Origin of the sequence: Acinetobacter sp. LoGeW2-3 (assembly GCF_002688565.1) — a bacterium.
Classification (GTDB): Bacteria; Pseudomonadota; Gammaproteobacteria; order Pseudomonadales; family Moraxellaceae; genus Acinetobacter.
In genome coordinates, this window is the sequence record NZ_CP024011.1 from 1,153,431 (window position 1) to 1,211,101 (window position 57,671).

A 57,671-nucleotide genomic window follows, 5' to 3' on the forward strand; every position below is an offset into this window, starting at 1 on the left:
TGCATTTGGCAACAATGGCACTGGATGTTCCAAAGCTACAGACAGCTGCACCGTCCCTTGACGATCCAGATCATGTTTGCTGGCATTACCAGACTGGCTATAACCGTCAAAATTCCAGTAGCTGGCATCTGCTTTTAGACCAATGACATCGGCATGGCTGATTGTAGTGAACGCCAGTCCACATAATAGGGTATTAATGATTCTTGCGTACATAGGTTTAATTTCCTTGTGCTTAACTCAAATTGCGCAGTTTTATGACCTAAATCCATATTTTTAATATTTCTGGCTAGCTGCATCATATAGATAATTTTCAAAATGTATATGGCAGGAAATAGGGGATCATTTGGTCAGGTTGCACTTCATTTTTTTATTTTATTTTGTCGTATCTGAGGTAATTGTAGAGCAGGCTTTTCAACCATCTACACCATGGTCTACATTTTAAAAACGCATGTCACTGGATCTTAGGCATATAATGAATTATATCGAAATATTGCGTGACCCTGAAAGGACGTGACATGACCAAAATCCGAGCAGTAATAGACTATCCGCTTTATGTTGCAGGTAAGCCTGTGGAAACTTCAGAATGGCTTGAGGTTCAGGATAAATATACGCATAAGGTCTGCGCACGTGTGTCACTGGCAGATGCCAAAATTCTGGAAAAAGCCATTAAAGCGGCAGTGAAAGCCGAAGCGGAAATGGCGGCTTTGGAGCCTTATCAGAAACAGAAAATCCTGCTGCACTGTGTGAAGCGCTTTAATGAAATTCGTGGTCAGTTGACCGAGATTCTGATTGCAGAAGGTGGCAAGCCACGTAAAGCTGCAGCAGCGGAAGTAGAACGTCTGATCAATACCTTCCAGATCGCTGCAGATTCTGTGAGCCAGATCGATTCAGGCCGCATGATTCCATTGGCAGTCACCGCCGCTGCATCAGGCTATCAGGGCTTTGTGAAACAGGTTCCGATTGGCGCCGTATCACTAATTAGTCCTTTTAATTTCCCACTGAATTTGACCGCGCACAAGATTGCACCTGCGATTGCCGCAGGTTGTCCATTTGTCTTAAAACCTGCCAGTCTGACACCGGTATCTGCCTTAAAAATTGCGGAAATTCTGGCAGAAACCGACTTGCCGCCAAATGCATTCTCGGTATTGCCATGTCCACGTGAACTGGCGGATGTACTGGTGACAGATGACCGCTTCAAAATGCTCAGCTTTACCGGTTCCGATGTGGTCGGTTGGGATATGAAAGCACGGGCTGGGCGTAAGAAAGTTACGCTGGAACTCGGTGGTAACGCCGCGGTGATGATCGAGCCAGATACTGAAATTACCGATGCGCTGATTGATCGTCTAATTGGTGGTGCTTTTGGTCATGCCGGACAGGTCTGCATTAGCGTGCAGCGCATTCTGGTACATCAGGATATCTACGCTGATGTGAAGAAAAAACTGGTGGCTAAGCTGAAAAAACTCAAACCAGCCGATCCTGATCTGGATACGACTTTGATCGGCCCAATGATCAAGGAAGCTGAAGCCAAGCGTCTAAAAAAATGGCTGGATAAAGCCGTAAAGAAAGGCGCGAAAGTTCTCAGTGGTGGCAAACTGGATGGTGTGATGTTTGAGCCGACTTTACTAGAAGATGTCGACCACGGTCTGGAAGTGTATAAGGACGAAGTCTTTGGTCCGATGGCTATTCTGGAAAAATACAGTGATTTTGAGGCTGGGGTCGAATGCATCAACAGCAGCCGTTTTGGTTTGCAGGCAGGTGTCTATACCCAGAATCTGAACAAGATGATGTATGCCTGGAACCAGTTACATGTTGGGGGCGTGATCATCAATGACATTCCATCTTTCCGTGTCGACAACATGCCGTATGGTGGTGTGAAGGATTCGGGTCTGGGCCGTGAAGGTATCCAGTCTGCAATTCGTGATATGCAGGAAGAGCGAATGCTGGTGATTAAAGCCTGATCATTGCAAAAAGAGAAAAGCGGATTTTGGAGAACAAATCTTTAAGATCCGCTTTTTTTTAAAGCTGTACTATCTAATCTGGGTGGGAATAGACTGATTTTCAGATCTCATCAAGAAATACTTAAAAAACAATATATTCCAAAAAGTTTTTAAATATATAACCTTGTAAATTAGTGTAAATTTGTAGAAATATTGAACGCTTGCACGCGATAGATTATAAAAAGTAAATATTTGAAGCAGAATTTACAGAAATTCCATTTAAAACTCAGTATTGTTGAATCCATATGCAGGAACAGTATGTGCAAGATGCTTTTATCCGGGATTTGACATGCTTGACCGTAGGCTGATTAGAGGCTGAAGCTCACAAGGCGCGGCTCTGATTTAAGCACCCAAAAATATTTTAATTGGTACTTTTTTTGCTCGCGCGATAACCACAATAAGCAGCATCTAAAGAGGCCTAAAGTTTAGGTGTTCTATGACAGATACTCGAGAAAACTGGTCAGCACGATCAGGATTTATTATTGCAGCCATTGGTTCTGCAGTAGGGTTGGGGAATATTTGGCGTTTTCCATACGTTGCCTATGAAAATGGCGGCGGGGCTTTCCTGATTCCTTATCTGATTGCGATTTTCGCAGCCGGTTTGCCACTACTATTTTTAGATTATGCAGTCGGACACAAGTTCCGCAAAGCACCGCCGATGGCCTACAAAAAACTCATGAATGCAGAATCTCTGGGTTGGTGGCAGGTGATGGTGACCCTGATTATCGGGATTTACTATGCCAGCGTGTTGTCTTGGGCCGGCAGCTATATGTTCTATTCCTTCGGACAGCAGTGGGGCACAGATACGCAAGCCTTCTTCTTCAATAGCTACCTGCAAAATGGTGAGGGCCTGACCTTCGGTTTTGTCCCTGTACTGTTCTTTGGCTTAGTAGTTGTTTGGGCTGCAGTGATGCTGATTCTTTACGGTGGTGTACGCCGTGGGGTAGAACTGGCAAATAAAATCTTTATGCCATTGCTGGTGATTTTGTTCACCATTCTGGTGATTCAGGCGGTACGTTTACCGGGTGCAGTAGATGGCTTAAATGCTTTCTTTACCCCGAACTGGGAAGCCATGACCAACTATAAAGTCTGGCTGGCAGCTTTTGGTCACATCTTCTTCTCACTGTCGGTGGGCTTCGGGATTATGTTGACCTACTCATCTTATTTGAAACGTAAAACTAACCTGACTGGTTCAGGCGTCGTGGTGGCATTGGCCAACTCGTCGTTTGAAATTCTGGCAGGTATTGGTGTCTTTGCAGCGCTTGGTTTTATGGCGTTCAGTTCAGGTGCCAAAGTTGAAGATGTAGTCTCTGGTGGTATCGGTCTGGCCTTTATTGCCTTTCCGAAAATCATTTCCAGTTTAGGCGCAGGCGGTGACCTGTTTGGCTTCCTGTTCTTTGCGTCATTGACAGTGGCAGGTATTACCTCCATGGTCAGTATCCTGCAAGTGCCAATCGCGGCATTCCAAGACAAACTGGGCTGGTCAAAGAACAAGTCAGTAACCATTATTGCCGGTGGTTCGGCAGTGGTTTCAACCTTGATCTTCTCGACTCATAGTGCGATTACTTTTGTCGACATCATTGACTACTTTGCCAATAACATCGGTATTGTTGGTGGTGGTCTGTTATCGATTATTTTACTGTCCTGGTTCCGCCGTCCATTGATGAAAGAGCTGGAAACGCATGTGAACGAGTTTGCCAGTCTGAAGCTGGGTGGCAGCTGGAAGTTCATGCTGACTTTGATCACGCCATTGTCTTTATTATTGGCATTGGCTTTAACCCTGAAATCAATCATGGCAGAAGGCTATGGCGGTTATCCTGCAAGCACGTTATGGCTGATCGGTGGGGGCACCATTGCATTCTTTATTCTGGGCGCCATTCTGTTGAGCCTAGTGAAAGACCGTCATAGTTAGGAGAATGAATATGAATACATCTGCATTGATTATGATGATTTTCTCCATCGTTTTATTATGGGGTGGTCTGGTACTGTCTGTTATTCATCTGGCAAAAAATCCAGAAGAACCAGAAGACTAACAATCTTCACATAAACTGATTGTTGCTCTAAATGAAGGCCATTATCATCTTTGGTGATAATGGCTTTTTTAATGGGCTGATTTATGGATATTGCTCCCGTTAGTGATGCACAAGTCTATACAGCCTTTGCCGTGACTTTATTTGCCGGCTTGGCCACCGTCGTCGGTGGGGGGCTGGTGCTATTTTTAAAAAAGCCCAACCTGCGTGTCATGTCTTTCGGTCTGGCCTTTGCTGCCGGGGCGATGATCTATGTATCTCTGACTGAAATCCTGACCAAATCTATTGATTCCTTCAGTGTGGCTTATGGCGCGAAAATGGGCTATGCCTGGGGAACATTCGCCTTATTGCTGGGTGCGGTGTTGGTATTATTACTGGATCATTTAGTCCCCAATCCACACGAAACCCTGGAGAAGAATAATGCCCAAGATCTAGGACAGGAACAGCTGCTACGTACTGGCTTACTGACCTTATTTGCCATCACGGCACATAACTTGCCGGAAGGTATGGCAACTTTTTTTGCGACTCTGGAAAGTCCGATGCTGGGTGCGCCGTTGGCGGTCGCAATTGCCATTCATAATATTCCTGAAGGTGTTGCGATTGCCTTGCCGGTATATATGGCCACGCATCGGCAATCTTATGCTCTGCTTGCCAGTTTAGTCTCTGGCCTGGCAGAACCTTTGGGGGCCGCCTTGGGCTATTTCATTCTGGCACCGTATCTGAATACCACCATCTATGGCATCATTTTCGGTCTGATTGGTGGCGTGATGGTCTATCTGGCACTGGATGAAATGTTGCCAACCGCCAAGCGTTATTCCAAAGGTCATGAAACGGTGTATGGCCTAATTAGCGGGATGGCTGCGCTTGCCAGCAGTCTGGTGATTTTTAAATTTTTGCAGTAAAACTCAAATATAAAAAAGGCAGCCGAAGCTGCCTTTTTCTTTTTAATAAATCAATTAAGCTGTTTTTTCAATTCGGCAATAGAAGAAGCCATCGCCTTGACCTGCTTTGGGTAGTAGCTGACGACCGTGAATCTGCTCAATGCCCCAATCGGCTTCGATCTTGATTTCTTTAGCATCCACATGGGTGTTAAAGAATTCAACCATCTGCTGTTCGTTTTCTGCTTTCAGAATTGAACAGGTGATGTAAAGCAACGTGCCGCCAACTTTCAGCTGTTGCCACATATTTTCCAGAATCTGCTTTTGCAGTTCGACAGTCTGGACAATATCAGTTGATTGACGCAGCAGGCGAATATCTGGATGACGACGCATCACACCAATGGCAGAGCAGGGTGCATCCAGCACGATACAGTCCGGTTGTTCCGCTGCCTGCCAGGTGATCGCATCAGCAGCAACGATTTCAATATTTTCGCCTTCAAGCAGCAGACGCTCCAGATTTTCCTGCACGCGCAGCAGACGCTTCGCGTCCTGATCCAGAGCAATCAGTTTTTTAGGGCTGTATTTTTCCAGAATATGCGCCGTCTTACCACCCGGCGCCGCACATGCATCGACCACATATTTGTTATTCAAATCTTGCAATAAAGTCGCACAAAGCTGAGCATGTTCATCCTGTACCGAAAAACCGCCGACATCGAAGCCAGGCAGATGTGGAACATGGATGCCATCATCCAGCACGATGCCAACTTTGGAAATACTGCAGGCATGTGCAGCGATGTCATGCTCATCCAGAATTTCCAGATATTCATCACGGCTAACCTGACGTTCATTTACACGTAAGGTTAATGGAGCCACCTGTTTCAGTTCAGTGCTTAGATCCACGAGCTGTTCAGGCCAGTCTTTCTTCAGGCGCTTGTAGAGCCAGCTTGGTAAACCATGTGCCTGTTTTAATGCAGTCTGAAATTCAGGTGTTTCACGTGAAACACGGCGCAGGATGGCATTGACTACACCACTTAAAGCCTGATAACCCAGCTGTTTTACCGCAGTTACGGTTTCAGAAATTGCAGCATGAGGAGCGATACGAGTTTCTAGCAACTGGTACAGACCAACATACAGGCAGGTTTCTACCGTATCGTTATTAATCGGTTTTACCAGTAGCGGTAAAGTTACGCTTTTTAGCGCATACCATTGACGCAGGGTACCAAGAACCAGTTCATGGAAAAGGGCGCGGTCACGCTCTGCGACTTTGCCTAAATGTTGTGGCAAAACACTGGCAAGTGATTGCCCTTGCTGTACCGCGAGCAGGGTGCGAATCACCTGGGCACGTAAATTCAGGTGTGATGTGCCGGCTTCGTAATGACTCATGCCAGTATTTGTCCTACATGTAATTTTTGAGTTTGATTGATTTGTACCGGATTCAGCGGTTTACCGCCCGGCCATTGCAGTGAAGTCAGGCAAATAGCTTTTTGATCGCCACAAGCGACATGTACACCATGCTTATCTAACGCAAGGATCGTACCTGGTGCTTTGCCTTCTGCATTTTCCTGAGATAACAAAGAACCCCAAACGCGCAGATTATTGCTGTCATCAATAGGCGTGAAAGCAACCGGCCACGGATTAAATGCACGGATATTGCGGTCAATCGTAACAGCACCCTGAGACCAATCGATTTTAGCTTCTGCCTTGGATAATTTATGTGCATAAACCGTAAGCGCTTCATCCTGCACTTCGCGGTTGTCGAGATAGTGCTGTAAACTTTCTTCTGATTCCAGCACTTTCACCGTTGCTTCAGCACCTTGCTGAGCCAGTTTGTCATGCAAAGATGCAGAAGTGTCTTGTGGCTCAATCGGGCAGATGGTTTTATACATCATATCGCCCGTATCCAGACCCGCTGCCATTTTCATAATGGTCACGCCAGTCTCGGCATCACCTGTGGCAATCGCACGCTGAATTGGTGCAGCACCACGCCAGCGAGGAAGTAAAGAGCCATGAATATTCAGGCAACCATATTTCGGCGTATCTAAAACCACTTGCGGCAAGATCAGACCATAAGCGGCTACGACCATTACATCAGCATTTAAAGTTTTTAGTTCCGCTTGCGCTGCCAGTCCTTCTTCAGTTGAAGATTTGAAATGTAGTGGTTGATAGACTGGAATGTTGTGTTCCAACGCCAGCTGTTTCACCGCAGATGCAGTGAGTTTTTGTCCGCGACCGGCTTTACGGTCCGGTTGGGTATAGACCGCCACAATTTCATGGTCGGTTTTTAGCAGCGCAGCCAATGCAGTGGCTGCAAATTCTGGTGTGCCTGCAAAAATGATTTTCACGGATGAAATTCCAAATAAACTTAAAGACATTATAAGGCATAAGGCAATTCGCAGCCTAATTCAGCACAGTCTTAAAGCTCGGAACAACCCATTACAGTGATAAATCACTCAAATTTTATATAAAAAAAACTCATGCAAATTGTAAAAAATATTCATGAAAGTTTTGTATTTAAACTGGAACGATAGCGGTATAGTAGTTTTTAATTAAAGATTTTAATCGTGTATGTATTGAAACTGTCCTGAGCATATCCCAGCCTATCACCCCTATAAGCGCCTGATTCGCCGGTGACTTGGTGTATAATATGTTCAATTTTCGATTGATTTCATGCTCTCGATCAGACAGATTTCGCCAGAGTGAATGACCTCATTCACCTCAAGCACAAACTTTGTTGGAATAACACAATGCCTGACTATCGTTCAAAAACATCGACACACGGAAGAAACATGGCGGGTGCGCGTGGCTTATGGCGCGCCACTGGTATGAAGGATGAAGACTTTGGCAAGCCAATTATTGCCGTAGTCAATTCATTCACCCAGTTCGTTCCAGGCCACGTCCATCTGAAAGACCTTGGTCAGCTAGTGGCACGTCAAATTGAAGCGTCAGGCGGTGTAGCAAAAGAATTTAATACCATTGCGGTAGATGACGGGATCGCGATGGGTCATGACGGCATGTTGTACTCACTGCCTTCACGTGACCTGATTGCCGACTCGGTTGAATACATGGTGAGTGCACACTGTGCTGATGCTATGGTATGTATCTCGAACTGTGACAAGATCACTCCGGGGATGTTAATGGCAGCAATGCGTCTGAACATTCCTGTGGTATTCGTGTCTGGCGGTCCGATGGAAGCGGGTAAAGTAAAAATCCGTGGTAATGACAAAGCTATCGATCTGATCGATGCGATGATCGTTGCGGCAGATGACAACTATACTGATGAAGAAGTCGCTGAATACGAACGTTCTGCATGCCCAACCTGTGGTTCATGTTCAGGCATGTTCACTGCGAACTCAATGAACTGCTTGACTGAAGCATTGGGCCTATCACTTCCAGGTAACGGTTCAACGCTTGCAACTCACGCCAACCGTAAAAAACTGTTCGAACGTGCGGGTTCTCTCATTGTTGAACTGGCAAAACGCCATTATGAACAAGATGATTACAGCGTATTGCCACGTGCAATGGTGACTAAAGCATCGTATGAAAATGCCATGACTTTGGATATCGCGATGGGCGGTTCAACCAATACCGTATTGCACTTGTTAGCTGCTGCAAATGAAGCCGGTGTAGATTTCACCATGGATGACATTGACCGTCTGTCTCGTAAAGTGCCAGTTCTTTGTAAGGTTGCGCCTGCAAAAAATGATGTGCACATGGAAGATGTACACCGTGCTGGCGGTATCATGTCGATTCTCGGTGAACTGGATCGTGCAGGCCTGTTAGATACCTCTGTAGGTACGGTTCATGAAGCAACATTAAAAGATGCTTTGGATAAATGGGACATCATCCGTACTGAAGATGAAGACGTGTACACATTCTTCAAATCAGCACCAGGGGGTGTACCAACCCAGACTGCATTCTCACAAGACCGTTACTACTCACGTTTGGACGGCGACCGTGAAAATGGTGTGATCCGTAATGCTGAACATGCCTTCTCTAAAGATGGTGGTCTGGCTGTTCTTTACGGTAACATCGCTCTCGATGGCTGTATCGTAAAAACTGCCGGTGTAGATGAATCGATTCTTAAATTCAACGGTACTGCACGCGTATTTGAAAGCCAGGATTCAGCAGTAGATGCGATTCTGGGTGGCAAAATCACAGCAGGTGATGTGGTTGTGATCCGTTATGAAGGTCCACGTGGTGGTCCAGGTATGCAGGAAATGCTATACCCAACCAGCTACCTGAAATCGAAAGGTCTAGGTAAGGAATGTGCACTTCTGACTGATGGTCGTTTCTCTGGCGGTTCTTCAGGTCTGTCGATTGGTCACGTTTCTCCAGAAGCGGCTGAAGGCGGTGCAATTGGTCTGGTTGAAGATGGCGACCGTATCGAAATCGATATTCCAAACCGTACGATTCATCTGGCTGTAGATGATGCGACCATGGCAGCTCGTCGTGCAGCGCAGGACGAAAAAGGCTGGCATCCAGTGGAAGAACGTCCACGTAAGATTTCTAAAGCTCTGAAAGCGTATGCAATGCATACCACAAGTGCGGCAAAAGGTGCGGTACGTGAAATCTAAGCTATAAATTTTTTATAGCGAAAAAAGCACTCCAGATGGGGTGCTTTTTTTATTTCCTAGATATTTAAGCTTAAGTAAATTGCGTGAACTTTCAATAAAACCAATCATAGCAGTACTTTAGATATTTATAACCAATAAAGGCTTAATAAAAGTAGGTGTATAGTAAAACGACAGTATCAATGCAAAAGTGATTACACGCATGTCCATGAAATTTATTAGCCGCTTTTTGGCAATTTTAGCGCTCGTTATGATTTTAGCTGCACTGAGCATTCAATTTTTCTTTGATCCGCACTACACCATCGTCTTTTGGATTTTAGCTGTTCCCGTGATTTTGGGAACTCCGATCCTGGCGTCTGTGGTCTTGGCATCCAATGAAGAACTTGATCTTCATCAAGTGAATTAAGCACGAATAGACTCAAAATTAGTAAAAATTGATTTTAATAGAGATGAAGATAGATTTTTCTTAGAAATCATCCCACGACTGATTCACCGTCTCAGTAAAAGGCCCGGCTTAAAAAGACCGGGTCTTTTATTATTTATGGTAACTTCGTACTTCAAATGCTCATCTAGGAAAATAAAAATAAGTGAGTCTGATACACAGAGTCTTACTTTTATGTCGAGATGGCTTTCTATACAATCGGATAAAACCTAGCCAATATTTAGGCTTCACAAGAATTAGATCCAGGACGAATAAAATGAGTAAAGACAATATCCGAGAACATTCTGCGCCTGTTTATGAAGGTATTGAAAATGCACCCGCCCGTTCCATGATGCGCGCAACCGGTTTTCAGGATGAAGACTTTACTCGTCCTTTTATCGGGATTGCTTCGACCTGGGCCAATGTCACCCCTTGTAACATGCATATTGATGGTCTGGCGCGAACTGTGGAGCAGGGTGTAGATGCTGCAGGCGGTAAGGGCATTATCTTCAATACCATTACCATTTCCGACGGGATCTCGAATGGTACCGAAGGCATGAAATACTCCTTGCTATCCCGTGAAATTATTGCTGATTCGATTGAAGCGGTAGTCGGCTGTCAGGCTTATGATGGCGTGATTGCGATTGGCGGTTGTGACAAAAACATGCCGGGTTGCATCATGGGGCTGGCACGTTTGAACCGTCCAGGTCTGTTTATTTATGGTGGTACCATCAAGCCGGGTGAAGGGCATACCGACATGATCTCGGTATTTGAAGCGGTGGGTCAGCATGCCAAAGGCGAAATCAATGCGATTCAGGTCAAGCACATTGAAGAAGTGTCTTTGCCAGGGCCGGGTTCTTGTGGCGGCATGTATACTGCCAATTCCATGGCTTCTGCGATTGAAGCACTCGGTATGAGCCTGCCGGGTTCCTCTGCACAGGAAGCAGTCTCTGAAGACAAACAGATCGACTGTGCCCGTGCGGGTGAAGCGGTGATGAATCTGTTACGTCTAGACATTAAGCCACGTGACATCATGACTAAGGCGGCTTTTGAAAATTCGATCAAGGTCCTGATCGCGCTGGGTGGATCTACCAATGGCGTGCTGCATCTGTTAGCAATGGCACATACGGCTGGTGTGGAACTCAGTCTGGATGATTTTGTCCGCATTGGTAAAGACATTCCAGTGGTGGCTGATGTACGCCCATCTGGTAAATATCTGATGTCGGAATTAATTGCGATTGGCGGGATTCAGCCGCTGATGAAACGTATGCTGGATGCGGGTATGCTGGATGGTTCTTGTCTGACTGTCACTGGCAAAACCCTGGCAGAAAACCTGTCTGATGTTGAAGATTATCCTGAAGGTCAGCAGATCATTTTGCCATTCGATCAACCGGTGAAAAAAGACTCGCATCTGATCATTATGAAAGGCAACCTGTCACCCAATGGTGCCGTTGCCAAAATTACCGGCAAAGAAGGCTTGTACTTCAAAGGACCAGCCCGCGTGTTTGAGGGCGAGCAGGGTGCGATGCGCGGCATTCTGGATGGTGAAGTTCAGCCGGGTGAAGTAGTGGTAATTCGTGGTGTCGGTCCTAAAGGCGGACCAGGTATGCCGGAAATGCTGAAGCCAACCTCTGCCATTATTGGCAAGGGTTTGGGGGATTCTGTTGCTCTGATTACCGATGGTCGTTTCTCTGGTGGTAGTCATGGTTTTGTGATTGGTCATGTCACACCGGAAGCGTATGAAGGCGGACCGATTGGTCTGGTGCAAAATGGCGACGAGATTTCGATTAATGCCGAAACACGTGAAATGACCTGGCATGTCTCGGATGATGAAATCGCTGCCCGTCAGGCAACTTGGGTCAAACCAAAACCGAACTACACTCATGGTGCGCTGGCCAAGTTTGCCAAACTGACTTCTGGTGCAGAAACCGGGGCAGTGACTGACCTAAATCTCGAGATCTAAAGTCATAGGAAACATTGATCATTTTGTCTTGAATTGATATAAGTTTTTTCACATAAAGCAGATCTAGGCGGTCTGCTATTCTGGTGAAAAAGATAGTATCCTGTAGCAGTTAGACGCTGTCATCTGCTGCGCCGTTATCTATTGAGGCTAATCTCATGTCCCTGTTACGCCGTTGGTTCGATCCCATCCGATCGAGTTGGTTTTATCAAAAGCCAACCCGCCAGGCGGTGCTATCTGCTAAAGATGGCCTAACGATTTACCTGCGTCTGGATGATGTGTATAGCTATCTGGCAGTACAACTGTTGCCACAACTGGAAGAGATCCTGAGTCCGGAACTGAAACCTTTAAAGGTGGTGATTTCCAGTCAGCGCGGGGAAGTGCCAAACCAGATGTCTTTTGAAGAATGGCAAAATTATTGTATTAATGATGCCAAAATTCTCTCCAGACAACATCGGTTCAGCTTTCATGAAACCCCAGAATTACCCACTGAAGAAGCGCTAAAACAGGCGGAAACTATTCTGCGCCGAACGCCATTGCGCGGGCAGGATTTTCTGTATTTATTAGAAGATATCTTCCATATGCTGTGGCAAAAGCAGTATGGCAAATTGCGTACCTTGCATGCCATGGCCAGTCGTCGTCAGCCACAGGATTTTCCGGAACGGGTTTTCGATAGCACGCCGGTTCTTGCCAGCTATTTTGATTTTGGTGGTCGTCAGTATCATGCCGTGGATGATCTGCTGCGTTTAACCCGCCGTCTGAAACAACAAAAACTACTCACGGGTAACCCCATTTTCCTGATCAATCATATTGAATGGCGCGAGCATCTGATCAGTGATGCAGAAGAACTCAATGAGATTCAAGGTTTAGATCCGGAACTGGATCTGTATATTGCCCTGGAAGATCCGATTTCCTGGTTATTGCTGGCCTATATCAAAGAAGAACTGGCCGATTTTTATAATATTCATTTGAATGTCTATCCATTGTCTTATCGTGGACGTGATGGTTTTGACTGGGGACTGGCAACACGCCTATCAAAACGGACTGAAGTCGAATTTACCCCATTTTGCCGACCGACGGCACAAAGCATTTTGCCGATGGCACAGCTGTTTTACAGCTGCCCGGAAGAAGAGCGGGTGGATGCCATGTACAGGATTTTGCAGGCGGTCTGGACCCGTGGACGTGACCTGAGTTATACCCCGCATTTCAATGCCTTGCAGCAGGAATTGGAGATTGAGCATCTGACCGAAGAAGATATTCAGGCCAAGCTCAAAGATAATGATATACTCTGTGAAATGAAGTCTCAGCCAAACTTACCGGTGCTGGAACTTCGGATTGATAATCAAAGTTTTGTATTTAATAGCTTATATCGTGTCTGGATGATTGAAAGTATTTTCAGTAATGTGTTAGAAGAAAAGTATAAGAGTGATAATCAAACTGAAAGTGAACTGAAAAAACATGAACAAAGTAAAAGCTGAATCATTACAACATGCACGTGAGCAGATTGACGCGATTGATACAGCTTTGGTTGAGCTGATCGCTGCGCGCCAGTTTTATGTAGACCAAACCACCCGTTTCAAGAAAACTGAAACTGACCTGCAATCTCCAGACCGCATGGAGCAGGTCGTAGAAAATGTCAAAGCCCAAGCGCAAAAGCAGGGCATTGATCCCGTATTTATCGAACATCTGTATCGTGAAATGTTCCAGCATTTCATTCAACGCGAACTGAAAGAATTTCGTCCTTAAGCGAGCTTCAAATAAAATCTTAGCTGGTGAGTTAGACGGTTTCTGTCCACGTATATCTTAAGCCTCAAGATTTGCTTGAGGCTGTATCCTTAAAACCCTGATTTTTCTTTGTCAGTCATTTTTATAGTATTGGCCTAAATAAATTTAGGACCATTAGATGATTGCTTTTGTTATTGCCATTTTTGTTCTGGCTGGTCTGATTAAAGGCACCATTGGCCTAGGTTTACCCGCAGTTTCCATGGGTTTACTAACCATTTTTATGAGTCCCTTTCAAGCGGCAACTTTACTGATCATTCCATCCATGTTGACCAATTTCTGGCAACTCTTTGCCGAAGGTCATGTACTAAAACTGATCCGCCGTTTCTGGTTGTTGTTGCTGGGCATTATCGTCGGTTCAGTATGGAGTATCTTCCCAACCTTAGGGCATTCTGAATTTCATAGCGAAGCGCTATTAGGTGGGATGCTGGCCTTATATGGCCTATATGGATTGTGTGCGAAGAAAATGCCGGATTTAAGCCGGCATGAAACCTGGCTCTCTCCAATTATGGGCTATCTGGGCGGTGCTTTAACCGTTGCTACAGGTGTGGTGGTAATTCCAGTAGTGCCTTATTTGCAGACCCTGCATTTAAAGCGTGATGATCTGGTACAGGCTTTAGGTCTGGCTTTTACCACTTCTACTCTGTGTCTGGCGATCTTCCTGCATCGAAATCCAGTAGAAGATATGCCAATTGATTATGCCATGTCGGCAATTGCGTTAATTCCTGCCCTGATTGGCATGTGGTGTGGCAAGAAAATCCGTTACCGCATTCCCGAACAGAAATTTCGAACCGTATTTTTTATCGGTCTCATTGCCTTGGGCAGTTATATGATGCTGCATCAGTTTGGCTGGATTTAATTCAAAGCCTTTTGCACCTCAGCAGAAAGTAGAAACTGACTGAAGTGTTGATAGGCTGTACTCAGTTCATCAAAATTTTTCGCTGCTAATAGTAATTTGCGGTTGGCCCAATCACCAGTCAGTTGGATTTGCTTAAATGCATAGAGCTTTGCCAGACGCTGTGCAGCACGCTGCGGCATGATGGCGATGCCTACACCATTAGCTACGACCTGTGCGATCGCCGCAAAATTTGGCAATCTTAAGCGGTATTGAATCTCGCAGTTGAGTAACCGAGCTTGGGTTTCAATCGACTGTTGCAAGGAGTGATATTGCATCAAACCCACAAAGGGATAATTCAAACAGTCTGCTAATTTCAATGCTGAAGTAGAGCTTAATTCATGCTGCTGGGGACAGATCAGCACCAAAGGATCATCGGAAAATTCTAGGGTTTGTAATTGTGATGCAGGGAAAAAGCTGGAAATCAAACCCAGCTTGGCAGTGCCGTTGGCTAAAGCCGCAATAATGTCATTGCTCTCCGCTTCTTTAAGATCGATCTGAATATTAGGGTTATTCACCAGATACTTGGGCAGTAACAGAGGAAGATATTCACTTTGTGCCGATGAATTGCACCATAAGCTGATATTGGAATTCTGTCCTTCACTAAAAGCTGCCATAGCTTGGGACAGCTGTTGTCCCTGTTGCAACAGGGTTTGCGCATGTTCGGCAAAGACCTGTCCAGCAAAGGTGAGTTTGACTCCACCAGAATGACGGGTAAACAGACTGACCTGATATTGCTGTTCCAGTTTTTTAATTCGCTCACTGGCTGCTTGCAGGGAAATTGCCGAGCACTCAGCACCCTTGGTCAGGCTGCCAGACTCAACAATATTTAAAAATAACTGTAAATCAAATAAATCCAGACGCATCGATTGGATGCTCATTGAAAAGAACCTGTCTATCTTAAACAATTCTTCTGACATAAAAAAAGCAGCCTTTACGGCTGCTATTAAATAAGTGATTTAGAATTTATTTTTTATCGACCAGTCCAAAGAACCAGTTCAGAAATAATGCTGCAAATGTTGCAGTCCCGATTCCACCCAAGTTGAAGTCACCAAAGGTCAGGGCAAAGTCACCAGTCCCTAAAATAATGGTCACAGCAGCAACCATCAGGTTTTTGTTTTGTGAGAAGTCGACTTTGTTTTCAATCCAGATTTTCGCACCAGCAATGGTAATCAAACCAAAGACCACGATTGAAGCACCGGTCAGGATCGCCGTTGGAATGGTATGAATCACAGCACCAAACTTCGGTGATAAGCCAAGGAATACGGCAAATACACCAGCGACAGCGAAGATAATAGTGGAGTAAACGCGGGTGACTGCCATCACACCAATATTTTCACCATATGTGGTCATCCCCGGAGCACCCACACCACCCGCTAAAGTGGTTGCCACACCGTCAGCTAAAAAGGCTTTACCAATATGTGGATCCAGGTTTTCGCCAGTCATCGCGCCGACAGCTTTAATATGGCCCAAGTTTTCAGCCAGTAGAATCAATGCGATTGGCGCAATGATCAGCATCGCGTTTACATCAAATACAGGGGCATGGAACTGCGGAACACCAAACCAGGCCGCTTCCTGAACCGGTACAAAGTTAATCGGGGTCCCGTGACCCATCACGTTGCTGAGCAGGTAATACACCGCATAAGACAGTAATAGGCCAACCAATAAAAGTAGGCGTTGCAACAGGCCCCGTGTAAATACTGCAATCGAACCCATGCACAGCACAGTGACCAGCGACATCCACATATTAAAGGTATTGCCCATCACGTTTTTTACGGTCACAGGGGCTAGGTTCAGACCAATGATCATCACCACAGCACCGGTTACTACAGGCGGCATCAGTTTCTCAATCCAACGGGTTCCCGTTGCCATGACCAGCACACCGAAAATCGCATAGATCACGCCACAGGCCATGATCCCGCCAGCAGCGACTGCGATATTCGGGTTCATGCCATTAGTGCCGGCATAGCCAGTCGCTGCAATCACCACCCCAATAAAGGCAAAGCTCGATCCCAGATAACTCGGTACGCGGCCACCAGTCATCAGGAAGAATAAAATGGTACAAATACCTGACATTAAGATGGCCAGGTTTGGATCAAAGCCCATTAAAAACGGTGCCAGTACGGTAGCACCAAACATTGCAAAAGCATGTTGTACACCCAAAATCACAGTCTGTGCGGGTGGTAAATACTCTGCGGTACCTACTGGTCGTGCATCGATACTGCCCTCATAAGGGCGCCATTTGGGAAACCAATTGGACATAAAATGAGCACTCAAAAGATAAATTGTGCACATCATACTCTTGTTTTTTAGAAGATTTAATCGCTGATACAAAAATTTTGTTCAAACTAATGCTATGACTTTATTTGAAAATTTACCGTGTGGTAAAAGTTTTTTGAATTAAAAGTAAAAACAAATCAGTGTATTAATTCTGTAATCAGAAACTAGCTTAACCTATAAATAAATCTGATTGGCTATATAAGTAAAGCATTTTTGAATTGTTGACTGATCAATAAAAAAGCACATCGTGGAGATGTGCTTCTTCATTGTTAAAAAATTACTTAGCCGGTATTACGTAAACCAGCGGCAATTCCGGCAATACTCACCATCAGCGCATGATCTACTGGGGTATGTTCAGCATTTTGTTCTACTAAGTACAGACGGCGGCGTTTCATTAGTTCAGCTTGTAATAGATGTAGCGGCAGTAAATATGGCTTACGCACGCGCATGGATTGATCCAGTACATCATTGCTGGTCAGTAGTTTAGATTCACCTTTTAAAGTCAACAGGGTTTCTACGGCGTCTTTCAGGCGTTGACGCAGTTCTTCACCCAGCACTTTTAGGTCGGGATCATGGGTCAGATGCGACTCATAGTACAGCGCTACATCACCATCTGCCTTAGACAGGACCATTTCCAACATATCAATCAGGGTCTGGAAGTACGGCCATTCTGCTAGCATCTCATCAAGTGTTGCACGTTGACCTTGGTCCAGCACTTCATTCAGTGCAGCGCCTGTACCGAGCCAGGCAGGCAGCATCAGACGAATCTGAGTCCAGGCAAATACCCAAGGAATGGCACGCAGGGATTCAATGCCGCCACTGACCTTACGTTTCGCTGGACGTGAACCGAGTGGCAGCATTTGCAGTTCCAGTTCAGGGGTTACCGTGCGCAGGTATTTCACGAAGTGTGGATTTTCACGTACCGTCTGGCGATAGACCTGCACCGATAAATCGGTCATCTGATGCATCAGGTCACGCCATTCTGTTTTCGGTACAGGTGGTGGCAGCAAAGTCGCTTCCAGTGTTGCAGCCGTATAGATTTCCAGGTTTTGCAGCGCGATCGTTTCCAGACCGAACTTGAAGCGGATCATCTCACCCTGTTCAGTGACGCGAATCGCACCTGAAATTGAGCCGGGTGGTTGTGAGAATAAGGCTTGCTGGGTAGGAGCACCACCACGGCTAATTGAACCACCACGACCGTGGAATAAGGTCAATTTGACATCATGCTGTTTCGCAACCGCAGTCAGTTCCTCTTGGGCACGGTATTGTGCCCAGTTGGCAGACATAAAGCCGGCATCTTTGGCTGAATCCGAATAGCCAATCATGACTTCATGCTTGCCCTGAATATGCTGTTTATACCAGTGCATATTGAACAGGGTCGACATGGTGCTGGCTGCACCATCAAGATCTTTTAGGGTTTCGAATAGAGGCACGACACGCAGTGCCTGTTTGATCCCAGCTTCTTTTTGTAGCAATAAAACGGCCAGTACATCACTTGGATATTCCGCCATCGAGATGATATAGGCACCAAGTGATTCACTTGGCTGTTCTGCCAGTGTACGCATGGTTGCAAAGACTTCCTGAACATCAGGATGCTCAATCAGGCTACCGGCAGGTTCATTCAGGTATTTTGGTAAAAGTGGACGCTTGCTCTGCAGTTCTTGTAATAAGAAATTCTGACGCGCCTGTTCAGTCCAGGTTTCAAAATTACCTAGGCCTAAATATTCAGTGATCGCAGAAATCGCCTGACGGTGGCGGCCTGATTCCTGACGGATATCCAGTTTCAGTAATTCTATCCCGAAGCTATTCACACGATAGATAAAGTCCAGCAGTTTGCCATTGGCAATTTCTGGCAGGTTACACTCTAGCAATGAGCGATAGCACAGCATTAAAGGCTGTAATAATTCATCTTTGGTTTTGATTACCCGGCTGTCATCAGCATCATTGCCATGCAGTTTTTCTGCCAGCCAGTTGCGCGTTGCTTTTAGGCGTTCACGGGTATCACGCAAATATTCACGATAAGGTTCCGGATGTGCGCTACCCAGTGCCTGTTGCAGTTCTTCACTGCATTGCTGGATCGACAACTCCCAACGCAGGTCTTCAATATCACGTAAATACAGATCGGCGGCTTTCCAGCGCGATAACCACAGCACTTCCTGTGTAATGTGATGGGTTACATTCGGGTTGCCGTCACGGTCACCACCCATCCAGGACGCAAAACGTACGGGCGCAACATTCAGCGGCAATGACTGACCACATTGTTCCTGCACCATACCATCCAATTCACGGATAAATTTCGGTACCGCATTCCACAGCGTTTGTTCAATCGTCGTAAAGCCCCATTTGGCTTCATCCACTGGGGTCGGGCGATGCTGACGGATTTCATCAGTCTGCCAGGCCGAGGTGATCAGCTGCTTCAGTTCAGCCAGTACTTCCTGGCGTTCACGCGGAGTCAGTTTCTGTTGGTCACATTTAGACAGGCAATCATTGATGCCATCATATTTTTGAATCAGGGTACGGCGGCTAACTTCAGTTGGATGTGCAGTCAGGACCAGTTCAATTTTCAGTTCACAAATCTGTTGATATAAGCTTTCAGCGGAAATTTCTTGTTGTTTGAATTTTTCAAATAGCGGAACCAGCGGATTTGGCGATTCGGCGGTTTCATCAAATTCGCTTTGACGGCGACGACGCACTACATGGTATTGCTCGGCAATATTAGCGAAGTTCAGGAAGTGGGTAAAGGCACGGGTGAGCGGAAGAATTTCATCATCTTCCAGACTAAGAAATAGCTGTTCAAGTTGTTTTTCTGCTTCAACCTGGCCGTCACGTGCACCCTTGGAAAGTGCCCGGATCTGCTCAACCTGATTAAACAAATCTTGCCCCGCATGTAACTTTAAGGTTTCACCGAGCAGATTGCCCAGTAAACGGACGTCTTCGCGTAGTGGTGCATCAATTTGTTGAGCCATTTTTATATTCCCTCTGTTGCATTTCCTGACTATACCTTGCCTGAAAAGCATTCCAAGCCCATTACAGACAAAAGTCGGACACGACCTGTCTATAAAATAGCAAGGCGAATGCCAATTTGTATGAATCTGATTACAAATTGGCAGCTTAGGCAGCGTAGCGCAATAAGAAAATATGAATAGCGTCCTGAATAATTATTTGCTGTTGCGCTAGGGTAGGGATGGGAGCAACACCCAGCAGGACGTTCTGATGCCGGTTGCCAAACAGCAGTGAGAGCATTAATTCAGTTTGCCGCAACGGATCATCTTGCTGAATAAAGTGATAGGTCTGGGCCAGATGAAAGAAGTCTTGCCAGAGCTGGCTCAAGCGCTGATGCGAGGCATTAAAGAATTGCTGGGTTAATGGACTTTGCTCGGAGGCCAGTTCCATCAGCAGTAAATCTAGTTTAATCGCTTCCGGCAGATTGACCATATTCATCGACAACATACAGGCTTCATACAACGCATCACGAAAATTGCTCTCGGCATGCAGCAGTGTGGTTGGACTGGCCGGAATAAGATGCTCACAGGTGTCCTCAATCGCGCAGGTAAATAAGGTCGCTTTATCCTGAAAATGGTTATACACCGTCAGCTTGGTTACACCCGCCGTCTGCGCAATCTGGTTCATGCTGGAACCATGATAGCCATGCTGCAGAAACAGTTGTGTGGCCGCATCCAGAATACGCCGGCGCTTTTCTAAGTCTTTGGGACGTCCTACGGGAATTTGCACATTTTTTTCCAAAAAAATAAATATGGTCATTGTTTTATGGGTGCAGTTTTAATTAGTGTACCGCATGGTATATTAATTAAAAAATAACCAATTCAATATATCGCAGACGATTGAATATAAAAACCATTATTAGATAAGAGCGGACAACATGAGCACGATTCAGTACGTCTTGACTGGCATGATTATAGCTTGCAGTGTAACCCTGTGGGGATGCGGCAAGAATAATGCGGCAGGAACAGAACAGGAAGTTCCCTTTGTCATGGTGACTCAGCCAAACACCTCCTATACCGAACAGAAGAGCTATGCCGGAGATGTACAGGCACGCCAGCAAACGCCACTGGCATTTCGGGTGGCAGGTCAGATCACCCAGCGCTATGTTGATGTCGGGGATCAGGTTCGAGTAGGGCAGGTACTGGCGACCTTAGATATCAAAGATGCTCAGCTACAACTCAATGCAGCGCGTGCTCAACTGGAAAGTGCCCAGTCTGCAGCTAAAATTGCTGAAGATGAACTGAACCGTTTTAAACAGCTACTACCGACCAATGCCGTGAGCCGCTCACAATATGATGCAGTCGAGAATCAGTACAAGGCTGCGATATCCAATCTGAAACAGGCACAGTCGAATTATGATGTCAGCCGGAACCAAACCGGTTATAACCGCTTAATTGCCAATAAAAATGGCGTGATTACCGCACGTCATATTGAAGTGGGTCAGGTGGTCGCAGCGGGGCAGGCAGCATTTGAAATTGCACTCTCTGGTGATCGTGAAGTGGTGATTGGTGTGCCGGAACAGGCAATTGGCGAGATTAAAGTCGGTCAGCCAGTCTGGGTCACCCTCTGGTCGAAAAAAGATGAAAAATTCAGTGCTTATGTGCGTGAAATTTCTCCAGCGGCAGATCAGTCTAGAACCTTTACTGTTCGAGTCGCTTTGCGTGAAGGCCAGCAGTCGATCCAGCTCGGACAAAGTGCCCGGGTGTTCTTTATCAAAACTCAGGACAATGCCTTAAGCGTACCCTTATCCAGTATCTCTGCGGTGGATGGGCAGGCCTATGTGATGGTAGTCAAGCCTGATTCTACCGTGCGTAAAGTACCAGTGCAGATTGGTGCGTATGGCCGTGATTCTGTACCTGTGATCAGTGGCCTTAAAGCTGATGATTATGTGGTGATTGGGGGTATTCACTTGCTACGGGATCGGCAAAAAATCCGTCCAATTGACCGTCAGAACCGTAGTGTGATCATTCGAGCTGGAGGTTAAATATGAACTTTAACCTTTCAGAATGGGCGCTGAAAAATAAGGGCTTGGTGCTGTATTTCATGATCCTGCTCGGTCTGGTCGGGATTATGTCCTATTCCAAACTGTCGCAGAGTGAAGACCCACCTTTTACCTTTAAAGTCATGGTGGTACAAACCTACTGGCCGGGTGCCAGTGCACAGGAAGTTTCTCTACAGGTCACCGACCGGATTGAAAAGGAGTTGATGACCACGGGTCAATATGACCGCATCATGGCCTATTCCCGTCCAGGCGAATCTCTGGTGACCTTTATTGCCAAGGATTCGCTACGGTCCAAAGAAGTTCCTGATGTCTGGTATAACGTTCGTAAAAAAATTAATGATATCCGCCATGAACTGCCACAGGGTGTACAAGGACCCTTCTTTAATGATGAATTCGGCGATACTTTTGGCAATATCTATGTGCTGAAAGGCAAAGATTTTGATTATGCTACGCTGAAAGAATATGCCGACCGTCTGCAGCTACAGTTACAGCGCGTCAAAGATGTCGCCAAGGTGGAACTGATTGGCCTGCAGGATCAGAAGATCTGGATTGAGATTTCCAACACCAAAGCTGCGCAGCTGGGTATTCCAGTCACGGCGATTCAACAATCTATACAACAACAGAATGCAATGAGCAATTCTGGCTTCTTTGAAACCGAATCAGACCGGATTCAAGTTCGGGTTAGTGGTGCACTCAAAAGCGTAGAAGAACTGCAGCAGATGCCACTGTATGTGAATGGTAAAACTATTCAGCTCGGCGATGTGGCGGAAGTTTATCGCGGCTTTACTGATCCAGCTCAGCCACGCATGCGCTTTATGGGTGAAAATGGCATTGGCATTGCCGTATCCATGCGTAAGGGTGGCGATATCATTGCTTTGGGTAAGAATCTGGAACAGGAATTCGCCCGCCTACAAAAATCTCTACCGCTGGGAATGGACCTGCAAAAAGTATCGGATCAACCGGTGGCAGTGAAACGCAGTATTAACGAGTTTATGAAGGTTCTGGCAGAAGCAGTGATTATCGTGCTCTTGGTCAGCTTCTTCTCGCTCGGTTTCCGTCCAGGTCTGGTGGTGGCTTTTTCCATTCCATTGGTACTGGCAATGACCTTTGCCGGTATGCAGCTATTTGATGTTGGCCTGCACAAGATTTCTCTTGGTGCCCTGATTCTGGCACTGGGCCTGCTGGTCGATGATGCCATTATTGCCATTGAAATGATGGCAATCAAAATGGAACAGGGCTTTAGCCGACTGGAAGCTGCCGGGTATGCCTGGCGTACCACTGCATTTCCAATGTTGACCGGAACCCTGATTACGGCAGCCGGTTTCTTACCCATTGCGACTGCTGCATCCAGTACCGGTGAATATACCCGTTCGATTTTCCAGGTGGTAACGCTTGCCTTGCTGGTCTCCTGGATTGCTGCAGTGCTGTTTGTTCCGTATCTGGGGGATAAACTTCTGCCAGATTTCAACAAAGACCTGATCCAGAAAGCGCCGTGGTATCAGCGACTCTGGGCACGTCTGCGTAAGCAGCCGGAACCGCAGCCAATGGTGCATCATGCTGGTGAGCATCATGACCCGTATCAGACCCGCTTCTATCAAGGCTTTAGACGCTGGGTGAATACCTGCGTGACTTATCGCAAAACCGTGATTGCATTGACTGTTGGGATTTTTGTCCTGTCGATTGTCATGTTTAAATTTGTCCCGCAACAATTCTTCCCGCCATCGAATAGGGCTGAGATTCTGGTCGATTTGAAACTGGAAGAAGGAGCATCGCTTAAGGCCACCGAAGCTGCGGTGAAAAAGGTCGAGGCGTTCCTGTCAAAACAGGAGGGGATTGATAACTATGTGGCTTACGTCGGTACCGGTTCACCGCGTTTTTATTTGCCCTTAGATCAGCAATTGCCTCAAACCAGCTTTGCCCAGTTCGTAGTACTGGCATCTTCACTGGAAGACCGTAATGAAATCCGTGAATCCCTAAGTAAACAGATTCGTTTGCTGCTGCCGGAAGTACGTACTCGAGTGTCTTTACTGGAAAATGGTCCACCTGTCGGTTATCCGCTGCAATTCCGTGTATCGGGCGAAGATTTAGGGTTGGTGCGTACTTGGGCGCAAAACGTCGCTGCCAAAGTGGCTGAAAACCAGAATACCACCAATGTGCACCTGGACTGGGGCGAGCCAAGCAAAGTCATCAAGTTAGACATTGATCAGGATCGTGCCCGTCAAATGGGGATAAGCAGTAGTGATCTGGCCAGTTTCCTGAATACTTCAATTGCTGGAGCAGGACTTGATCAGTTCCGGGAAAAACGTGAGCTGATTGAAATCCGCTTACGTGGCGATCAGGCAGAACGTGTCGATGTGGCTTCCTTAAGTAGTCTGGCGGTACCGACTTCAGGGGGTAATTTTATTCCATTAGCGCAGATTGCCAAGATTGAATATAGCTTTGAAGAGGGGCTGATCTGGCATCGTAACCGTTTACCGACTATTACTGTGCGCGCTGATATTCGTAGCAGTTTGCAACCTGCAACAGTGGTTAATCAATTGGCACCTGAGCTTGAACAACTGCGAGCAGAATTGCCAAGTGGTTATTTGCTTGATGTCGGTGGAACGGTAGAAGAATCTGCACGTGGACAAAACTCAGTAAATGCAGGGGTACCTTTATTCCTAGCTGTAGTGATGACCTTACTGATGATTCAGCTCAAGAGTATTTCACGTTCTGTGATTGTGTTTTTGACCGCACCACTCGGCATTATTGGCGTGGTCTTATTCTTATTATTGTTCAATAAACCTTTTGGTTTTGTTGCGATGCTAGGTACGATCGCACTTTCTGGCATGATCATGCGTAACTCTTTGATTCTGATTGATCAGATCGAGCAGGATATTCTGGCAGGTGAGTCACAGTGGGATGCCATCATCAATGCGACAGTACGCCGTTGCCGTCCGATTGTATTAACTGCATTGGCTGCTGTACTGGCCATGATCCCACTTTCACGCAGTATTTTCTTCGGTCCAATGGCAGTTGCCATCATGGGCGGATTGATTGTGGCAACGCTATTAACCCTGTTTTTCCTGCCGGCATTATATGCACAATGGTTTAAGGTAAAGAAAATTTCGCAATCGGTCTAAAACTGTCTTAAAATCAGGTGCGAAATATTAAAAATTTTAATATAGTAGTGCCTGATAATTTTACAATTTTAAAAAATGCGAAGTTGCCGTTTTGCCACTGCTGCAGAAACGGACAACGAGGTTGAAAGACACATGAATCAAGAAAGTTTAACTCAAATGCGACGCTCTATAGCCCTTGCATATGTGTTCATGTTTTTAGCCTCTTTTACCGTGATTTTTGGAATTTTTTCTTACTGGTTAGCCCGTAAAGTTGCTCAGGTCGACTATGCAGAAGTCTGGTTACAGGCACAGGCACTGTGGATCATGCGTAATGTAGTGATCTATACCATGCTCGCTGTTTTTGCAGCCCTCTGGTTTATTCCACTATTTTTCTATGCCTGGGACAGCATGTTATGGGTAAAAGCCTGTACTGTCGCTGGCGTCGTATTCAGCTTTATCGCCTTTATTTTCATGATTAATGCCTGGTTCAAAGGCGTGTCCAAGTTCTATCAAAGCAAAGCTGTTTTCTAAACTTTCGATTTTTTTCAAATTCCCCCCTTGTAAAAACTGGTTTGACCCCCAATTCAGACCACAGTTGAGTATTAAATAAAATTCCGTGAGGAGCATCGCCAGACATGGCTAAACGTGATTATTATGAGGTTTTGGGTGTCGCTAAAACCGCTAGTGATGATGAAATTAAAAAAGCCTACCGTAAGTTGGCGATGAAATATCATCCAGACCGCAACCCTGACAATCCAGAAGCTGAAGAGAAATTTAAAGAAGCTTCAGAAGCTTATGAAGTACTGTCTGATAGCGAGAAACGCAGCATGTACGACCGCATGGGCCATCAGGCCTTTGAAGGTGGTATGGGCGGCGGTGGCGGCTTCGGCGGCGGTTTCAGCGCAGAGGATATTTTCAGCCAGTTCGGTGATATCTTTGGTGGGGCATTTGGTGGCGGTCGCCAGCAACAACGCGCGCGTCGTGGTTCTGACTTACGTTATGTCATGGAACTGAGCCTGGAAGAAGCAGTCAAAGGTGTTAAGAAGACTATTACTTTCACTGCACCGGCACCATGTGACGCCTGTGATGGTAAAGGTTCTAAAAATCCGAATGATGTTGAAACTTGTCCGACCTGTCATGGTGCCGGCCAAGTGCGTATGCAGCAGGGCTTCTTCTCTGTACAGCAAACCTGTAGCACCTGTCGTGGTCAAGGTAAGATCATCAAGAACCCATGTAATAAATGTCATGGTTCAGGTGTATCTGACCGTCAGCAAACCCTGGAAGTTACCATTCCAGCGGGTGTGGACAATGGCGACCGTGTACGCTTGACGGGTAAAGGTGAAGCGATCCGTGACGGTCAATCAGGCGATCTTTATGTAGAAGTTGTGGTGCGCGAGCACGAAATCTTCCAGCGTGATGGTGCCGACCTGTATATGGATGTGCCGGTTTCAATTGCGGATGCAGCATTGGGTAAAGAAATTGAAATCCCAACCCTTGATGGCCGTGTCAGCCTGAAAATTCCTGAAGGCACACAAACTGGTAAATTATTCCGTCTGCGTGGCAAGGGTGTTAAACCTGTGCGTACTAGCATGACCGGTGATCTGTTATGCCGTATTGTTGTGGAAACTCCAGTAAACCTGACAGCGCGTCAGCGTGAGCTGTTGAAAGAACTGCAAGCATCAATGGATGGGGAAGGTAGCCAGTCTTCACCGAAGAAAAAATCATTCTTCGATCGTCTATTTGATTGATTGAATGAAATTAAAAAGGACGCTTAGGCGTCCTTTTTAATATATGTCAGTTTTAGACTCAAAAGCTTTTTAAAGAAAAGCATCAATATATTTAGGATTAATCATCACGTATTTAAATGAGTTTTTTCAATAAAGCTAACATAAATGCTACCGATCTTATATTTTCCAATTTTTTAAGCCGGCTAAACTGAAAATAACAACAAAGAAATTAATCACTCATAATTTGTACAAGTTAAGGTAGCTCACATGATGAAAGTAAATATTGGTATTTCAACAGAAGACAGAGCAGCAATTGTAGAAGGTCTATCTCGATTACTTGCCGATAGCTATACCTTATATTTAATGACCCATAACTTTCATTGGAATGTTACTGGTCCACAATTTAATACCTTACACACCATGTTCATGCAGCAATATACCGAGCAGTGGAATGCTTTAGATATTATTGCTGAACGGATTCGTTCTTTGGGCTTTCCGACACCAGGAACTTATCAACAGTTCGTAAAGCTGACTTCGATTGAAGAAGTTGAAGGCGTGCCTAAAGCTGAGGAAATGATTCGCTTACTGGTCAATGCCCATGAAACTGTGGCTCGTACTGCACGAAGCATGTTTGATATCGTCGATAAGGCAAATGATCAACCGACTGCGGATATCCTGACTCAACGTCTGAATGTGCATGAGAAAACGGCCTGGATGTTAAGAAGTCTGTTAGAGTAAATAGTCACTTTATTTAAAACTTATTTTATAAAAAAAATTAGAGATGAACCATAAAGGCTCATATCGTAAGGTATGAGCCTTTTTTTTAGATTCCATAACTTCCTACATTTTTAAAATCATCTTGATGCATTTTTAGACTGACAATTAAAGCTGAAGGCCAAGCCATATCAAAAACGCTCATGACCTTCTTTAATTCTTTTCATTGATTTTTATGCGATCAATCTTAGTGTTAGGAGCGAGTTTTGCTATAGTAAGAGCAATTTCGAATCAATATCAGGACTTTGTTATGTCAGCGACACCACGCATTGGGATTTTAGGTGCAGGCGGCCGTATGGGACGCATCCTTATTCAGGCGGTCAAAGAAGCCGGCTATCAATTGGCAGCGGCAGTAGAACGCCCTGAAAGCAGTCTGATCGGTGCAGATGCCGGGGAACTTGCAGGCGTGGGTAACGTAGGCGTAAAAGTTGTAGGTAGCCTGGAAGAAGTCGTTAAAGACTGTGATGTGGTGATTGATTTCACCGCACCTGCTGCAACAGTGAATCATCTGAAAATCTGCCGTGAAAATGGTGTTGCCATCGTCATTGGTACTACAGGGTTGAATGATGAGCAGAAAGCTTATCTGGATGAATCTGCAACTGAAACGCCAGTGGTGTATGCTGCGAACTATTCAGTTGGTGTCAACGTATCGATCAAATTGTTAGAACTTGCATCTAAAGTGTTTGGTGATACGGTAGATATCGAAGTAATCGAAGCCCATCACCGTCATAAAGTCGATGCGCCATCAGGTACTGCATTGATGATGGGTGAAGCAATTGCCGGTGCATTAGGCCGTGATCTGAAAAAAGATGCAGTCTATCATCGTGAAGGTCATACTGGTCCACGTGAACGTCAAAGTATCGGTTTCCAAACCATTCGTGGTGGTGATATCGTCGGTGAACATACTGCGATGTTTATTGGTGAAGGCGAGCGCGTTGAAATTACCCATAAAGCGACCAATCGTATGAACTTTGCAGCCGGTGCGGTACGTGCTGCTGCTTGGGTTGTCGGTCGTGACGCGCGTAAATATGACATGAAGGACGTACTTGGTTTTAACGAGATTAAAGTTTAAAATTTCGTCAAAATCATTTATAAGAATAACTTAAAACTAAAATAAGACGACAATGGAATGAAGAAAGTCATACTCATGCTCTGTGCTGTGGCATTTGCCGCCGCAGCACAGCCTAAATCTGTACCAAATGCCAAACTCAGTATTAACAAAAACAATATCAAGGTCTGGACCTATCAGGACAAGAACAATCCGGTTTTTCTGTATAAAGCTGAAACGACCTATGATGTACCGATGGAACAGGCAGTGCATCTCATTATTGATGTTGATAATGCAGTGAAATGGGTACCTTATATGGGCAATGTAAAAGTACTCTCTCGGGATAATAAAACAGGGGACTTCACCTTATATATGGTACTAGATTTTCCATTCCCACTGAAAGACCGAGATCTGGTGGTACAGGGGAAGATGATTCGTGACGCTAACGGCCAGATCACCATTAAGAACAAAGCCATTCAAAAAGGCTATCCACTCAATCCAGATTATGTACGTTTGACCCATTATGAAGGTGACTGGACGTTTAACCGTTTAGGGGATAAAAAGGTTAAGGTCTCTACCTATGGTTATGCCAATCCTGAAGGTTCAATCCCGCTGACCTTTGTGAATATGTTTGTGCAGCAGCAGCCTTATCAGATGTTGCAAAAAATGAAGCTGGAATTGAATAAATTCTCGACTGTTCCTGTATTGCCAGAAGCACTGCGTTAATTAGCCAATAAAAAGCCCACTTGATGCGGACTTTTTATTGCAAAGTTTTTTAGCTGCAGGATGCAACATCAGCAGTCTGTGGCGTAGCCAGCTTCATTTGCAGCAAGACCAGCAGCAATGCGAATGCACTCAGACCAGCACCGGCAAAGGAAACTGCACTATAGTTTAAGCCGAGATTTAGCACAGCGGCCCCAGCAATTGCGCCAACAGCATTACCCAGATTAAAGGCACCAATATTCACTGAAGAAGCGAGTCCTGGCGCTTCATGTGCAACAGACATGACCCGCATTTGTAGCGGTGGCACTACTGCAAATGCCGCAGCACCCCAGATAATTAAAGCCAGCGCTGCACCAATCGCAGTCGTCGCCAAAATCGGAAACAGCAACATCATCAGCATCAAGAGTAACAGGAAGCCAATCAGGGTTTTGTCCAGTGACAGATCTGCAAACTTGCCCCCCAGATGATTACCAATCGAAAAACCTACCCCAATCAGAATCAGCATCAGGGTAATCAAGGCTGGTGAAGCTTGAGTAAAATTTTGCAGACTTGGTGCAATGTAGGTATACAGCGCAAACATGGCTCCGGCACTCATAACAGTGGTCAGTAATGCCAAGATGACCGGTAAGCGGGTCAGCACTTTAAGTTCTCGACGGACATCCGGTTTTTGACTGCCTGATCCTTCAGGGAGTGCTTTCCAGAGGGAGAACATGGTGAGCAGACCCAGCAGAGAAATTCCACAGAATGCCATGCGCCAGCCGATATGCTGACCGACCCAAGTCACCAAGGGCACACCACCGATATTGGCAATAGTGAGCCCCATAAACATCATTGCCACAGCACTGGCCTGTTTATCTTTCGGAACCACACTAGCAGCCACGACCGAGCCTATGCCAAAGAAAGCACCATGGTTTAAGCTGGTAATCAGTCGTGCACCCATCAACCCGAGGTAGTTCGGAGCAAGCATCGCCAACAGATTACCAATCGTAAAGATTGCCATAAGCAAGATCAGCGATTTACGTTTGGAATAGCGACTGAGCCATAAGGTCATCAGCGGCGCACCGATCATGACACCGAGCGCATAAGCACTGATCAGCATACCGGCACGCGGAATCGAGATGTCCAGATCCCGGGCAATTTCCGGTAAAAATCCCATGGGAGAAAATTCAGTGGTACCAATGGCAAAGGCACCCACAGCCAAAGCCAGTAAGGGAAAGTTAATCTTCATTGCGTATGCTTAATCCCAGATTGGTGCCAACTGTTCTGGATCAACTTCACGACCATTACGTTCCAGCGTACTAATCAACGCCATTTCTTCTTGAGTCAGCTGTATCTCCTGTGCTGCCAGATTAGCTAACAGATGCTCACGCTTGGTTGAAGATGGAATGACCGCATAGCCTTTCTGCAATGCCCAGGCCAAGGCAATCTGGGCACTGGATGCCTGATGCTGTGCAGCAATTTCTTGCAGGACTGGATCATTCAATATTTTGCCATAAGCCAGCGTCATATAAGAAGTGACATCAATCTGCTGAGATTGCAGAAAATTAACCAGTTTTTGGTTTTGCAGATAAGGGCTCAGTTCAATCTGGTTGGTCGCAATATGTTCTAGTCCAATGCTATCAATCGCCTGCTGGGTCAGCTCGATATTAAAGTTGGAAATCCCGATGTGTTGAGTCAGCCCTTGCTGTTTGGCTTCTAGCAAGCTTTGCATCAATTCAGGAATATTGAAACCCAGTTTCGGCGCTGGCCAATGGATCAGAGTCAGGTTGACCGCATCGGTATGTAACTTTTGCAGACTTTCTTTAAGGCTTGGAATCAGTTTATCTGGCGCGTAATTGTTCGTCCAGATTTTCGTGGTGATAAACAGCTCATTGCGGTTGACCTGACTTTCAGCAATCGCCTGACCCACTTCAGCTTCATTGGCATAGATCTGTGCAGTATCTACCGCACGATATCCAACTTCTAATGCAGTTTTCACCGAGTCAATGACAGTCTGTCCAGAGAGACGAAAGGTGCCTACACCCATTTGCGGAACAATTTTCATAAATTCAATCTTGCTTGTTTTTGATGTGAAGTATTTTGCGATTTTTATTGTTGCTAAAAAATAGTCTAATTTGCAAAATATTATTGACTATAAATCATTAAATGGACTGAAGATGAAATCGACCATTGAGGAGCTACAAGCCTTTGTTACTATTGTCGACAATGGTTCGATTATCAGAGCGGCAGAGCGGTTGGGACAGACGACTTCAGGCATCAGTCGGGCATTGCAGCGTCTGGAAAATAAGTTAAATGTCACTTTATTGGAACGCACGACACGCAAACTGAAATTGACCCAGGAAGGGCAATTATTCCTAGAAAAATCACGCAAGATTCTGAATGATCTGGCGGAAGCTGAAGATGCCTTACTGAAATCCGATAGTGATATCTCAGGCTTAATTCGGGTCGATTCAGCTACACCTTTTGTACTGCATGTGATTGTGCCTTTGATTCAGGAATTTATGCAGCAATATCCCAATATCGAGATTGAGCTGAATAATCATGATCAGGTGATTGATCTTCTGGAGCATAAAACCGATGTGGCCATCCGTTTTGGGGAGTTACAGGATTCCAGTCTGCATGCGCGTTTGTTATGTCGCAGCCGGCTTTATATCGTCGCAAGTCCTGATTATTTACAACAGAAGGGTAAACCGCAATCTGTCGAGGATTTATCTCAACATACTTTGTTAGGTTTTAGTCAGCCAACGCATCTGAATACCTGGCCGATTCAGCTAAATGATAGACATATTACGGTCGAACCAAAGATCAAGGCTTCTAATGGGGAAACTGTCCGTCAATTGGCTTTACACGGGGTAGGAATTACCTGCCTGTCACGCTTTTTGGTACACGATGATTTACAGGTAGGACATTTACGAGCACTATTTGAAGATCAGATTGAATTGCAGTATCAGAACATCCATGCAGTCTATTATCGACAGGAACATTTACCGAAACGGGTACATTTATTTATTGAATTTCTAGCCACCAAACTGGTCAAGTATCTTTAAAGCTATATTTATAAAATAAAAATCTGCCCAACTATTGCAGTGGGGCAGATCAATGGATTCAGACCAAAAGATTAAAAATCTGCTTTTAACACGATCCGGTAACGAGCCTTGCCAGAGTGCAGGCGTTCAATCGCCGCATTGATTTCTGACATTGGAAATAATTCGATTTGTGGTGCAATATTTTTACGCGCAGCAAATTTCAGTAGTTGACGTAAAGCTGCTGGAGAACCTGTTGGTGAACCCGTCACAGATTTGGCACCGCCAATTAATGAGCCAGCCGAGATTTGCATTGGTTCTAAAGGTAAACCCAACATATGTACGGTACCATTCGGTGCCAATGTCGCCAGATAAGCTTGCCAGTCCAAAGTGACATTTACGGTACTGAGCAGTAAATCGAATTTACCCCGTAGCGTTTTAATCGCTGCAGGATCACGACTATTCACCACATGATCCGCACCCATCGCTTTTAGCTCATCGGTTTTATCCAGATTGGAAGTAAAAGCGGTAATCTCACACCCCCAAGCCTTTAGCAACTTGATCGCCATATGTCCTAAACCACCAATACCAATCACACCCACATGATGAATGGCCTGAATTTGATGCTTTAGAATTGGATCAAAGACGGTAATACCACCGCAGAGCAGGGGACCTGCACTTTCTGGGTCTAGATCTTCTGGTAGAGGAATCACCCATTGCCAACCCGCACGGACTTTATCGGCAAAACCGCCAGCATGACCGACAATCGTTGCGACTTGGCCACCAGTACACAGAACCTGTTGACCTGAAATACATGGATCACAATGCTGACAACTTTCTGCTGTCCAGCCAATCCCGACCCGCTGACCAATTTGCAAACCTTTGGCTTCTGAACCGAGTTGAGTGATGGTTCCAATAATTTCATGACCCGCAACAACAGGGTAGACCGAAGAACGCCAGTCATTGTTAATCACTGAAATATCGGAATGACATAGACCACAATATTCAACTTTGACTTCAACCTGATGTGGCTGCAGTTCACCTGCATCAAATTGATAAGGTTCAAGTAGAGCACCTGCAGACATCGCAGCATAGGCTTGAATTGTATTATTGGACATAGACTCAGCTCTTATTGGAATGGGAGGATTTTGTTTTAAAGTGACAGTGATTTTCATGGTCATCAACCATGCCGACTGCTTGCATAAAGGCATAACAGATCGTTGGGCCAACGAATTTAAAGCCTGCTTTTTTTAAGGCCTTGGACATATTCTGGCTTTCCATGGTTTGTGCTGGAGCCTGACGATAATCTGCAACATTATTATTCAAACGCGGCTGCTGGGTAAAAGACCACAGCCATTTGACTACATCAATATCTTGAGATTTTAGCTGTTGCCAGGCTCGGGCATTATCCCGAATTGCAGTCAGTTTACCGATATGCCGGATTAGACTAGCATCTTGCAGTTTTGCTGTGAGTTGCTCATCTGTAAAAGCAGTAATGCTTTCAATAGAATATTGAAAAAAATGTTCACGATAAGCTTCACGCTTTTTCAGCACTGTAATCCAGGCCAATCCTGCCTGTTGTCCTTCCAAACACAGCATTTCAAACAGGCGTTTTTCATCATGCAGCGCCTGTCCCCATTCCTGATCATGGTAGGCAGTATAGAGAGGATCATCAGAGCACCAGCCACAGCGTTGAATGGTCATGTGATGCTCCTTATTTTTATAGTTTAAAAGTGGTCCATTGATCTTGCTGGTTATCCCAGTAAGATAACTCTGCCTGCTCCAGATCAGTAAACTGGATCCAGGCATCTTTACCGCTCTTATCGGCATAACCGGTACTGATCAGAAGCGCATCTTCGGTGATTTCCATGATCCAGCCCTGATAGGTTTGGCCATTGAGCACGATTTTTTGTTGATTGCCTGACTCAGCAAATTCTACCAGACGGTTGATCAACGCTTCTGACATGTACATTTCCTAAAATTATCGTAAATATGGATAGGGATTCACAGCACCACGGCCTTTGCCCTGCAGATAAAGCCCATAATGCAGATGAGGCGCAGTATGCCGTGCATTGCCGCTATTGCCAACGTAGCCAATGACCTGACCTTTCTTGACATAGTCCCCGACACTCAAACCGCGTTTATGCCCGTCAAGATGAGCATAATAATGCCAAGCTCCACCCGGACCGAGTATCCAGACCACTTTACCACCCAAATTGTTATTGCGTAAGTCTGCAATCAGGCCCTCTGTCACACTGAGGACTTTGGTTCCACGTGGAGCCATAATGTCGATACCTTCATGCAGGCGACCACTACTACGGGAAGCCCCCCAGGTATCTTTGAGCTGGCGTGTCTTGACTTTATCTACCGGGATCGGCAGTCGAGATGGCATTGATATATTCTTTAGTTTCTGTACCAAAATTGGATTCAGCAGTACAGAACCCGACTGTTTCGGAGTCGAACTACATGCTGCCACTAGCAGCATCAAAAAAGAAATAATGACCAAACGAATATTGTGCTGCAAAGCGTCCTTCCTTGTGCACCAGTATCAAGTTTAAAAAATGATTAAGTTATAAATCTCTTATTTCTGAATATGTCACAGTTTAGTTGCAGAGATCAATTTTTTCATCGCTGTTGGAATACCAGCCTGAACTGCTGCCGTTGGCTCCATCCAGAGGCCATTTAGCTCAATCGATAAGTGTTCTTGTAGATCAGCGTCAATGGCAAATACCAGACCTTCAAGCTGCCAGGTAAAATGGGTGAAACTATGTGAAATTTCAACTTTTTGCACGAATTGTTTTAAGCCTAAACTCTGTTTTAACAGATCTAGTTCATGTGCTTCTTCAATAATTGGCAGACACCAGAGACCACCCCATAGGCCGCTATTTGGACGTTGTTGCCACAGCCATTGTTCTTCACATTGTAATATCAGCACTTGAGCAGATTTCACTGGTACCGGCTTTTTGGCTTTCTTAAAAGGCAGCTCATTTTCTAAACCTTGCTGATGTGCCTGACAATGTTGTTGCATCGGACAATGCAGGCACAGCGGTTTTTTGGGCGTACAAACCGTCGCGCCTAGATCCATAATCGCCTGGGTATAGTCATGATTACGTTCAACAGGACATAACTGTTCAGCCAGTTGCCACATGGCGCGTTCATGGACAGGTTTAGAAAGATCATCTTCAATAGCAAAGAAACGTGATAATACCCGTTTCACATTGCCATCCATAATCACGCCGTATTGGCGTAGACCTAAAGACATCAATGCACCGGCAGTCGAGCGACCAATACCTGGTAGGGCGATCCACTCTTCTAGAGTTTTAGGGAAATGACCTTGTGCAGCCACGATTCCGGCTGCTTTGTGTAGATTCCGTGCCCGCGCATAATAGCCAAGTCCCGCCCAGTAAGGTGCAACTTCATCCCAAGTCGCTGTTCCCAAATCCTGAACTGTAGGAAAACGCGAAATAAAACGATCAAAGTACTGTAATACTGTTTTGACCTGAGTTTGCTGCAGCATGATTTCAGATACCCAGACTTTGTATGGATCATCTGCCACTTGCCACGGCAAATCATGCCGACCGTGAACATCAAACCATTCTAAAAGTGCATCTGAAAATACAAACATGAATACTGGACAGGGAAGAGGAACAGGAAGGCATTATAGCTGATTGAGTGGAGGGGATTTGTGAAAAGTGTATCAAGAGAAATAGGAATATTAGGCAATAAAAAAGTGAATGATCCGAAGTTCATTCACTCTCTTTAAACTAGATTAAATGCCTTGGATTAGTCTTCAATTCCCCAACGGGCATCGAGTTTCAGCACTTTACCTTCATAACGTGGAATGAGGTGAATATGCAGATGTTCAGACTTTTCTTTAAAAACCTCACCATCATTAAAACCGACATGGAAGCCAGCAGGCTGATAACGTAAATTTAGTTCATTACGTGCCTGTTCCAGCAAAGACATCAGACTTTTACGCTCTTTATCCGTGATATCAAAAAAGGAAGCCACATGTCGCAGTGGAACGATCACGCTGTGCCCTTTGGACAATGAATTCGGTTCAGGCAACACCACACCAAAGTCATTTTTGGCAATGACATCATATTCGTCATAGTTGCAGTATGGGCAGTTGTTCTCAGCCATTTCATTCTCCTTATTTCTTTTCAATAATTTTTTTGCACTATTCCACTCACCTTCTGAGTGGAATAGCAAACATTCCTTAAGCTAAGCGACGTGCCAGCAGGGCATACATCGCTTCAAGGCTTTGTTTTTCTGCCTCAGCATTGTAACCAAGGTCTACACCATTGGCTTTGGCCCGTTCATCAGCCAGCGGGTTGCTAAAGCCATGTTTAGCATCTTTGAAAATAATTACGTCATGTTTCACATTCGCAGCCTGCATTTCCTTACGGAAACTTTCGACATCATCCAGTGACACCATACTGTCTTGTTCACCATGCAGGACTAAAATCTCGGCTTGAACTTGGCCTTCTTGAGCTGGTGCTTTTGGTGACAGATTGGCATGGAATGTAGCAACGGCTTGCAATGGGGCATTTGAACGAGCCAGATCGAGTACAACTTTACCACCGTAGCAGAAACCGATTGCTGCCAGTTTGTTTGCATCAACTTCATCCTGTGCAGCGATGGTATTTAGGGCAGCAGTGGCACGGTTCACAATCGTATCGGGATCTTCAAAAGTCTGCATCATCCATTCATAGGCCTGATTTGATGCAGTTGTTACCTTTTTGTCGCCATACATATCAATCGCCAGGGCAGCATAGCCATGTTCTGCAAGTTCACGGGCACGCTGTTCAGTATAGTCATTACGACCCCACCATTCAGGTGCCACAATCACGCCCGGAACAGGAGTATCGGATTCAGGTGCTGCAAAATAACCGATTAGCTGGCTGCCATCCTGTGCCGTATATTGAATCTCACGTGTCTTTATTGCTGCCATGGGAGTTCCTCTATTGTTGTTAAGTATTTTCATGAAAGTATAAACATAGCAAAAGCTAAACGAATGTCACAGGATTACAGCAGATTAATTTGTTCTTTTTAGTCAAAAAAAGGAGATATACGCTGATATCTCCTTTTTAATTATTTCATCACTTCAATCAGTTCAATATCGAAAATTAAGGTGCTATTCGGTTCAATCACATCACCAGAACCAATCTGACCATAGCCAAGTTCTGGCGGAATAAAGAAACGATATTTGGCGCCAGGTTTCATCAATTGCAGGCCTTCGGTCCAGCCCATAATGACTTGGCTAGTTTTGAACACGACTGGCTGGTTACGGGCAATTGAACTGTCAAAAACAGTGCCATTAATCAGACGACCTTCATAATGTACTTTGACATTACTGTTCGCACTTGGAGATTTGCCTTTGCCACTCTCTAAGACTTGGTATTGAAGTCCTGATTTTGTAATTTTGATATCTGGTTTTTTAGCATTTTCAGCTAAGAATTCACGACCAATTTTGGCATTTTCTTCTGCTGTTTTTTTGAGTTCAATTAACTCACGGGCATCTGCCTGACGCTTGTATTGCATCAGCACCTTTGCCATTTCTTCTTCAGTTAATGTGGCTTTTTGACCGGAAGCTGCTGCTTTCAATCCAGCACTAAATGCATCTAAATTGATGTCTTTTAATGAGTCAGCATTATTGCGACCCATGAGATAGCCAAAGCTGTAACCCACCTGTTCTGCTTCTGTACTTTTGGTGGTGATATCCTTGGCATATAAGCTACCGGAACATAACAGCAGGGCAGCAAGGCTAATTTGTATTTTCATTCTAGTTTCTCAAAAACAAGGGAGAGCATATTGCTCTCCCTAAACCGTATTATTTTACTTCGATGAGTTCAACATCAAAAATTAAGGTGCTGTTCGGCGGGATCGTGCCAGGTACACCTTGTTGACCATAACCTAACTGCGATGGAATATATAAGGTTGCTTTGCCACCTTCTTTCATCAACTGTAGGCCTTCAGTCCAGCCAGGAATCACTTGATTCAGCGGAAATTCGATTGGTTCACCGCGTTCAACTGAGCTATCAAATACCGTACCGTCAACCAGCTTGCCGGTATAGTGAACTTTCACCATAGAATTTGCGGCTGGTGATTTTCCTGTACCTTCTTTGGTTACCTGGTATTGCAGGCCTGAAGCAGTGGTCTTAACGCCAGCTTTTTTCCCATTTTCAGTAAGGAAAGAATCACTTGAAGCTTGAGCTTTTTTAGCATCATCAAGCTGCTTTTGCTGCATATCCTTCTGGAACTGCTCATAAGCTGCCTGTAGTTCTTCTTCATTATAGGCTGCTTTATTACGGGCATGGCCATCACGAACACCCGTAATGAAGCTATTAATATCCAGCTCTGGTGGGGTTTGATGTGCTACTTCATAACCGAGTGCATAGCTGATTTTAGAAACTGCAGAAGCATCTTTAGATGCCTTGGAAGTTTGTGTTACTGGGTTTTGAGTTGCATAGTAAACAGGAACGAGCGCAGCACCGCCTAGAAGAACAGCGACAGCAATCGGTAAGGCCTTACTCATGTATTATTCCAATATGATGTTATCGTTAATGTTCAGTCCATCTTAGCAGAAAATTTTAAGAAATCTTGTAGAAAGGGTGGTTTTTTAGCAAGTGAATATTAGCCTTAGGTAGAGCTTTAAAGTCTAAAAAACCAGCAATAATTGCTGGTTTTTTAGACATGATAATATCAACTGGTTTTGGCTCTAGGCTTATAACTATAAGTATAATCATAGCTGTAGCTGCCACCTGCTGAACGCTGAATATCATTCAGGATAAAGCCATTTACGGTACTGCCGGCCTGTTTAAAGCGGTTTACTGTAAGTGCCAATTCCTTCATTTGTGTTTTTGCATAGCGTGCTACGACCAAATTGAGTCCAACATATCGGGACACAATGATTGCATCTGTGACCGCCAATACAGGTGGGGTATCAATAATAATGTGATCATAATGTTGAACCAGGTTTTGCAGTAATTCCTCGAATCGTGCCGAATTGAGAAGTTCGGCTGGATTCGCTGGATATTGACCACAGCTAATAACATTTAAATTCGGTACATGGGTGCTTTGTACCACCTGATCCAAATTCGTTTGCTCATTCAGATATTCAGTTAATCCATACTGATTATCCAGATTAAAATATTTGTGTATATGACCCCGACGCAAGTCCGCATCAATGATCAGTACACGTTTATTTTTTTCTGCCATAATCACTGCCAAATTGCTGGATACAAATGATTTTCCAACTTTGGGAGCTGGTCCCGAGATCATAATAATATTATTTTTGGCTTGACTTAGGGCGAAATGACTCGCTGTACGTATGGTTCGCAAGCTTTCGACAGCCATATCATCACTATGTTTCAGGGCTAATACAAAAGGTGATTTTTTCTTTTTTAATAACTTCAGCCCTGGTTTCTGAATGCGGGAATGAGCAATATTGGCATAGACTGGAAGATCAAGCAGGGATTCGATTTGACTACTATCTTTTACGCCAGAATGGAGCATATTACGGAATAGTGCGGCTAGGATTCCCAGAAAAGTACCAAAACAGAACATTAAAAATAAAATCAGAGGTTGTTGCTGTTTAACCTGGTCAATCGGCTCTAGTGCAGTATCAATGATATGCACATTACCAATTTCCCCTGCTTTGGCAATACGCAGTTGCTGGTAGGAATTTACCAGGTTGGTATACAGCTGTTGTTTAACTTCGACATCACGTGATAATTGCAAATACTGGCGTTGGATTTCTGGAAGATTTTTAAGCGTAGTATTCAGCTCACGAATCTTGCCACTAATCACACGGAGTTGGGCAGTAATTTCTTGCATCGCTGGATGTGCTACGCCATATTTAGCTCCTATTTCTGCCTGTCTTTGTTCAATTAAAGCTTTTTGTGTTTCTAATGTAACGCTTTGGTTTAAGTAAAGTTCCGATTCCTTCGTAATATCAACAGTATTATACTGCTGACGGAATTTGTTAAAGACATGTTCCGCACCATCGAGTTGTTTTTTTAAATCTGGTAATTGTTCATCTAGAAATGCTAATGTCTGTGCAGTTTCTACCGAACGGCGTTTAATATTATGCTGGCTATAAGTCGATAAAATAGTATTCAGGACTTTGGTAATGTGCTGTTTATCTTGACCTTGATAGCGAAGTTGCAAGACCCCACTCAGTTCACCTTTTTCTATAATTGAATAATTGGCAAGAATAGAATCAATTGCTGCTGGTAATGAGAGTTGTTGCACTATATAGCTATCATTTAGGTCATCTTGACTAAAGATTGCAATTTTCCAGTTACCTTGCTCAGCTTTTACTTGTAGTGGACGGTTAACTGTGCCTTGAAATATTACTTCTTTAGTATCTGGATTGATTAGACTAAAGCTTTTTTGTTTAAATTGTAGCAGTAGATTTTGATCTAAATACGCACCAGGAACTTCAAACTGACGGACATCAAAGCTTTTTTGACCATCTTTAAAGCGTACCCCGTCAGATTGATATTCAGTTTGATAAGTTCTGCCTTGAATCAGACGATTGATAAAGGAGTCTTCGGTGCTGGTAATTCGGAGATCCAAATTTAATTGGTCAATCACTGACTCAAGAATCGTACGTGATTTTAACACCTCAATTTCAGCGTTAGATGGAGATCTTTGCCTAGTGACAGTAGATAGGCTGCCCAATAAAGCAGCTGAGGCACCTTTAATTTCTTCGACCTGAACAATTGCATCTACCTTATAATTTACCGTCGTAGTACGTAAATATAGTAAGGCAACAAGCATAGTAAGCAAGCCAAATAAAAGGATGAATTTCCATTGTGCAAGCAGGGAAAAGAACACCCCTTTTAGGTCAATCAGATTTTCAGTATTGTTATTGTTGTTCATAATTTTTTTCTATCTAAAAGTATTAAAAGTGATTTTTCCAGTCAATAATGCAGTGTTAAATCAAATGATTAAACTTCATTAAAAACCCGCTGCCCCCTGTGAAAAGAGTTCCAATTATTCTGGCTTTAGTGTCCTTTCATGAAATATCTAGTCCAGTAAAGACAAGATATTTTTATAATGATTAGCATAAGTCTATTTTTAATTTAACCTGTCACATATTCATTTATGGATTACAAGCAGTCACGGGTGGATCTTGTAAATAAATATTTGATCATTAAGCTATGCCTATATTTCCAAAATATTTTAATTTTCATAGCTGAGTCATTTACTATCGTATAGCGGAATCAGCGACATATGAAAATGGAAGGATCTGGCTAACAACACGTTCCCACCGAGTCAGACCTGTAGCATCCACATAAACAATATCATTGCTGTGCATTTTAAACTGTTTAGCCAGACCAAAATCACCCAGATTTTTTAGATTTAAATGATATATTTCAGTCATCCGCTTATTTGAATTGCCACGCAACACATAAATCCGGCTAGCATTGGCTGAATTTGGGTTAATTCCTTCACTTTCACCGAGAACATCAGCGAGAGTCATCCCACGGTCACGTAGAGGTAAGGGTTTATTTGTACCAGCTTCACCCATTACATAGATTTTCTGGTTTTCACGAGGACTGATATAAAGGGTGTCATTAGGTTTGATCAACAGCTTATGTAATGAATATCCGGCTGTTTCTAATGCAATTGTATTGAGATCATAAGTCGCTCCCTGACGTATTAATTGTATAGACGTAGAGTCTCCTTGTTCGCTAATACCACCCGCCATACCTAATGCCGTATAAACGCTTATCGGCTGGTCAGATAAGTAATATTGACCAGCCGATTTCACATTACCTACAACGGAATAACGCTGACTTTGATAGGAAAGTACGCGCACTATCACATCTGGCCTGTTTAAATAAGGAACTAATTGACGACGTACTTCCTGATTCACTTGCTCAAGAGTTTTTCCTGCTGCCTTATAGCGACCAATGAATGGAAAATGGATATAACCCTGTCGATCAATCTGATAACCATTGTTAGTAGTATCAGTTGCTGAGGGAACAGTACTGATTTCAGGGTAAGCCCATAATTGAAAGGACAAAATATCACCTGAATTCAGACGATAATCTTGAACGTCATTCTGAAACAAAGCAGCATATCGATCTAGATTTTGAGTTTGAGCAGACTGAACTATAGGCAGAGAGTCCTGAGTTAATTTTACGAGATTAACTTGAGTTCCCAGTTCAGTTTGATAGATTCCTTCTTTTGGCAAATCATAGGCTTGAAAGCCAGATATTGCTGCACATCCGACTAGAGATAGGCTTAAGGTAAAAGTACCTAAAAGGTGTCTATAGTTCACTTGAAACCCCTTTATTTTTATATATTTAGTATTTTTATTTATTAAATAAAATGTTATTTTTTGAATTGGTTTATGGGATTAACATCTGAAAAATATAATAGATAATGTCCCTTGTCTAGACTTATCCTTAAGTCTATTTAAATATTTTAATTTAAATTAGCCCTATGTAGTTAGTGCAAATAAATGTAAAACCTATATTGTATAAGCTATAGAGATATAACGACTTGCTTTAATCATCAGCATTACTTCAATTGTTTCAAAATGTGATTTTATAATTAATGCAAGATAGCCGACTTAGTAAGATGTATAAGTAGAATATTTATTACATGAAGGTATTTTTATATAATTTTTATCTAATCTAAAGGTTTTTTAGATTGCTGATTTTTATTAACTATTAATCATATTTCAGTAAAGTTTATAATCCTTTATTTCTATAGTAATTGAAATAATCTATTGTTAATAAAAACTATATTCAATAATTATTAAATTAATATTAGTGTAAATTTATAGGAAAATTAGAAGCCTGCATAAGATAGGCTATGATTAAAAAAAATTATCCGGATATATAAAAAGTAACTGTATTTGATGATTAGCTGTTTTATGGGTAGTTTGTGTAATAAAATTAATATATCTTATAGACAAATAAATAAAAAAAGATATGCCTAAGAAGGTATTCATATATTAAAAATAATTTGTGAAAAGTAAAATAAAAATATTAAAGGATACTCAAAATGGTGATGAATATATTGGTAACTGGTGGAGCCGGTTTTATTGGGTCTGCCGTCATTCGGTATCTCATTAACGAGACTGAACATCATGTATTAAATGTTGATAAGTTAACTTATGCAGGTAACCTTGAGTCACTCATTTCTGTATCGGATCATGCCCGTTATCACTTTGTGCAAGCTGACATTTGTGATCATGCATCTTTAACTCGATTATTTTCGGAATTTCAGCCAGATGTGGTCATGCATCTGGCCGCAGAGTCTCATGTAGACCGTTCAATTGATAGTCCGGCAGAATTTATCCATACCAATATTGTAGGAACTTACACGCTATTAGAAGTGAGCCGAAAATATTGGCAGAATCTGTCCAAAATTGAAAAGTCTAGTTTCAAATTCCACCATATTTCAACAGATGAAGTATATGGAGACTTAGACGGGATAACAGACTTATTTACTGAAACTACGCCTTATTTACCAAGTTCACCATATTCAGCGAGTAAGGCTAGCTCGGATCATTTAGTTCGGGCTTGGCATAGAACTTATGGTTTGCCGGTCGTAGTTACCAACTGTTCAAATAATTATGGTCCTTATCATTTTCCTGAGAAATTGATTCCTTTAATGATCTTAAATGCCCTGGATGGAAAACCATTACCGGTTTATGGCAATGGTCGGCAGATTCGAGATTGGCTTTTTGTAGAGGATCATGCCTGTGCTTTATATCGGGTTGCTACCGAAGGCCTGGTTGGGGAAACCTACAACATCGGGGGACATAATGAAAAACAGAATATCGATGTGGTTAAAACAATTTGTAAAATTTTAGATGAACTCAAACCACGATTAAATGGGCAAACTTATGAAAGCCTTATTACCTTTGTTAATGATCGGCCTGGGCATGATTTACGCTATGCCATTGATGCCTCAAAAATCGAGCGCGAATTAGGATGGAAGCCGCAAGAGTCTTTTGAAACGGGTCTCCGTAAAACGGTGGAATGGTATCTGAATAATCTGGAATGGTGTCATCGTGTTCAGGATGGTTCTTATCAGCGTGAAAGTTTAGGGGAGGCAGTATAATGTCAATATCAACAAAAGGGATTATCTTAGCGGGCGGTTCAGGTACACGTTTGCATCCTATTACCAAAGGAATCTCAAAACAGTTGCTTCCAATTTATGACAAACCGATGGTTTATTACCCATTATCTGTATTGATGTTGGCCGGTATTCGTGAAGTTCTTGTAATTAGTACCCCAGAGGATATTGAGGGGTTTAAGCGTTTATTAGGAGATGGTTCTCAATTTGGCATAGAATTAAGTTATACGATTCAGCCTCGTCCCGATGGTTTAGCACAAGCATTTATTTTGGGTGAAGAATTTATTGGCCAAAGCAATGTTTGTTTGGTTCTTGGTGATAATATTTTTTATGGACCAGGTTTAACACCTATGTTACGTCAAGCTGCGGCACGTCAAAAAGGTGCAACTATATTTGGCTATCAGGTTAAAGACCCGGAACGATTTGGCGTGGTAGAATTTGATGAGCAAAAACGTGCTGTCTCCTTAGAAGAAAAACCTAAACAGCCAAAATCAAATTTTGCTGTGACAGGTCTCTATTTCTACGATAATGAGGTCATTGAAATTGCCAAGCAGGTAAAGCCATCTGAACGAGGTGAGTTAGAAATTACTACAATAAACCAGACGTATTTGGAACGTGGTGATTTAAATGTTGAATTGCTTGAGCGTGGTTTTGCATGGTTAGATACGGGTACCCAAGGGAGTCTACTTGAAGCAGCTCAGTTTGTGGAAACGCTTGAAAAACGTCAAGGCTATAAAGTTGCCTGCCTAGAGGAAATTGGATTGAAAAATGGCTGGTTGAGCAAAGAGCAGGTTTTAGCGATTGGTCAAACGATGAATAAAAATGGATATGGTCAATATTTGATTTCTTTGGCGGGTTAATAATTATGAGTCTGATCGAATGGATTGAACTACCAAACTTAGGGGATCATCGGGGGAGTTTAGTTGTCGCTGAAGCAAATAGAAATATCCCTTTTAGTATACAGAGACTCTACTATATTTTTGGTACTCAGCCTAGTGTTCCGCGTGGATTTCATGCCCATAAAGAGCTTCAGCAAATTGCTTTTGGTATTCAAGGTAGCTGTAAAATGTTGATGGATAATGGCAGAGAAAAGCAAGAAGTCTTAATTGGTCAATCTAATAGAGGATTATTAATCCCGCCAATGGTTTGGCATGAAATGCATGATTTTTCAGAAGATTGTATATTATTGGTATTGGCGAGCAACTATTATGACGAAAATGATTATATTCGAAATTATGACCAGTTTTTGAAAGAAGTAAATCAGTCAGTTAAGCATACTTGATAAGACTTCTAAAGATATAAAATACAAATGGTTATGAGAGGTTTGTATTTATTGAAGAATAAATTCTAAACAATAATTAAAATATTATGAATAAAGAAAAAATAATTTTTATATATCAAAAAAGATCACAGTAGTGCATTAAATCTAGGTTTAACCATTTAAAAAATAAGACCTTAATTTGGAACTATAGCCTTTAACTGAATAATTTTATATGAGATGAATAAAAATGATTCCATTTCTCGACCTTAAAGCTATCAATGCTCAATATCGTGACGAACTTGTCGCAGCATGTACACGTGTAATAGATTCTGGTTGGTATATAGGTGGTAAAGAGCTGGAAAAATTTGAACAGCATTTTGCAGCTTACTGTGAAACTCAATATGCGATCGGTGTTGCCAATGGATTAGATGCACTTATTCTGACCTTGCGTGCATGGAAAGAGCTAGGAAAATTGCAAGAGGGAGATGAAGTCATTGTCCCTTCAAATACCTATATTGCGAGTATTTTAGCGATCACGCAGAATAATTTAAAACCAGTATTGGTTGAACCGGATAGGGCAACATTTAATATCAATCCTCAAAAAATAGAAGAAGCTATTACAACCAGAACTAGAGTAATTTTACCTGTCCATTTATATGGACAGCTTGCTGCAATGCCAGAAATTATAGCTATTGCTAAGAAATATAATTTATTAGTCTTAGAAGATTCAGCACAGGCACATGGTGCAGAAATTAAAAGTATAAAAGCAGGAAATTGGGGGGATGCTTCAGGCTTTAGTTTTTATCCAGGTAAAAATTTGGGTGCATTGGGTGATGCGGGTGCGATTACTACCAATGATTCAGAGTTGGCAAATATGCTTAAGGCAATACGGAACTATGGCTCACATGAAAAATATAAAAACCTGGTGCTTGGTGTAAATAGTCGCCTTGACGAAATTCAGGCTGCTATATTAAATGTAAAATTGAAGTATTTAGATCAAGAGACTCAATATCGACGTCAAATTGCTGATCTATATTTAAAAGAAATCCAAAACCCACTAATCGAGCTTCCATTAAGTAAAGACCCTCAAACCTATACTCAACATGTTTGGCATTTGTTTGTAATACAAACTAGGCATCGTGAAAAACTGCAAAAATATTTAACAGAGCATGAGGTACAAACATTAATTCATTATCCGATTCCTCCCCATAAGCAACCAGCATATGAGGAATGGAATGATTTGAATTTACCAATCTCGGAACAAATTCATGCAGAAGTATTGAGTTTACCAATAGGACCAACTTTATCAATCAATCAAGCAAGAAAAGTTGCTCAATTATGTAATGGATTTCAAATATAAATGAACTTGCTAAAAACAAGTGTACTGAATGGCATAGCTGCTATGGTTAAAATTGCTGCTATGTTCATTTTGAATAAAATTCTGGCTATCTATGTCGGTCCTGCGGGTTATGCGGCAATCAGCCAATTTCAGAATTTTATTCAAATGGTCATTACTTTTGCTGGCAATGCTATTAATACAGGGGTTGTTAAATATACCTCTGAATATCATGCTGATGAACAAAAGCAAAGAGAACTTTGGCAAACAGCAGGAAGTATAGTATTAGTTTGTAGCCTAATTTTAATGATAATTATAATTATATTTCAAAAACCAATTATAATTTATTTATTTAAAACAACTGAGTACCAAATAATATTAGTATGGTTTGCTGTATTTTTAATTTTCTTTAGTTTGAATGCATTATTGCTAGCTATTTTAAACGGTAAACAGGATATCCCTAAGCTTGTAGCGGCAAACATTTTTGGTAGTATATTTTCATTAGTGGTAACTTCTTTATTGGCGATAAAGTTTGGATTAAAAGGTGCATTGATTGCACTCTCTATTTATCAGTCTTTGAATTTAGTGATCACAATTACACTATGTTATCGAACGAGTTGGTTCAAATTAAATTATAGTTTTGGAAAAATTAATAATGAAGTTGCAAAAAAATTAAGTGTATTTGCTTTAATGGCATTAGCTAGTGTCTTCTTTGAGAATATGTCTCAAATTTGGTTAAGAAAAATTATCATTTCCGAATTTGGGATAAATTACGCTGGTTATTGGGATGCTATGACTAAGTTAAGCAATGGTTATCTTATGTTGGTAGGTTCTGTTTTAAGTGTTTACTATCTTCCAAAATTGTCGCAATTGCAGACATATACAGAGATAAAAAAAGAAGTCAATTATGGATATAAATGGATACTACCAATAGCGATGATAAGTTGTTTAACAATTTTTGTCATTAAAGAATGGGTCATTCAATTATTATTTACAGACCAGTTTTTACCTATGCTGGAATTACTTTCATGGCAATTAATAGGAGATGTGATAAAGATTGGAGGATGGATCATAGGTTTTCTAATGTTAAGTCAGGCAATGACGAAAATTTTTATTGGAACAGAAGTCTTTTTTGCTTTAAGTATTATTCCTTTAACTATAATTTTTATAGAGGTATGGGGATATAAAGGTATTGCGATAGCATTTGCGACAAACTGCTTATTGTACTGGACAATATGTAGTTACTTAGCTTTCAGAAAATTAAAAGATAAATGATCTAGTTAATTTATAAAAGAAAAAATTAGAAACACTTTAAAATGGTAAATAGAAAAAATTTATTTATAATTTAAAGAAATAATAAAATTGTATTTTTTGTAAAATTTAAAATAATAAATGAGGAACTATTAAAATGAATGATCCTTTAGTTTCAGTAATTATACCTTGCTATAATCATGAAAAATTTATACAGGATAGTATTCAAAGTGTAATTGACCAAAATTATGAAAATATTGAATTAATTGTGATTGATGATGGGTCTAAAGATTCATCAGTAGAAAAAATAAAAGAAATGGTTGGACTGTGTGAAAAAAGATTTACCAGATTTGAATTTAGATACCGATCTAATAAAGGATTAAGCCCAACTTTAAATGAAGCTATAGAATGGTGTAAAGGGGAGTTTGTTTCTGTTCATGATTCTGATGATGTATTGTTAGCACATAAGACTAAACTACAAGTTGCTTTTTTAAAGCAGAATAAAAAATGTGTGGCAGTCTTTGGTGGAGAAACACTTATTGATGAGAATTCTAATTTTATAAAAAATAGAATTAAAAAAGAAAATAAGTATACTTTTGATCAAATTCTTATGTTGGAACATGATTTACCCTGTTCTAGTCAATTAATTCGACTGGAAATATTAAGAAAAGTAGGAGGGTATAAAGATGAAGTAAAAATTGAAGACTGGTATATGTGGCTGCGTTTAGCGCAAGAAGGTGAAATATGTTATATCCCAGATATTCTTATTAAATATAGATTGCACTCAAATAATACACATAAAAGAACTTCTTTTATGCATGATTCAAGAATGATGATTCTAAATGATTATAAAGACCATATCTTATTTGATAAAGCTAAAAAAAGAATTCTATGGTTAAATGCATGTGAAGTAGGAAGACTATCAAAAAAGGAATCATTAAAAAATATGTTTAAAATTTTAAAAGAATATCCTTCTGAAATTTTAAAATATGATTTTTTCAGGTTCTTTTATTGGTTTTTTATTAGGGAAAATCATTAACATGAATTTAAATAATACAATTAAATATAATTAGAATACTTTTATATATTAAATATTTGGTTATTCATTTTTTTATGTGGATAGCTTTGGGAGTAGTGAGTAATGATTATTTTAAATGAGAATAATTTAAAAAATAATATTGTTTTTTTAAATGATACCGATTTAAAAGATAAAATAGTCATATATTTTACTCTGCTTTCATTTTTTTTATCTCAATTCTACTTTTGGTCAAGTGGAGTTCCACAATTTAGTCACCTTTTTATCTTGGTGGCTATATTTTTATGTTTTAGTCATAATACAAAAATAACAGTTGACTACTCAAGTATAGTTTTATTCTTTGTTTCATATACAATTTGCGTAAATTTTATATGGTATTTGATCGTTCTTGATTCTAGTTATCTCCTCTCTACACTCTACTGGATATTTAACCTGTTATTCTTTTTATTGCTCACTAATATAAATTCTTCTCAAATTAATTTTTTTTATGGAAAAATTTTATTTCTGATTCCTTTTTCCTATTTAGTAGAAATTACAATTTGGGCGAGTGGATTAGGACGTTATAATTTTGAACCACGTTATAACGGAATTTTTAATGATCCCAATCAGATGGCTTTTTGGGTTTTAAGTACCTGTGCAATTTTCTTATATATTTCTCAAAGTAATTTTAAAAAAATAATAGTCTATTTTTTAGCTTTATTCCTAATCTTATTAACCATGTCAAGATCTGCTTCAATTGGATTTCTCATGCTAACGTTAGGATTTATATTCAGTCAAAAAGGGGATCTGAATAAAAGAATATTTGTCTTTTTCGGGATATTAGCCATAGTTAGTATATTAAGTTACTTTTTATATAATATAGGGGCATTTGATAGCATTGTCCTGCGTTTTATGGAAGGTATAGATCAAAAGGATAGCCAGGCAGAGGGACGCGGGCTTTTTAACTTTCTCGACTATCCTCAATATTTAATTTTTGGTGCGGGTCAAGGTGCACACTGGTTATATAACCCTCAAGGCAATGAAATCCATTCAACCTGGTTAGGTATCCTGTTTTATTATGGCCTAATTGGCTTCTCATTATTTTTATTATTTTTATATCAGATATTTAAAAAATTATCTTTCTCAAACAAGTTGATATTCTTGGGACCAATGTTGTACGGATTTACAACCTATAGTGCAAGAACGCTTATTTTCTGGTTTTTATTGGCAGCTTTTGTCCTATTTTCAAATAATAAGGAAGAATAAACATGTATATTACAATAGGAATTCCATTTTTTAATGCTGAAAAATATTTAGAAGATGCGATTAAATCGGTATTAGCTCAAACTTTTCAAAGTTGGGAGTTAATCCTAGTAGATGATGGATCAACAGATCAATCTTTAGAAATTGCTCGTTCATTTAATGATCCTCGGATTCGTATTATTGCAGATGGACAAAATAGAAGATTACCCTACCGCCTAAATCAGATTATCAATGAAGCAAAGTATGACTTTATTGCACGTATGGATGCTGATGATTTAATGGCAGTGGATCGGTTGGAAAAACAGATTAAAGTCTTAAATGAAAATTCAGATATTGATTTAGTTATGACCAGTCTATTTTCAATAGGAGAGAAAAATGAAATTTTAGGGAAGAGAATTTATTCTAATCATCAAATGCAACCTAAAGAAATTTTGCAAGGCGTTACTAATATACTTCATCCTTCATTACTCGCACGAAAGGAATGGTGTAAAAGGAATCCATATCAAGTTGATAACTGTCTAGCAGAAGATTATGAATTATGGCTTTCTGCAGCCATCAAAAATGACTTTAACTATGCTGTATTACAGGAACCTTTATATTTTTATAGAGAAGTTGAAAACGTAAAAAAAGAAAAGATGATCCGTGGTTATAATTCCCAGATTGAAGTCATAAAAAAATATTATGATAAGATTATTTCTGATTTTGAAAAAAATAAAATTATTTTAAAATTTGAAATAAAAAAAATTATTGTAAAAGTACTGAATATTTTTAATTTAATGCAGATATTACATCAGCGAAGAATTACATCAGTTTCTAACTACGATAAAAATTTTTATGCTACCCAATTAGAACTTATAGAGCGTATAAAGCCATGACTTCTAAAAAAATTATTATTATTGGAACGACAGCATCTAATCTTTATGGTTTTCGCAAAGATTTTATATTGTCTTGTTTAGCACGAAATTATGATGTTTATGCATTTGTATCAGAATATACAGATGAGTGGTTGACGAAAATAAAAAGCTTAGGTGCTACTCCTATAACTTATCAACTTAGTCGAGGTGGGTTAAATCCATTTGCTGATCTACAATCAATATTTCAACTCCTACAAAAGATAAAACAAATACAGCCTGATATAGTATTTCCATATTCAACTAAACCAGTGATTTATGCTACCTTGGCTGCTTACAAGGCAAAGGTTCCTTATATATATGGCATGATTGAGGGCTTAGGTTCACCTTTTACCATACATAGACATGGTCAAAGCTTTAAAGCGAAGTTAATACGGTTTATACAGATATCTTTATATCGGCTATCATTTCCATATTTAGATAAAATTATCTTTTTAAATCATGATGATCCTAAAGATTTAGTACACCAGTATAATATTCCACATAAAAAAAATGCGATTGAAGTTCTAGGTCCGATCGGTCTTAATTTGCAGGATTATGCTTATACTAAATGGGAACATCAGAAAAATCTGTCTTTTATTTTTATAGCAAGACTAATCGCTGAGAAAGGAATATTTGAGTATTTAGAAGCTGCACGAATAGTAAAAGAACAGCATCCTGAAGTTGTATTTAAAATTATTGGTGGTTTAGATCTTGAAAACCCAACAGGTTTGAAACAAGCAAAACTAGAGCAATTAATAAAAACAGGTATTATAGAATATGATGGATTTGTTACGGATGTTAATCAACATATACGTAAGAGTGCAGTTTTTGTATTACCATCATATTATCGCGAAGGTGTTCCTCGCAGTACCCAAGAAGCAATGGCTATCGGTCGTCCAGTAATTACCACTGATGTCCCAGGTTGTAAGGAAACTGTGGTGGATGGTGTTACTGGGTTTCTGATTCCAAAATGGGATGTAGATGCTCTAATAAATAAAATGATTTATTTTGTAGATCATCCTGAACAAGTGAATAAGATGGGGTATCAAAGCTTTCTATATGCGAAAAAAAATTTTAATGCTGATATTATAAATCATCGACTATTAAAAATTTTAAAAATTAACCCGTCTTGAGAATTGATTAGATAATATTTTTTCCTTATATAATAAGTAGTTATATTAATGTAATAGGAAATTTTGATTTTTTAGTTCTAGGTTGTTGTTCACAGAAATTAAATGTTATTTTAAACCAAGCTTTTTAGCTCGGATTGTAATAATATTTTAGACTGCTAAATATATGGCGTTCCTATATTATTAGATTTATTTTGATTTTTATAATAAATATTATGATTATAGATAATATATTTTGATTAAAAAATATAAATATAAATATAAATTAAGTAATTTTTTTAATTCTAAAATCTAATAAATTATTTGATAATTTTATGATTGTTGGCTGTTTTCTTATTCTAAAAGTCTAAGAAAAAATAAGCTAGGTATATAAAGAAATATTTTATTGTCAATTAAATTTAAATACTTGAAATTAAATTGTAGAGGTCATTTTTCCATTTTTATAGTGTTTATGGAATTATATTTTTTAATTACTAATGTATTAATAATTTTAATAAATTCCAAGTTTAGCTAAATATTATTAAAATTAACTTAACTAATACTATTAAGAATTATCAAGCTTTTAACCGGACTTGATTAGTAACTAAATTTACTAGATTTTTATTGATTTACTTATTTGTAAAGAAGAAATATACACTGAAAACAGAAAATATTTATGATGTAAGTCACAAATTGCATTTTTAAATTACATTTTGTCACATTTTTTTTAGTGTGAGAGTTGTCATAGTGTGGAAATATATTTCATTCAAATAAAAAAGTAAAATTCACTATTATTAATGGAGTTGTTATTAATTTTTTTTAAATTTGTTTTTTTTAAATTTATGATTTTATTGAGTAATTAATATTTTTTTAGTTCTAAATTAAATGAATTGTTATTAATATTGGTGATATTTTAAATATTGATAAAAAAATAGTAATCCATTATATATCATAAGTTAAAAATACTTACAAAAAAGATGCCTCTACTTTTTAAAAAATCCACTTGTTATGATTGCTGTATAGACATACTGAGGTATCTATTCATGGATCTAAAACAAGAAAAAAAAGAGACCAGGGACTTAAAAACAAATTCAAATGTAACTTATAAGTCCTTATTTGTTGAAGAGGAGAATATTTTCTTTAAAAAAAAAATTATAGATAACAAGGATTATAAACAACAGATAATACAGTTTTCTCCAAAAATAGAAAAAGCATATAAGCAGGATAAAAAGAAATCTTTGTATTATCAAAATAATCTAAATTATAAAAGTACTAGAACTTCTTTACCAGATTTGTCCCTTAAGTCTGATTATTTTATAGATAATAATAAAAAGGCGGTTAAGCGGTTAATTGATATCACTATATCCTTGATAGCTCTATTGATATTATGGCCAGTATTTATAGTTATTTCTTATAAGGTGCGAAAAAATTTGGGTTCACCAATTTTCTTTTATCAAGAACGTCCTGGAAAAAATGGTAAGCTATTTAAAATGATTAAATTTCGTTCTATGAAAAATGCAGTCGATAAAGATGGAAATCTTTTACCTGATCAATTTCGCATTACAGCCTTTGGACGGAAGTTGCGTTCTACAAGTTTAGACGAAATGCCTCAACTTATTAATGTTTTAAAAGGAGATATGAGTATAGTCGGTCCTCGTCCCCAAATGAAAGAATTTTTAGAGCACTATACTTGTGAACAGATGCGACGTCACTTAGTTAAGCCAGGTATGACCGGTCTTGCTCAAGTCAGTGGGCGTAATAATTTAACTTGGGAAGAAAAATTTAAATTAGATATACAATATGTTGACCATTATAATATTTGGCTCGATTTTAAAATTATGTTTAAAACAGCTAAAGTTATGTTAAGTCAAGAGGGGATTAATGCTCCTGATCAGGAAGTTGGTGCTGCACGGTTTTCAGGTAAAAGTACTAGCGAATCCAACATATTTAAAAAAGAAGTAAAATAGAGTGTCCAGTAAGCATTTTTTTGTTGTTAGACTAAGGATAGATTTCTGTAAAGAATCAAAGGTAAAGTATGAGAGGGAATTCTATTTTAAGATTATGAAAAATAATATTATTGTTATTTAAAAATTTAAAAATTTAAAAATTTAAAAAGGTGAAACTTCATCTTAATAAAGATATTTTAAAAATCGTTGACTATTTGGAACAGTAAGTAATTTGGCTAAATTTTTAAAAATTAGGAATAAAGCTACACTTTATAGGATATTTTTTCTACACAAATGCAATGGTTTTAGGCTGTTTTGAACTGAATAAGTCTAAAGCAACCTAAAGCCTTATAACATTAGCTTAGTTTTAATTCGCTACCCAGTAAATATGATATGTTTTTAACCCTATCTTTTGGCGCCTTATATGCATAGGCATAACTATAACCGCTATCACGTTCAACATTGTTTAGAACCGCGCTATTAATTTTGATTTCCGCCTGCTAAAAACGGTTAATGCTTAATTCAAGCTCTTTCATCTAAGTCTTTGTATGACCTGCGACTAATAGGTTCATACCAGCAGATTTTGCAATTATCATGCCATTTGTCACTGCGGGTGAAGGAGGAATTTCAACTTTTAAGCTGCGTTAAAGTGGATCAAAGATTAGATAAATTACTAAAACTATTTTAGATTTAAAAATAGAGGTCTCCTCAAACGATGAAATGAATTTTCTGTTTCTACCCATAAAAAACATTCATCACTATACGACTTCGCAATATAATAGTGGTGTCAATAGATACTTTCCCATTTAAAAAGAGGGGTGGTCGTTTCAGCGATACCCACATATAGGCCCTAGATCAATGATACAGCTTTCGGAACTCAAAATTGCCATTATCGGATTAGGTTACGTCGGTTTACCTCTGGCTGTTGAATTCGGTAAAAAAGTCCCAGTCGTGGGTTTCGATATCCATCAAAAACGCATCGATGAACTCAAGTCTGGCAAAGATCATACCTTGGAAGTCTCTCCAGAAGAACTGACACAAGCGACACAATTACACTATAGTGCCAATTTAGAAGATCTCAAAGATTGTAACTTTTATATTGTGACAGTTCCAACTCCAATTGATCAGTTTAAACAGCCAGATCTCACTCCATTGATTAAAGCATCACAAAGTATTGGGCAAGTTCTGTCAAAAAGTGATGTGGTGGTTTATGAATCCACTGTTTATCCAGGCGCAACTGAAGAAGCCTGTATTCCAGTACTGGAACAGGTTTCTGGTTTAACATTTAATATCGATTTCTTTGCTGGTTATAGTCCAGAACGGATTAACCCGGGTGATAAACAGCACCGCGTGACCAATATTTTGAAAATTACTTCAGGTTCAACCCCAGAAGTCGCGGACTATGTTGATCAGGTCTATAACCTGATTATTCAGGCAGGTACACATAAGGCGCCAAGTATCAAAGTCGCAGAAGCAGCGAAAGTGATTGAAAATACCCAGCGTGACGTGAATATCGCGTTAATCAATGAGCTGGCAGTGATCTTCAATAAAATGGGTATTGATACTGAAGCCGTACTGCAGGCAGCAGGTACCAAGTGGAATTTCTTGCCGTTTCGTCCAGGTTTAGTTGGTGGTCATTGTATTGGCGTAGACCCATACTATTTAACCCATAAAGCACAATCCATTGGTTATCATCCGGAAATCATTCTGGCGGGGCGTCGTTTAAATGATGGTATGGGCGCTTATGTGGTAACCCAGTTGGTCAAAGGCATGATCAAGAAAAAGATTCAGGTGGAAGGTGCCAAAGTGCTGGTACTTGGCTTGAGCTTTAAGGAAAACTGTCCGGATATCCGTAATACCAAAGTCATTGATATCGTGCATGAGCTGCAGGAATATCATATTCAGGCGGATGTCTATGACCCATGGATTGATGCGACAGAAGCAGAGCATGAATATGGCATTCAGCCGATTACTGAGCTGAAAAATGGCAAATACGATGCTGTCATTCTGGCTGTAGCCCATGAACAGTTTAAAGCGATGGGGGCAGCACGGATTCGTGCCTTAGGTAAGGCTAATCATGTTCTGTATGACCTGAAATATGTATTCAGTCAGGCTGAATCAGATCTGCGACTGTAACCCATTTGCATCATTTAGGATTTAAAAAGAATGAACCAATATCAAACGGTGTGTGAGCAGTTGCAGCAAACACCGAAAACCTGGTTAGTCACTGGTGTTGCAGGCTTTATCGGCTCCAACCTGCTGGAAACCTTGTTAAAACTGAATCAGAAAGTGGTGGGCCTGGATAACTTTGCCACCGGTCATCAGTATAATCTGGATGAGGTGCAGTCACAGGTCAGTGCTGAGCAGTGGACAAATTTCCGTTTTATTGAAGGGGATATCCGTAAGCTTGAAGATTGTCAGCAAGCCTGTGCTGGTGTGGATTATGTCTTGCATGAAGCAGCACTCGGTTCTGTGCCACGTTCTATTGCTGATCCGATTACTACCAATGAAACCAATATCAGCGGTTTCCTGAATATGTTGACTGCGGCACGGGATGCTGGTGTTTCCAGCTTTACCTATGCGGCGAGCAGTTCAACTTATGGCGACCATCCGGCACTTCCGAAAGTGGAAGAGCATATTGGTAATCCATTATCCCCTTATGCTGTGACCAAATATGTCAATGAGCTGTATGCCGATGTATTTGCCCGTGCCTACGGTTTTAAATCGATTGGTCTGCGTTATTTCAATGTCTTTGGCAAGCGTCAGGATCCCAATGGTGCCTATGCTGCGGTGATTCCGAAGTGGACGGCCTCAATGATCGCTGGCGATGATGTGTTCATTAATGGTGATGGTGAAACCAGCCGTGATTTCTGCTTTATTGAGAATACGGTACAGGCCAATATTCTGGCAGCCACTACCACCGATGAAAATGCCAAAAATCAGGTTTATAATGTCGCGGTGGGTGATCGTACTACCTTGAATGAATTGTATCGCGCCATTCAGAATGCTTTAGCTGAAAATGATGTGCAGTACGATAAGGATCCGATTTATCGTGATTTCCGTGCGGGCGATGTGCGTCATTCTCAGGCCAGTATTGCCAAGATTCAGCAGCGTTTAGGCTATGCGCCACAATATAAAATTGCTGAAAGCATTCAACTGGCAATGCAGTGGTATGTTCACAATCTGACATGATTGCGCGTCTGCTCGCCAAATACCAATCTGTTGGTTTAATTACCCTAAGTTTACTTGTAGGTGCGATAATGACATTTATCGC

At 41.5% G+C, this 57,671-nt stretch carries 51 protein-coding genes (2 of these 51 cut by a window edge); 31 read left to right on the forward strand and 20 right to left on the reverse strand.

The features are described from left to right. Positions 1-213 carry the start of a TIGR04219 family outer membrane beta-barrel protein gene (locus tag BS636_RS05520; protein WP_099337879.1) on the reverse strand. Its footprint begins 480 nt before the window's first position, so 213 of the gene's 693 nt are visible here — the first part of the coding sequence; its start codon is at positions 211-213; its stop codon lies off the left edge, out of view. Positions 214-515: 302 nt separating this feature from the next. Here BS636_RS05520 and BS636_RS05525 point away from each other — a divergent pair, with 302 nt between their 5' ends. From BS636_RS05525 to zupT, 4 genes are all read left to right on the forward strand, one after another. Then, on the forward strand, positions 516-1,958 hold the full coding sequence (locus BS636_RS05525; RefSeq protein ID WP_099337880.1) for an aldehyde dehydrogenase family protein: 1,443 nt from the start codon (positions 516-518) through the stop codon (positions 1,956-1,958). A gap of 475 nt (positions 1,959-2,433) precedes the next feature. Then, a complete protein-coding gene (locus BS636_RS05530; protein ID WP_099337881.1) occupies positions 2,434-3,909 on the forward strand; it encodes a sodium-dependent transporter in 1,476 nt (491 codons plus the stop codon). A 10-nt stretch (positions 3,910-3,919) separates the two neighbouring features. Continuing rightward, positions 3,920-4,030, forward strand: a complete 111-nt coding sequence (locus BS636_RS05535) for a methionine/alanine import family NSS transporter small subunit (RefSeq protein ID WP_004814066.1) — start codon at positions 3,920-3,922, stop codon at positions 4,028-4,030. A gap of 83 nt (positions 4,031-4,113) precedes the next feature. Beyond that, complete coding sequence (zupT, locus tag BS636_RS05540; protein WP_099337882.1) at positions 4,114-4,929, forward strand: zinc transporter ZupT; 816 nt, start codon at positions 4,114-4,116, stop codon at positions 4,927-4,929. Between the two features lie 54 nt (positions 4,930-4,983). Here zupT and rsmB read toward each other — a convergent pair whose 3' ends face one another. Together rsmB and fmt are read right to left on the reverse strand one after the other, a co-directional pair. Next, entirely contained in the window at positions 4,984-6,288 is a 1,305-nt protein-coding gene (gene rsmB / locus BS636_RS05545; RefSeq protein WP_099337883.1) for a 16S rRNA (cytosine(967)-C(5))-methyltransferase RsmB, read from the reverse strand. After that, positions 6,285-7,247 carry a methionyl-tRNA formyltransferase gene (gene fmt, locus BS636_RS05550; RefSeq protein WP_099337884.1) on the reverse strand — a complete coding sequence of 321 codons (963 nt, stop codon included), beginning with the start codon at positions 7,245-7,247 and terminating at the stop codon, positions 6,285-6,287. Before fmt ends, rsmB begins: the two co-directional genes overlap by 4 nt. 402 nt (positions 7,248-7,649) lie before the next feature. Here fmt and ilvD (BS636_RS05555) point away from each other — a divergent pair, with 402 nt between their 5' ends. The 6 genes from ilvD (BS636_RS05555) (at position 7,650) to BS636_RS05580 (ending at position 14,498) form a co-directional block, all read left to right on the forward strand. Further along, positions 7,650-9,479: a dihydroxy-acid dehydratase gene (gene ilvD, locus BS636_RS05555; protein ID WP_099337885.1), complete on the forward strand. Its 1,830-nt coding sequence runs from the start codon at positions 7,650-7,652 to the stop codon at positions 9,477-9,479. A gap of 199 nt (positions 9,480-9,678) precedes the next feature. Next, a complete protein-coding gene (locus tag BS636_RS05560; RefSeq protein ID WP_099337886.1) occupies positions 9,679-9,882 on the forward strand; it encodes a hypothetical protein in 204 nt (67 codons plus the stop codon). Positions 9,883-10,174: 292 nt separating this feature from the next. Beyond that, positions 10,175-11,860 (forward strand): dihydroxy-acid dehydratase, encoded by a 1,686-nt coding sequence (gene ilvD / locus BS636_RS05565; RefSeq protein WP_099337887.1) that lies wholly within the window; start codon positions 10,175-10,177, stop codon positions 11,858-11,860. Between the two features lie 155 nt (positions 11,861-12,015). Continuing rightward, entirely contained in the window at positions 12,016-13,335 is a 1,320-nt protein-coding gene (locus tag BS636_RS05570) for a hypothetical protein (protein ID WP_099337888.1), read from the forward strand. Further along, the gene (locus BS636_RS05575; RefSeq protein WP_099337889.1) at positions 13,316-13,603 is read left to right on the forward strand and encodes a chorismate mutase; all 288 of its coding nucleotides are present in this window, start codon (positions 13,316-13,318) and stop codon (positions 13,601-13,603) included. Before BS636_RS05570 ends, BS636_RS05575 begins: the two co-directional genes overlap by 20 nt. A 157-nt stretch (positions 13,604-13,760) precedes the next feature. After that, the gene (locus BS636_RS05580; protein WP_099337890.1) at positions 13,761-14,498 is read left to right on the forward strand and encodes a sulfite exporter TauE/SafE family protein; all 738 of its coding nucleotides are present in this window, start codon (positions 13,761-13,763) and stop codon (positions 14,496-14,498) included. Here the strand turns inward: BS636_RS05580 and BS636_RS05585 are convergent. From BS636_RS05585 to BS636_RS05600, 4 genes are all read right to left on the reverse strand, one after another. Beyond that, positions 14,495-15,400, reverse strand: coding sequence for a LysR family transcriptional regulator (locus BS636_RS05585; protein ID WP_099337891.1), 906 nt, complete (start codon positions 15,398-15,400; stop codon positions 14,495-14,497). The two genes, BS636_RS05580 and BS636_RS05585, sit on opposite strands and share 4 nt — an antisense overlap. Positions 15,401-15,500: 100 nt before the next feature. Continuing rightward, on the reverse strand, positions 15,501-16,796 hold the full coding sequence (locus BS636_RS05590; protein ID WP_099337892.1) for a solute carrier family 23 protein: 1,296 nt from the start codon (positions 16,794-16,796) through the stop codon (positions 15,501-15,503). 299 nt (positions 16,797-17,095) lie between these two features. Then, a complete protein-coding gene (ppc, locus tag BS636_RS05595) occupies positions 17,096-19,780 on the reverse strand; it encodes a phosphoenolpyruvate carboxylase (protein WP_099337893.1) in 2,685 nt (894 codons plus the stop codon). A gap of 145 nt (positions 19,781-19,925) precedes the next feature. Beyond that, positions 19,926-20,546, reverse strand: a complete 621-nt coding sequence (locus BS636_RS05600; protein ID WP_213064234.1) for a TetR/AcrR family transcriptional regulator — start codon at positions 20,544-20,546, stop codon at positions 19,926-19,928. Positions 20,547-20,694: 148 nt separating this feature from the next. On the opposite strand from BS636_RS05600, the gene BS636_RS05605 reads away from it, so the two are divergent. The 7 genes from BS636_RS05605 to BS636_RS05635 all read left to right on the forward strand — a co-directional run bounded on the left by BS636_RS05605 (position 20,695) and on the right by BS636_RS05635 (position 29,195). After that, the gene (locus BS636_RS05605; protein ID WP_099337895.1) at positions 20,695-21,801 is read left to right on the forward strand and encodes an efflux RND transporter periplasmic adaptor subunit; all 1,107 of its coding nucleotides are present in this window, start codon (positions 20,695-20,697) and stop codon (positions 21,799-21,801) included. Between the two features lie 2 nt (positions 21,802-21,803). Beyond that, positions 21,804-24,941 (forward strand): efflux RND transporter permease subunit, encoded by a 3,138-nt coding sequence (locus BS636_RS05610; protein ID WP_099337896.1) that lies wholly within the window; start codon positions 21,804-21,806, stop codon positions 24,939-24,941. 132 nt (positions 24,942-25,073) lie between these two features. Then, entirely contained in the window at positions 25,074-25,451 is a 378-nt protein-coding gene (locus BS636_RS05615) for a hypothetical protein (RefSeq protein ID WP_099337897.1), read from the forward strand. A gap of 104 nt (positions 25,452-25,555) precedes the next feature. Next, positions 25,556-26,668 (forward strand): molecular chaperone DnaJ, encoded by a 1,113-nt coding sequence (gene dnaJ, locus BS636_RS05620; protein WP_004895889.1) that lies wholly within the window; start codon positions 25,556-25,558, stop codon positions 26,666-26,668. Positions 26,669-26,914: 246 nt separating this feature from the next. Continuing rightward, the gene (locus tag BS636_RS05625; protein WP_099337898.1) at positions 26,915-27,385 is read left to right on the forward strand and encodes a Dps family protein; all 471 of its coding nucleotides are present in this window, start codon (positions 26,915-26,917) and stop codon (positions 27,383-27,385) included. A 286-nt stretch (positions 27,386-27,671) separates the two neighbouring features. Then, entirely contained in the window at positions 27,672-28,493 is an 822-nt protein-coding gene (dapB, locus tag BS636_RS05630; RefSeq protein ID WP_099337899.1) for a 4-hydroxy-tetrahydrodipicolinate reductase, read from the forward strand. A gap of 57 nt (positions 28,494-28,550) precedes the next feature. Beyond that, positions 28,551-29,195 (forward strand): START domain-containing protein, encoded by a 645-nt coding sequence (locus tag BS636_RS05635; RefSeq protein WP_099337900.1) that lies wholly within the window; start codon positions 28,551-28,553, stop codon positions 29,193-29,195. A 49-nt stretch (positions 29,196-29,244) separates the two neighbouring features. Here BS636_RS05635 and BS636_RS05640 read toward each other — a convergent pair whose 3' ends face one another. Together BS636_RS05640 and dkgB are read right to left on the reverse strand one after the other, a co-directional pair. Further along, entirely contained in the window at positions 29,245-30,420 is a 1,176-nt protein-coding gene (locus BS636_RS05640) for an MFS transporter (protein WP_099337901.1), read from the reverse strand. Between the two features lie 9 nt (positions 30,421-30,429). Continuing rightward, positions 30,430-31,236 carry a 2,5-didehydrogluconate reductase DkgB gene (gene dkgB / locus BS636_RS05645; protein ID WP_099337902.1) on the reverse strand — a complete coding sequence of 269 codons (807 nt, stop codon included), beginning with the start codon at positions 31,234-31,236 and terminating at the stop codon, positions 30,430-30,432. 112 nt (positions 31,237-31,348) lie between these two features. On the opposite strand from dkgB, the gene BS636_RS05650 reads away from it, so the two are divergent. Further along, complete coding sequence (locus BS636_RS05650) at positions 31,349-32,239, forward strand: LysR family transcriptional regulator (RefSeq protein WP_099337903.1); 891 nt, start codon at positions 31,349-31,351, stop codon at positions 32,237-32,239. Between the two features lie 71 nt (positions 32,240-32,310). On the opposite strand, the gene ahr is transcribed toward BS636_RS05650, so the two are convergent. The 11 genes from ahr to BS636_RS05705 all read right to left on the reverse strand — a co-directional run bounded on the left by ahr (position 32,311) and on the right by BS636_RS05705 (position 42,512). Then, positions 32,311-33,333 carry an NADPH-dependent aldehyde reductase Ahr gene (gene ahr / locus BS636_RS05655; RefSeq protein ID WP_099337904.1) on the reverse strand — a complete coding sequence of 341 codons (1,023 nt, stop codon included), beginning with the start codon at positions 33,331-33,333 and terminating at the stop codon, positions 32,311-32,313. A 4-nt stretch (positions 33,334-33,337) separates the two neighbouring features. Continuing rightward, positions 33,338-33,919, reverse strand: a complete 582-nt coding sequence (locus BS636_RS05660; protein WP_099337905.1) for a DNA-3-methyladenine glycosylase I — start codon at positions 33,917-33,919, stop codon at positions 33,338-33,340. 16 nt (positions 33,920-33,935) lie between these two features. Beyond that, complete coding sequence (locus BS636_RS05665) at positions 33,936-34,181, reverse strand: hypothetical protein (protein ID WP_048882603.1); 246 nt, start codon at positions 34,179-34,181, stop codon at positions 33,936-33,938. Positions 34,182-34,196: 15 nt separating this feature from the next. After that, positions 34,197-34,700: a M23 family metallopeptidase gene (locus tag BS636_RS05670; protein ID WP_171266061.1), complete on the reverse strand. Its 504-nt coding sequence runs from the start codon at positions 34,698-34,700 to the stop codon at positions 34,197-34,199. 111 nt (positions 34,701-34,811) lie between these two features. After that, positions 34,812-35,840, reverse strand: coding sequence for an A/G-specific adenine glycosylase (gene mutY, locus BS636_RS05675; RefSeq protein WP_099337907.1), 1,029 nt, complete (start codon positions 35,838-35,840; stop codon positions 34,812-34,814). 158 nt (positions 35,841-35,998) lie between these two features. Continuing rightward, positions 35,999-36,358: an HIT family protein gene (locus tag BS636_RS05680; protein WP_099337908.1), complete on the reverse strand. Its 360-nt coding sequence runs from the start codon at positions 36,356-36,358 to the stop codon at positions 35,999-36,001. A gap of 76 nt (positions 36,359-36,434) precedes the next feature. Then, a complete protein-coding gene (locus tag BS636_RS05685) occupies positions 36,435-37,169 on the reverse strand; it encodes a dienelactone hydrolase family protein (RefSeq protein WP_099337909.1) in 735 nt (244 codons plus the stop codon). Between the two features lie 140 nt (positions 37,170-37,309). Next, positions 37,310-37,999 carry an FKBP-type peptidyl-prolyl cis-trans isomerase gene (locus BS636_RS05690; RefSeq protein WP_099337910.1) on the reverse strand — a complete coding sequence of 230 codons (690 nt, stop codon included), beginning with the start codon at positions 37,997-37,999 and terminating at the stop codon, positions 37,310-37,312. A 49-nt stretch (positions 38,000-38,048) separates the two neighbouring features. Beyond that, positions 38,049-38,753, reverse strand: a complete 705-nt coding sequence (locus BS636_RS05695) for an FKBP-type peptidyl-prolyl cis-trans isomerase (protein WP_099337911.1) — start codon at positions 38,751-38,753, stop codon at positions 38,049-38,051. 167 nt (positions 38,754-38,920) lie between these two features. After that, positions 38,921-41,104: a polysaccharide biosynthesis tyrosine autokinase gene (locus BS636_RS05700; protein WP_099337912.1), complete on the reverse strand. Its 2,184-nt coding sequence runs from the start codon at positions 41,102-41,104 to the stop codon at positions 38,921-38,923. A gap of 328 nt (positions 41,105-41,432) precedes the next feature. Then, positions 41,433-42,512 (reverse strand): polysaccharide biosynthesis/export family protein, encoded by a 1,080-nt coding sequence (locus tag BS636_RS05705; protein WP_099337913.1) that lies wholly within the window; start codon positions 42,510-42,512, stop codon positions 41,433-41,435. A 737-nt stretch (positions 42,513-43,249) separates the two neighbouring features. On the opposite strand from BS636_RS05705, the gene rfbB reads away from it, so the two are divergent. From rfbB to BS636_RS05770, 13 genes are all read left to right on the forward strand, one after another. Continuing rightward, a complete protein-coding gene (gene rfbB, locus BS636_RS05710; RefSeq protein WP_099339608.1) occupies positions 43,250-44,308 on the forward strand; it encodes a dTDP-glucose 4,6-dehydratase in 1,059 nt (352 codons plus the stop codon). Beyond that, on the forward strand, positions 44,308-45,183 hold the full coding sequence (gene rfbA, locus BS636_RS05715; protein WP_099337914.1) for a glucose-1-phosphate thymidylyltransferase RfbA: 876 nt from the start codon (positions 44,308-44,310) through the stop codon (positions 45,181-45,183). The genes rfbB and rfbA overlap by 1 nt, the downstream gene beginning before the upstream one ends. A gap of 5 nt (positions 45,184-45,188) precedes the next feature. After that, on the forward strand, positions 45,189-45,605 hold the full coding sequence (locus BS636_RS05720) for a sugar 3,4-ketoisomerase (RefSeq protein WP_099337915.1): 417 nt from the start codon (positions 45,189-45,191) through the stop codon (positions 45,603-45,605). A gap of 226 nt (positions 45,606-45,831) precedes the next feature. Then, complete coding sequence (locus BS636_RS05725; protein ID WP_099337916.1) at positions 45,832-46,944, forward strand: DegT/DnrJ/EryC1/StrS family aminotransferase; 1,113 nt, start codon at positions 45,832-45,834, stop codon at positions 46,942-46,944. Next, a complete protein-coding gene (locus BS636_RS05730; RefSeq protein WP_099337917.1) occupies positions 46,945-48,195 on the forward strand; it encodes an O-antigen translocase in 1,251 nt (416 codons plus the stop codon). It abuts the gene before it with no gap. A gap of 133 nt (positions 48,196-48,328) precedes the next feature. Beyond that, entirely contained in the window at positions 48,329-49,210 is an 882-nt protein-coding gene (locus BS636_RS05735; RefSeq protein ID WP_099337918.1) for a glycosyltransferase family 2 protein, read from the forward strand. A 102-nt stretch (positions 49,211-49,312) separates the two neighbouring features. Beyond that, positions 49,313-50,452, forward strand: a complete 1,140-nt coding sequence (locus BS636_RS05740) for an O-antigen ligase family protein (RefSeq protein WP_099337919.1) — start codon at positions 49,313-49,315, stop codon at positions 50,450-50,452. A 2-nt stretch (positions 50,453-50,454) separates the two neighbouring features. Next, positions 50,455-51,324, forward strand: coding sequence for a glycosyltransferase family 2 protein (locus tag BS636_RS05745; protein ID WP_099337920.1), 870 nt, complete (start codon positions 50,455-50,457; stop codon positions 51,322-51,324). Next, complete coding sequence (locus BS636_RS05750) at positions 51,321-52,475, forward strand: glycosyltransferase family 4 protein (RefSeq protein ID WP_099337921.1); 1,155 nt, start codon at positions 51,321-51,323, stop codon at positions 52,473-52,475. The genes BS636_RS05745 and BS636_RS05750 overlap by 4 nt, the downstream gene beginning before the upstream one ends. Positions 52,476-53,767: 1,292 nt before the next feature. Next, on the forward strand, positions 53,768-54,418 hold the full coding sequence (locus BS636_RS05755) for a sugar transferase (protein ID WP_228206944.1): 651 nt from the start codon (positions 53,768-53,770) through the stop codon (positions 54,416-54,418). 837 nt (positions 54,419-55,255) lie between these two features. Continuing rightward, positions 55,256-56,533, forward strand: coding sequence for a Vi polysaccharide biosynthesis UDP-N-acetylglucosamine C-6 dehydrogenase TviB (gene tviB / locus BS636_RS05760; protein ID WP_099337923.1), 1,278 nt, complete (start codon positions 55,256-55,258; stop codon positions 56,531-56,533). Positions 56,534-56,563: 30 nt separating this feature from the next. Then, on the forward strand, positions 56,564-57,589 hold the full coding sequence (locus tag BS636_RS05765; RefSeq protein ID WP_099337924.1) for an NAD-dependent epimerase/dehydratase family protein: 1,026 nt from the start codon (positions 56,564-56,566) through the stop codon (positions 57,587-57,589). Between the two features lie 68 nt (positions 57,590-57,657). Next, positions 57,658-57,671: the 5' portion of a lipopolysaccharide biosynthesis protein gene (locus tag BS636_RS05770; RefSeq protein ID WP_265735294.1), read on the forward strand. It continues 1,087 nt past the right edge of the window; the window shows 14 of its 1,101 coding nt (coding positions 1-14); the start codon lies at positions 57,658-57,660; its stop codon lies off the right edge, out of view.

What these genes read in the sequence shown, in the direction of transcription:
- BS636_RS05765 (WP_099337924.1), top strand. Translation starts at nt 56,564, where the DNA reads ATGAACCAATATCAAACGGTGTGTGAGCAGTTGCAGCAAACACCGAAA.
- BS636_RS05535 (WP_004814066.1), top strand. Translation starts at nt 3,920, where the DNA reads ATGAATACATCTGCATTGATTATGATGATTTTCTCCATCGTTTTATTA.
- BS636_RS05725 (WP_099337916.1), top strand. Translation starts at nt 45,832, where the DNA reads ATGATTCCATTTCTCGACCTTAAAGCTATCAATGCTCAATATCGTGAC.
- BS636_RS05570 (WP_099337888.1), top strand. Translation starts at nt 12,016, where the DNA reads ATGTCCCTGTTACGCCGTTGGTTCGATCCCATCCGATCGAGTTGGTTT.
- BS636_RS05690 (WP_099337910.1), bottom strand. Translation starts at nt 37,999, where the DNA reads ATGAAAATACAAATTAGCCTTGCTGCCCTGCTGTTATGTTCCGGTAGC.
- BS636_RS05670 (WP_171266061.1), bottom strand. Translation starts at nt 34,700, where the DNA reads ATGCTGCTAGTGGCAGCATGTAGTTCGACTCCGAAACAGTCGGGTTCT.
- BS636_RS05610 (WP_099337896.1), top strand. Translation starts at nt 21,804, where the DNA reads ATGAACTTTAACCTTTCAGAATGGGCGCTGAAAAATAAGGGCTTGGTG.
- BS636_RS05700 (WP_099337912.1), bottom strand. Translation starts at nt 41,104, where the DNA reads ATGAACAACAATAACAATACTGAAAATCTGATTGACCTAAAAGGGGTG.
- mutY (WP_099337907.1), bottom strand. Translation starts at nt 35,840, where the DNA reads ATGTTTGTATTTTCAGATGCACTTTTAGAATGGTTTGATGTTCACGGT.
- rfbB (WP_099339608.1), top strand. Translation starts at nt 43,250, where the DNA reads ATGAATATATTGGTAACTGGTGGAGCCGGTTTTATTGGGTCTGCCGTC.
- BS636_RS05525 (WP_099337880.1), top strand. Translation starts at nt 516, where the DNA reads ATGACCAAAATCCGAGCAGTAATAGACTATCCGCTTTATGTTGCAGGT.
- BS636_RS05530 (WP_099337881.1), top strand. Translation starts at nt 2,434, where the DNA reads ATGACAGATACTCGAGAAAACTGGTCAGCACGATCAGGATTTATTATT.
- ahr (WP_099337904.1), bottom strand. Translation starts at nt 33,333, where the DNA reads ATGTCCAATAATACAATTCAAGCCTATGCTGCGATGTCTGCAGGTGCT.
- BS636_RS05745 (WP_099337920.1), top strand. Translation starts at nt 50,455, where the DNA reads ATGTATATTACAATAGGAATTCCATTTTTTAATGCTGAAAAATATTTA.
- rfbA (WP_099337914.1), top strand. Translation starts at nt 44,308, where the DNA reads ATGTCAATATCAACAAAAGGGATTATCTTAGCGGGCGGTTCAGGTACA.
- BS636_RS05580 (WP_099337890.1), top strand. Translation starts at nt 13,761, where the DNA reads ATGATTGCTTTTGTTATTGCCATTTTTGTTCTGGCTGGTCTGATTAAA.
- BS636_RS05720 (WP_099337915.1), top strand. Translation starts at nt 45,189, where the DNA reads ATGAGTCTGATCGAATGGATTGAACTACCAAACTTAGGGGATCATCGG.
- dapB (WP_099337899.1), top strand. Translation starts at nt 27,672, where the DNA reads ATGTCAGCGACACCACGCATTGGGATTTTAGGTGCAGGCGGCCGTATG.
- tviB (WP_099337923.1), top strand. Translation starts at nt 55,256, where the DNA reads ATGATACAGCTTTCGGAACTCAAAATTGCCATTATCGGATTAGGTTAC.
- ilvD (WP_099337887.1), top strand. Translation starts at nt 10,175, where the DNA reads ATGAGTAAAGACAATATCCGAGAACATTCTGCGCCTGTTTATGAAGGT.
- dnaJ (WP_004895889.1), top strand. Translation starts at nt 25,556, where the DNA reads ATGGCTAAACGTGATTATTATGAGGTTTTGGGTGTCGCTAAAACCGCT.
- BS636_RS05650 (WP_099337903.1), top strand. Translation starts at nt 31,349, where the DNA reads ATGAAATCGACCATTGAGGAGCTACAAGCCTTTGTTACTATTGTCGAC.
- BS636_RS05640 (WP_099337901.1), bottom strand. Translation starts at nt 30,420, where the DNA reads ATGAAGATTAACTTTCCCTTACTGGCTTTGGCTGTGGGTGCCTTTGCC.
- BS636_RS05560 (WP_099337886.1), top strand. Translation starts at nt 9,679, where the DNA reads ATGTCCATGAAATTTATTAGCCGCTTTTTGGCAATTTTAGCGCTCGTT.
- BS636_RS05750 (WP_099337921.1), top strand. Translation starts at nt 51,321, where the DNA reads ATGACTTCTAAAAAAATTATTATTATTGGAACGACAGCATCTAATCTT.
- BS636_RS05680 (WP_099337908.1), bottom strand. Translation starts at nt 36,358, where the DNA reads ATGGCTGAGAACAACTGCCCATACTGCAACTATGACGAATATGATGTC.
- BS636_RS05590 (WP_099337892.1), bottom strand. Translation starts at nt 16,796, where the DNA reads ATGTCCAATTGGTTTCCCAAATGGCGCCCTTATGAGGGCAGTATCGAT.
- ppc (WP_099337893.1), bottom strand. Translation starts at nt 19,780, where the DNA reads ATGGCTCAACAAATTGATGCACCACTACGCGAAGACGTCCGTTTACTG.
- rsmB (WP_099337883.1), bottom strand. Translation starts at nt 6,288, where the DNA reads ATGAGTCATTACGAAGCCGGCACATCACACCTGAATTTACGTGCCCAG.
- BS636_RS05685 (WP_099337909.1), bottom strand. Translation starts at nt 37,169, where the DNA reads ATGGCAGCAATAAAGACACGTGAGATTCAATATACGGCACAGGATGGC.
- BS636_RS05585 (WP_099337891.1), bottom strand. Translation starts at nt 15,400, where the DNA reads ATGCGTCTGGATTTATTTGATTTACAGTTATTTTTAAATATTGTTGAG.
- zupT (WP_099337882.1), top strand. Translation starts at nt 4,114, where the DNA reads ATGGATATTGCTCCCGTTAGTGATGCACAAGTCTATACAGCCTTTGCC.
- dkgB (WP_099337902.1), bottom strand. Translation starts at nt 31,236, where the DNA reads ATGAAAATTGTTCCGCAAATGGGTGTAGGCACCTTTCGTCTCTCTGGA.
- BS636_RS05615 (WP_099337897.1), top strand. Translation starts at nt 25,074, where the DNA reads ATGAATCAAGAAAGTTTAACTCAAATGCGACGCTCTATAGCCCTTGCA.
- BS636_RS05740 (WP_099337919.1), top strand. Translation starts at nt 49,313, where the DNA reads ATGATTATTTTAAATGAGAATAATTTAAAAAATAATATTGTTTTTTTA.
- BS636_RS05730 (WP_099337917.1), top strand. Translation starts at nt 46,945, where the DNA reads ATGAACTTGCTAAAAACAAGTGTACTGAATGGCATAGCTGCTATGGTT.
- ilvD (WP_099337885.1), top strand. Translation starts at nt 7,650, where the DNA reads ATGCCTGACTATCGTTCAAAAACATCGACACACGGAAGAAACATGGCG.
- BS636_RS05575 (WP_099337889.1), top strand. Translation starts at nt 13,316, where the DNA reads ATGAACAAAGTAAAAGCTGAATCATTACAACATGCACGTGAGCAGATT.
- BS636_RS05635 (WP_099337900.1), top strand. Translation starts at nt 28,551, where the DNA reads ATGAAGAAAGTCATACTCATGCTCTGTGCTGTGGCATTTGCCGCCGCA.
- BS636_RS05665 (WP_048882603.1), bottom strand. Translation starts at nt 34,181, where the DNA reads ATGTCAGAAGCGTTGATCAACCGTCTGGTAGAATTTGCTGAGTCAGGC.
- BS636_RS05660 (WP_099337905.1), bottom strand. Translation starts at nt 33,919, where the DNA reads ATGACCATTCAACGCTGTGGCTGGTGCTCTGATGATCCTCTCTATACT.
- BS636_RS05625 (WP_099337898.1), top strand. Translation starts at nt 26,915, where the DNA reads ATGATGAAAGTAAATATTGGTATTTCAACAGAAGACAGAGCAGCAATT.
- BS636_RS05605 (WP_099337895.1), top strand. Translation starts at nt 20,695, where the DNA reads ATGAGCACGATTCAGTACGTCTTGACTGGCATGATTATAGCTTGCAGT.
- BS636_RS05695 (WP_099337911.1), bottom strand. Translation starts at nt 38,753, where the DNA reads ATGAGTAAGGCCTTACCGATTGCTGTCGCTGTTCTTCTAGGCGGTGCT.
- BS636_RS05735 (WP_099337918.1), top strand. Translation starts at nt 48,329, where the DNA reads ATGAATGATCCTTTAGTTTCAGTAATTATACCTTGCTATAATCATGAA.